Below are 57671 nucleotides of genomic sequence, written 5' to 3'. Positions count from 1 at the left end.
GCTATTTTAATGCTAACCAAAGAGTTTGACGATCGCGCTGATATTATGACGGCAGCGGCAATACTTTCTAGCGAGAAGATGGTCGAACGCTTGATGGCAGCCGAACTAAACCCCTGGATTAGGATAGCTTTTGGTCAATTATTTAGCTCGGCTGGCTCAGAGAAAACTGTAGCGGGTATCGCTGGTAGTGCTTCATTGATGTTCACCCGGTTCATGGCAAGGGGTACATTGGGATGCTTTGTCGGTAAAACAACCTTGCCCTTGGAGGTAAAACGCAAACAGATGATTATCTTCGGGTTAGACCGCGAACGCCGCGATGCTGTCAGCCCTCTGATGACCAGTATTCTTCACATGGTAGTTTCCCGTAGTATTGCCAAAAAACGTAAGGAAGACGGCCCATTAGTGGTGTGTCTTGACGAGTTGCCAAGTATCTTCCTTCCAGATTTATTTAGATGGCTTAATGAATCTCGTTCCGAAGGATTCTGCGGTATCCTGGGTTGGCAAAATATGGGTCAGCTTGAAAAGATTTATGGTAAAGAAATCTCTAAAGCTATCCTTGGTGCGTGCGGTACAAAATTTGTTTTTAATCCTGGTGAAGAAGAATCAGCACGATTATTTTCTGCATATTTAGGTGAAGAGGAAATTAAATATAAACAAAAATCCCGCTCAACGGGAGGGGGTAAAGCCAGCACATCTATCAGCGAACAAGAACGGACTCGCAAGCTATTCGAGCCAGCCCAATTCCTTAAATTACCACCTGGTAAATGTCTATTTATCAACCCAGCTTATAGCAATAAAAATGAGGGTTCAGTACCACTATTAAAAAATATCAGAATCCCCAAATATATCATTGGATTAGAACAAGAAAATGACGCTAACTGGGATAAACTCATCAAAGAGCTTGCTAGGAAAAGTACCCAGAAAAAACCCACACAGGAAGATTTAGATTTACGAGTCAAGGAAGTAGATCGGAAGTTCCCTATCCCACAAGCACCCGTACAAGCGGGCAATGCACCTTTACCTGTTGATGCGTACAAGAGCTTTTTCTAAAAACTTTAAATTTAATGACCAACTGGTTTTTATAAAGTACAGTCAGACTGTTTGAATTTATAGATTATTGTTACCACATTTAATATATGTTTGACTCCAGACACACTCAAATTAATGAATCATATTTAGGTACAGCCGATACTGCAATTCAAACAAGTCGAGAATTAAGTAAAAGCCTAATCAATGCACTTACTAAGATAACTAAAGTAATTCTCGAAAAACTCAAAGAAGCTCAAGAAGCAAGTAAAATTGCAGTTGAAGTTGGCAAAGATATTTACAATCTTGTACCTGATGAATCTACCCCTGGTGCATATAAATGGGAAAAGGTAGATTTAAGCAGCCAAAGTATAAAAAGCAATCAAGAAACTAATATTGTGTTAATGCCCGATTTATTAGTAGAAGGTCAATACACAATAGAAACTGAACCTTTTACTGACTATCAAGCACAAACAATTGCTGCAAGATTAGTAGAAGATGTACCTAATTTCAATAGTGATTATCAGCAAACAAGTGATAATACTCTGAAAATTACAGCTTATCTAGAGTCAGATGGTTCAGAAAAACAAATCGTTATCTACGAACAAAATAGCGAAGGTAAATGTACAACTAATCTGGTCACTGAAATACTTACTCCAGATGAAATAATAGATGTGGCCAGTGAACCACTAGTTAAGCTACTACCTCCCTCTGCTGACACTATTAACAATTATAAAGATACAAAAGAGTTATTATTTGATAATGGAAACACAGATATAACAGAAGTAACTCCATCATTAGATAATTTATCAGTAATACTGAACGAAGATAATCAACCATTAAATTCTGAAATTGTAACCACACCAATTAATTTGTCTTATGAAGAAGAGGAAGCTGCGGTAGGTTTTATAGATGATATCGATATTAGTAATCCACCCGACTTTGACTCCCCACCAGATGTTGATTATTATCAGTCTCCTGTAGTCAAAGACTATCCTGAAGCAGTAGAGCAGACACTCAGCGAACAATCTGAAACTAACATTCAAGCAGTCAAATCAAATACTTCACAGCAGTTACTACAAAATGAAACCAGCGAAAACAGTTCGTCTATAAATCAAGAAATCAACTTATCTGTTGAAATAGAGGTAGATAACAGTTTTGAAGATGATGTGGTCAATAATCTTCAAGAAAAAATCGCACAGTCCGAAGCAACTATTCAAATTCGACGGATAGTTAATAGTAACCAGCAATCTCAAAATCAAGCTGAAGAGGAGGTAAATAAAAATGTAACTTCCAATCAGTTTTTTGCACAAGAGCCAGAGGAACAAGCGGCTAATAATCGAAAAAAATATGCACCTGAATTTACCTATCAAGAAGTAGCTAATTCTCAAGATGTAGAACCAGCAGCGCAGCAGTGGGCGCGTCAGGTTGAAGTACCTATTTATCAAATTAATAATAAACAAGCGCGGGAAGAACGTTATAACGGGGAAAATAAAGACATTGCTGAAACTGCGATCGCAATGTTAAAAAAATACGGCACTCTTGAACAAGATGGTTCACGTATTTACCGTAGCGATACATTTGTGATTCGCCAACAGGGAGACACTGTTAGCATTCATCGCCGCAGTGATGAATTATTTGGGTGGGAGAACTCTTTGATGGATTTTAAACTCAACAAAAAAGAGGAACCGAAAATCACGAAAAAGCCTACAGAGATGTTACCTGTTGAACGTCAGGAGTTTCTCATGGTGGCAGAATACTTAGGCGACAATGGCAAGCTACCTGACCTCAACAATGCCGATATCCGTGATGTAGCAAACAGCTTGGGAAGTCTTGCACCTGCCGGCACAATTAAAACGCTGGAAGTATTTAAACAAAATGAGATGTTGCACACCCTGAATAATGTCCTCATCCAGGCTGATAAGGAAGAACTTACAGTAGGTGAATTTACCATCAAGCGATCGCGCAACCCCGAAAAAAATCGAGCCAGCTTGCAATTATTTAAAACTACCGAAGAAAAAGGTACTCAGGAACTTGTCCGGTTTGACCTAACTAAAACCGAAGCTGGCATTACCAAAGAAGTCAGCAAGATGAATATCTCTGAGTACGATATCAACCAAATTAAGTTTATTGCCCAAAACGCCAGCAAACTCAACCTGGAACAAATTTTTGGTAACGAACAATCTACTCCCACAGCCGCATCTGCACCCAAAAAACGAGTAATACAAGCAGTTGGCGATCTGCCTGTCACAGTTCACCCTTACATCGCCGAGGAATGGGCAAATATGGTCAAGCATGGTGGCCCTGACTGGGGAGGGGCAATGAATCAAGGCAATGAAGAAATTCTACAACGGATAAATGAGAACAACAGCAAGTTACCAATTGCCGATCAGCGAGAGATGTACTTCAAGATTATGACCTACAAGGCAACTGAGGCACAAAAGCAAGGAGAAACAGTAGTCGATTTTGTTCCGCTTAAAGATATTATGAATGACTTACAAGTATGGCGAGGAGAAGAAATTCGGCAGCAATATACCCCTACTGAACACATACCCTCTCCTCAAAAGCAAACTGTCGCTGCTGCACCTAAAACCAAGTCAAGAGAAGTTGAACTATAAATTACCCATTACCAAGTTTGCAAAGTTGCATTAACAATATAAAAACTTGGGTTTAGAAGTTACGCTTTACATCAGTTGCAAATTTCAAATTCAACAAGCTTTTCATTTATTTTAATGATTAGTTTATTGTGTTAAATAACACAATTTAACGAAAAATTACTACGTAAAGCTCACGCAGATACTCAATGTAGTATTTCAAGCGAAAAATTAAAAAGTGAGCTTAACATCTGAATTAAAAAATAGAAATTCACCTATCAGGGGATGGTTTGACTCTAGACTAAACCAAACAGTTATTAAAATGATTACTAGCCATAACCAACTATTAGAAAATCAAGAAATTATCAGTCCAGTTGATGGTGTAGATTTTCCATTGGTAGGAAATGCGATCGCCAAAGCACTTGCTAAATATTTAGGAAGCATCTATGAAGATAAAACATGGTTTACTAATTGTCTTGCTCAGGTTGGAGCCAAAGCCCTCAAAATAGAATATGCTTTTGATTACTGCGTTACCAATTCAACTTCCCTTGAAGAAGAATCTCTAAAGTGTATGCTGCTGGGCGCATTAGAAAATTATGCACGTAGCCGTAACATACATGAAATTATTCAACCTTTTCTACAAGGAGAAAAAACCCTTAAACTTGAACCAGAATATTTCAAAAAATGGCTTCCTAGTATTCAAGATACATCTCAAATTATCGGTATTTTACCCCGTACTTGGCAAACTGTAGCTAATCAAGTGAGTGGAAATATCACCTGCAATGCTTCATACCCTTTAAGTGAATATCTTGGAGGTGCTGATTGCCAAATAATCGCTGGAAATACTCTTATTGATGTACGAACAACTGCCAAGAAGCGTCCTTTCTCCCTAGAAAATTTTTACCAACAAATTAGTTATGTTCTGCTTGATAGCAATGACACCTATCGTATCAATCAACTAGTCTGGTTTTACAGCCGTCAACAGTCGGTATTCTTCTATCCCACTAACAAAATATTCCGCGACTTACAAGCAACAAGGGAAGAATTTAAGAAAATGATTCTTGATAATTATGAAAAAAATAGACTAGCAGAACAGAATAAGGGTTTATATCTTCCCCAGGAAGGATATAAATATGATTCAAGATTTTCAACTTAACCCTAGCTTCAATATTTACTTTGATGGTATGGAGTATCACGCCAAGAGCCACTTTGATGATGCTTTTGAAACTGAAGCAGAAGAAATTGCAGCAAGTGATATTAGCACTCTTGCTACTAAAGTCTCTAATCGTTGGCGGCAGTATCTTCTAAGTATTTCCAATAAATACAGAAAGTAATTGAGCAATTAGCCCTCTCCAAGCAGAGGGTTAACTTAACGAATAAAATTCAAAATTTGCTCGTTTAAATACTATGAAACTAGGTTTTTATCCAGTACTAGGTAAGAGTGATTTTCTCAAAATCAAGGGTGAAAAAATCCCGATTTGGCACTTGCTTGAATATCAGCCTGCGGGCTGGCTATACTCACTCGCTACAAAAGCAGAAATTGTTCCAGATAGTCTGATTATTCATGACTGTGGATCGTTTAACTACCGTGACCAAGATATTCCTACTCTCAACGGTAAATATGTTGATGCCCACTGGTCTATTCATAGATATCGAGAACGTTCAAAAGTCGGTGATATTATTGTTTGTCCTGACCATTTACTTGTAGGAGAAAATATTAGAGAACGGCACGAATATAACCTTCAACAAGCAAAAACATTTATCCAACTTGCTAAAAGTTATGTTCCTAATAGAATCCCCCTAGCAGTCATCCACGGGCAGTCTCTCAGTGAACGCCTTGAAGTAGCAAAATATCTTCTGGGACTAGGATACCGCCATCTTGGCATCGGTGGCCTTGTTCCTCAGGCGAGGGAGTATTCAACTAACTTGCACATTATCAAAACAATCACTGAAGTTGTGCGTTCACGAAGTGACTCGGAACGAGTATCGCCGTTCGCGAAGCGTGTCCGACAGGACAAGGCGGGCGTTTCGCCATCGCGCAGCGACTCCGCAGGAGTATCGCACGAGCCAAATGTTCATCTACACGTTTTTGGACTATGTTCGCCCCAGTATGCCAAAGCTTTTACTCAGATGGGATTATCCTTTGATGGTTCAACTTTTATCCGAGAAGGACTAGGCGGTGGGATGTTCGTCAGCAATGAGGAAAAATTAATTCGGATGCCAGCCTACTGCACGCCAAAGTGCAACTGTAATGTTTGCAGGGTTCTTAACCGACATAGGATTGACCCTCGGTTAACAAACAAAGGACGGACGCATACTATGGGAAGAATCGCCCACAACCTCAATCTGGCGATCGGCACTTACAGAAAATTCATTCCCAAGGAAAAAATCTACCTGGTTGCTGGATGTGGCAAGCAGCTTCCCTACTCTGCTGCCGCCAAAGACTTATATTGTTCGCAGCACTTTCAAGCTTGCCGTCGCTACGTAGAAGAAAAAGAATCAAGATGGTATATCCTGTCACCTTTACATCAAGTTCTTAACCCAGAAACAATCATCAAGCCCTACGATAAATCCCCCTATTCCTTATCTCATCAAGAACGTATACTATGGGCGGAACAAGTAGCAGAAAACCTTATACAAGTTGCGTCTTTGGAAATAGAGTTTGTATTCTTGACGGGCAAGCTTTACAGACAGGAGGTAACACCCATTTTACAAGCGAAGGGATACGAGACAAAAGTACCCATGCAGCACCTAGCCATTGGACAACAACTTGCTTGGATAAAGAAGGAACTGGAGCAAGAAAAACAGCTTGTTTTAAATATTTAACCCAGCAGTAATAACACCAAAATGATTTATGGAGACTACAAAGCGCGTAATTAATATAAGTGGAAAATTCGGTAGTTGGACTGTATTAGAAAAACAAGGAAAGCAAGTATTATGTAAGTGTGATTGTGGAACTCAAAAACTTGTCTACAGTCACACTCTCACCAATGGTCGCTCTACTAACTGCGGTTGTAAGAAAAGAAAAGAATCTATCCCAGTTGGTGCAAATTTTGGGAGACTAAAAGTTATATCTGATGTAGAAGTTAAGGGGAAAAGGGGTGAACTACTCCTCCTTACCTTATGCAGATGCGGAACCCAAAAATATGTTAGTAAAAATAGCTTAAAAAGAGGGCTTACACAAAGTTGCGGCTGTTTGCAACGGGACAGCCTCAAGACCGATAAAACTATCCACGGTCACTGCAAAAGCCACGAGTATAACTCCTGGTTACACATCAAGCGTATCTGCTATAACAAGAACCACCATCAGTACAAATATCATGGCGGGTGCGGAATTGAAGTTGATGCATCCTGGCGTGATAACTTTACCCAATTTCTAAAAGATATGGGATTAGCACCCGAAGGAACAGTGATATCTCGTATTGATCAAGAGAGTGACTTTGCCCCTGGTAATTGTCTGTGGATACCCAGAAAAGAACATTATCGTCAAATACATGTATTAAGAAGAAAAGAATTATTTATTTCTCAAACTTTACCCAAACCAGTCGTTACCAATAGTGAGATTAATGTTTCACCAAACATTGTTCGAGCAATCATCAAAGATCATGCAAATGGTGAAGCCAACATGAATAAACTTGCTACACAATATAAAATTAGCACTCAAGATGCGATAAATATTATCCTTCACCACGTTTAAATCATATATTGATTAGGCTGTTGTGCATTAATAATACACAACAGATTAGGAAATAAAAACGCAATACCAATTCAACGAATTCAGAAAGCTAGTTATATTTTATGTAGAGCATATCTTTAATCTTTAAATCTTAGAAAAATCCATAAGTAACTAAAAAAGAAAAATTTGTTACTCGTAATGTTTTAAAGTATAAAGATTAGCTCGTACAATGGAACCCATTTAACTAACGATAAAGAAATCTCCAGCAGCTTTATAGGTAAGACTGTTAGCATCGCTGAGGCTGATTTGAAAATCATTGGTGGCATTGAAACTGCCATTACCATCAAGATCGATTTGCAATAAGCTGTTGGCGAAACGAAGATTATTGCCTGTACCGAAAGTGATGCTGCTAGTGACAGTATTGGTAAGGGTCTTGTCAGCAGTAAGCGAGGCAAGTGTCTGTCCACCAATTTTGAGCAGGGCTTCCACGTTGCTCGTAAAATCGATCCGATCTCCTTTGGGATTAAGCAGGGTATCCAGCCCGCCAGCCATCAGATCATTGCTTTTAAGAGCAGTTGCATCCCAAGAAAAGGTGTCTGTACCGGCACCGCCATCCATAGTATCGTTGCCAGCACCGCCTATGAGATAATCATTTCCATCGTCCCCATAAAGTGCATCATTGCCAGCTTCGCCGCGCAGTATATCGTTACCAATGCCTCCCTGAATCGTATCGTTGCCATTGCCAGCGTTTATAATATCATCTCCTGCAAAGCCTCTCAACACATCATTGTTAGCACTACCTACAATGTAATCCTTGTTGTTAGTGCCGTGTGTCAACGTACTGCTGAACGCATCGAACCGCGCCATCCGACCCTCGGCAAAGCCTGTTTTAATATAATGATCCAAACCGGATTTATAAGTTCCGGCGATAATTCCGGCGTTGACATCAGCATTCGCGCTACGGTAGTAATTTTCATTGAACTGGCTGGCAAGCGTGCGGCCTTCGCTATAACCGTGGTTTATGAAATGATAGAGTGCAGAAGGCATTGTGCCTGCTTTAATCGCAGCGTCAACATCGGGGTTAAGCAAGCGATAATAGGTTTCATTGAAATCAAAATTGGTCTGGCGACCTTGGGCAAAGCCAGTTGAAATATAGTGCGCTAGGCCGGAACGCACACTACCCGCTTTGATTGCCGCATCGACATCTTTATACAGCAAGCGGTAATAAGCTTCATTGAAATCAAAGCTGATAGGGCGGCCTTCGTTTTTGCCCCAGATGACATAGTGATAGAAACCAGAGCTAAATTTGTTGGCATTGATAGCGGCAACCACATCAGGGTTACGAAGGCGGTAGAAATCTTCAAAGTCCCGCAGTTCCTGCCAAGTACGCACACCATCATCAAAGCTGAAGGCTTCTACATTGCTTACACGGTCTGTATCATTACGGTTATTTACTGTATCTTTGACGTAAGTATAACTGCCGTTGAAATTCACTACATTAGTGAAGATGCTGCCTTGATACACTGCGGTATCATACCCGTCGCCACCGTCCAGAATATCATCGCCACGGCCACCAATCAATACATCATTACCAAGACTGCTCGTGAGAGTATCAAAGCCATCACCACCTTCTAGGCGATCGTTGCCTATGCCGCTTACTAAAACATCATTACCGCCGAGTCCAGAGAAAACCACACTAGTTGCACCGTAATACGTAATCGTATTTGCACCATCGTTAGCAATAAGGAATTCAATACTATTGGCATCCCCCAAGGCGAAGCTAAAAGCTGTAGTGCCTGTGTCAAAAATAACTGTATCAAAACCAGTGCCGCCGCGCAGTGCTGCAAGGTTGTCAGTAGTATCCACGTTCAACACATCATCGCCTGCACCACCGTTTAGAACGTCATTTCCCTCGCCGCCTGTGATAATATCATCGCCATCACCACCTGTCAGAGTGTCATTTCCAGCACCGCCATTGAGGATGATATCGTTCGCATAGCCCGTGAAGACAGTGACAGTATCGTTGTTATCACCAGCAGTAAGAGAGGCAACCTCACGGGGGTCAATTGTAACTGTTGCGGCAAGGGAAGAATTATTCGGTATCCATATATCGCGATCATCCTTGTAATTAAGGCGGGCAAAGTTAGCAGACACGATTTCAAGGCGTGATTGCTGTGTGGTGGTATAGGCGAAATCAACTCCGTACAGTTCGCCGATGTGTTTATAAATGTTGCCAGTATAGCGAATAAAATACCCTGTTGAGACAAGCTCGGCTCCATTCACAAAATAATCTATAGGTGCAGTATCCAGCGCAATCATGTCGATACCAGCGACACTTAATTGCTGTAATTCCCCTAAATCGGTTTGACCGTTGTAATTGCTGTCAATCCATAGCCGCAGTTTCGAGAAAATCGCGCCGTCGGCTGTACTTAGTACGCCATCACGATTGGTATCAAACTGTCCAATATAGGCTGTGCCTGGGATGCCAGTTTGAAAAGATATTAACTCATTAAGACCATCAATTGTTCCACTGTTATCACGGTCTATAGTCAGGAAGGCATCATTGCCACCAAGCCAGCCGGTTGTTTGCAGAAAGCCATCGCCATCCATGTCATATTGTGCTGGCGATACATCATTGTTGATAATGTTGAGTCCGTCGCCATCCAAATCCAGCACGGCAAGGTGCAGACGATTAATTTGTACATTGGTGGAGAGAGTCGGCTGCACACCAAACGCTAATGCTCCTTTCCCTAAAAACGGTTGGAACTTCACTGTGCCATCACTGCCTAGCGCCAGCAACCCCTCCAGTCCATTGTCAAACCGTAGTTTTTCAATGCGGTTATTAGGATCAAGCCAGTTTTTCAGGCGAATCGGCACATAGGAAGTATTTTTGAGGCTCACCAACAAATCTTGACCATCCAGCGTTAGCACCAAATTATCTGGCAAAGCAGTTTCAACTTGCAATGTGTCTGTACCACCGGGAATCACGACACCGTTATAAAGAGGAGAATCATCAATCACATCGGCTTGTGTACCTGGTTTGAGAATGTAGACATCATCACCACCGCCCCCCTGCATTAGATCGGGACCAGGGCCACCATAGAGAATATCATCGGCATTGCTGCCAGAAATCAAGCCTCCTTTGATTTGAACGCTAGAGGAAATAGGAGGTGTAACGTTACCTGGCAATGTCCCGTTCAGAGCAATCACCAATGGAAAGGACACTTTACCATCGCTGCCTAATACCAGAGGAAATTCCAGTCTATTTTCAAAGCGTATTTTCTCAATGCGGTTATTGGGGTCAAGCCAGTTCTTAAGACGAATGGGTGCATAAGAAGTGTTCTTGAGGCTTACCAGTAAATCTTGTCCTTCCAGTGTCAACAATATATCATCTGACTTGGCAGTTTTAATTAGGAGTGTGTCTGTACCACCAGGAACGACAACACCATTATTAGCAGGAGAATCATCGATCACAACGGTTTGTGTACTTGGCTGAAGGATATACAGGTCATCACCAGTACCACCTTGTATTAAATCGGGGCCAATACCACCATAGAGAACTTCAGCAGCACTACTCCCAGTAATCCAGTTTCCCAGACTGGGAGGACCTACTTTGTTTTCCCGGCGAATGTATACATTACCGTTGGATTGCGTTTCGAGATAATACTGCGCGTTATATTCAAAATGCAATTGCTCTATGCGATTATTGATATTGGTGTACCATCCCACTATCCGCAGCACATCAGGAAAGGCGAAAGGCTGTCCCGTCGTCCAGCCAATGTTGTTAATACCCAGCATCAAGTCGTTACCATCGCGGTAGACAACTATCTGTGAAGCGGTAATACCGCCGCCGAAGCGGATCACATCATACCCGGCGGTATCGGTAATCACTTTACTCTTGTCGCCCTGGCGAAACAGGTAAATATCGTTTCCTCCCGTGTCAGTAAAACGATCCAGTCCTGGTTTGCCGATATACACATCATCGCCGCTAGTGCCAGTGTAGTTGTTCGACTGACCGCCACCTACAACGATCTGGTTTACCGCCGCTTCTGGGCGTAGTAAAACAGTGTAACTGTCAGGCGCAATCACTGGCACATAGCGGCTGCCGTCGGCGAACTGGATAATTTTTACCTTGGACTGGTTATATCGCCAGTCTGCAACCCCCACATAGGGTGCCACTAGCACGTTGCTATCGGTAACACCGAACAGTGTCGTATCAGGCTGATAATTGTAGCCCATGTAAAGAATACTGTTCTGCCAGTCCCAGCGCGGGCCTGCCTCTTTATTAGCGTAAGTACCAGCAGCAACACCAGCGCGAATCGCGTTGCCGGAAATACGCGCCGGATCAAGCACCTGAGCAGCAATCTGGTTAAGACCGATGCTGTCGCCCCAGGTTTTGGTTTGCTCCCAGTTCACCACGGCTTCCGGGCGCAGGATGACATTGTAGCCATCACTAGAAATAACTGGTACATAGCGGCTGTTATCGGCAAACTGGATAATGCGGACTTGGGAAGGGTTGGTTTTCCAGTTGGGTATCCCGACATAGTTCGCCACCAGCGTACCACTGCTGGTAACGGCAAAAGGCGTAGTGTCCGGCTGGTAGTTATAGCCCATGTAGAGAATGTTGTTCTGCCAGTCCCAACGCGCACCTGCATCCTTACCCTGATACACTCCTGCGGCTATGCCTGTCCTGATAGCATCGCTAGAAGTTTTTGCTTGTTCCTGCTCCAGCATCTGCATAGTTTTGATATACAGCACCGGATTATTAGCATAGGTAGTGTATTCCTGCGCTTTTAAGAGTTGTGCTGTGGCATCGCTTAAATGCAGTTGTACAGTCATTTTTTCATTGTGCGGATAAATCGGGAAGGTGCTTACTACCTTCTGCAAATAAGGGTTTGCGCCCAGGAATGTTGACAAGTGCAATTGTTCTAACACGCCCGCTTCGAGGGCATCCTGTCCACTCAAGAAGCCGTGGCGACCACGGAAATCATGATGAGCGACGTTTGCGCCCCAAGAGGTTTCGTCCTGATATATTTGTTGTTCAAAATAGTTGCCGTAGTAAAAATTGGGTGCTGCTTTCAATTCGCCGCCTATCATGCTGGAAAGGCCATTCAGCAGATCCCGCGCCGTATCACCTAACTGCTTGGCTGCTGTAGGATTACCGCCATCAAGCTCATAGGATTTGGTGCTGGTGAAATAACCCAGTTTTGGGTCATATATCACCCTGTAGGTCGCTCTTGGGTAATCTTTGTCTCCGAAGAGATTATTCAGCCAGCCACCAGCAATTTCGCCAATAACTGTACTAATAACAGCACTAATAGCATATCCTACTGGTCCTGCTATGGCCGTACTGCCAATGCCTAATGCTTGTCCTATATACACTGCATAACTAACAGATGCGGTTGTTGCCGTTGCGCTTGCAGCAAAGCTTCCAATTAATCCACCAATAGAACTGCCAATCGCAGCCCCTTCATTTTGTAGGTTTTCGCTGAGGATGTTCCATCTCCCCACAGAGTTTTTGAAGATTTGGCTGCCAGTATAAGCACCAAACATCGATGCACCGACGTTAGCAACGTTGAGCGTAAAATCGTCGAAGGTGTAATCTTTGATGACAAGATTGCCATTTACACGTTCTAATGTACCATCAGGTAAAACATTAGGATGCGCCCCAAACCATTTGGCAAAGACATCACCACCAATACCCGGATAGATTTTTAACGAATCGATAACCCCTGCATTCCATGCGTAATTGACAAGGCCTGTTGATAAGGCTCCGACACCAATTTGAGCAATAGGGTTATTAGTGTCGAGTAATTTGTTCAACGATTTTGCCAGTTGTGATCCACCTATGGACAGTGCTGTGGTAGTCAGCGCCCCAGGAACTCGTTTTAAAAGCGCCACATTGTCCAATACATCTTGTTTGCCGTTGGTAATGGTGGGATAAAAATAATAGCTAGCTTTGTCGCCGATAAACCCACCCAAAGTTTTGCCAAGAGCATTATAAATTAACTGTTCAGAGAGGTCTTTTCCTGCCAATAGAGAAGCAACCTGCCCACCTAAAGCATCACCTATTATCCCAGCAGCAGTGACAGGTTGATAAGTACTTAGAGATTCATTATGAACTCGATAATCTCCTGCCACATAGGTGTGTAATTCTTCAACAGTAAAGTTATAGACTGTATGCTTACCTGCTACTGGTTTAATACCAGGATGAGGAATGAGTTTACCTGTTACTCCGACTAAAAAGCCGTTAGTATCAATTTCACCTAAAGCTTTAAAACTGCCATCAGGCTGTAAGAAATGATGTCCTAAAGTGACTTTGATATTACCTAACTGGACGACTTCTCGATCTGGTGTGATAAATGTTTGTGTTACTTTGCGAGGTTGAAGTTCTCCCAACCCATCAAATGCCATTACTTCATCACCAATTTCAACTTGTTCGATGGGTTTGTATGTGCCATCTGACATTAAGATTGTTACACCCGCAGGAAAACAATGTTGTGTTACTAATGTAGGGAAAGTTGTTTGCGGTACTGTTAATTTATACAATAACTCTTCTAATACTATATTTGACTGCATCAAGCCATTTGATGCTTCTTCTCCTCTCCATTCATGTGTTTTTTTACCACCGTAGTGTCCTATTCTCCAATTTTCTTCAGAAGTATCATCCCAGTTGTTAGTACCGTAGCTCTTTACAATATTATCTAGGTAAGTATTATTATCCTCTACCTTATCAAGTAGAAATATCGTACATTGTTGATCAGCAGAAAGAGACGTGAAATCAACATCTTTCCCTTTCAATTGATTGAGCCAATTTGGTACTGATATTCCATTTTTATTGTACCAGTTGGTTGCACGATTGATAGCAGTATTAGCTCCTCCTGATCCTCCCCCCGAAGCCATCTCATATTGAAAATAACCCCTACCAGGACCTCCATTATCTTGTAATGCATTTATACCTTTTGTTTCTTGGTAAGCTACTTCGTCCATAAAGCGATTAAGTGCCGCTTTCGCAATAGTCTGATTATCATTCCATCTTTTTGAGACTACTAATTCAAGAGCTTCATTGTAATAAGACTTGTAGTAGTATTGTGGCAAAGAAAAGTCATAATTTCCAAAAATATATTCCATTATTCTCTCCTGAATATTTTAACAGTGTCACAAAAAATGTACATATTTAAAATTACATATCTAATGTAAATTCACCGAGATATCAATAAATAAGCAAAAGTTTATAGAGGTGAATATTGGAGTTTGTATGACATTAGTAGTTCGCATTTTCCTGCCAAATTATTAAAATAGCGATCGCACTAGGCTTAATTTATATACGCCGCAGAGTTACCTTGTGCTGCAAACGGTGAAAAAATTTTTCTTGGGGCTTGCAGCACAACCAATAGGATAGCGATTGCACTACTGTTAATTCATATACGCCGCAAAGTTACCCAGTGCTGCAAATACTGAAGATTGGAGTTGGGAAATCGTCTGGACAATATTAGAAACTTGTCTGGATATCCAGACGACTTTTCTTTATGAATTAAAGCCCTTAGCTAGATTAAAATCAGTAATGCAATCGGGCGCAGCTAAGAGCGAATCTTTAAAATCAGAAGAGAGGTTCAATTTTGAGCAACAATCAGTATGTCTAGAGTGGTTGTATCACAATTTTCGTTTCCATCGCTATCAATAATAAAATACAACGAAGAGCCGACTGAAACTTGGATATCTGACTTGATAAAGGATGATGCCTGCCCAGCGATACTGTTTGTTGAACCTGAGAGTAAAGTTTGAGGTTGATTTTCTTGATCTAAAAACCATTTAATGCCATTACCACAGGCTCCAACAGGAGCAATTCTTCCTAATACGCTTACTTGCCCTTGAATAGGGCTAGTCCAACGTAAAACAACCGCATTATTAACAGTAGGGTGTGCAACAGCTAGACCTGCCAGACCTATTGAGGAATCTGGAACTGGAATTGGAGTTGAGGGATTTAAATGATAGACTCCAAAATAGGGTATAAAAGCAGAAGGGGTTTCTACTCTTTGCCAACATCGAATGTTTGTAAGAAGCACACCGACATAATTTCTACAAGGAGAAGCCAACTTCTCAAGTGATTGATAACTTCCCGGATTATGTATGGTTTGCGCCTTCATGAATGTCCAAGTCCGGGTGGGATTTCCATTAAATCCTATCATTAGATCCCGTGACAAATTCCATGATAATGGCTGATTATTTGCTTCAGCTGCTAAAATAGGTAAGGAAAGTGACACAATAGATGCGCTAAGACTCAGCATTTGAGCTAGTCTTTGTAATCCCTTTGTTGAGTACATTATGATTACCTTTAATTAAGAATGAAAATCAATGAAGCCTACACCAGCCCGATTGGGATGGCGATCGCACTTCAATAAGGCCTCTCTACAAAGAATGAAGTGATACTATTCAATTTCTCAAAGAACTTGCAGATCGCGCCTACCTTCAACCTTTGCGAGATAGTCTTAATCTATATACGCCGCAGAGTTACCCCGTGCTGCAAACACGCAGAAAATTTCTCTTGAAGCTTATACCAGACCAACCAGGATAGCGATCGCACCAAGTAGCGAGTGACTAAGGATGACAGTATATAAATTCCGAAACTTGGCATAGTGCCAGCCCCACAGCAAACCCACAATAAATGTGAGAACCAGCGTCGGTACATCTCGATAAATTAGATGAACGCAACTGTATAGCAAAGTCGAGAGGAAAATCTGTAAAGAGATCGGGAATTTTGCTCTAGAGAAAATACCAAAGAGAAAGCCGCGATACAAAAACTCCTGTACAGGAGAAGACACGCCCACAAACAAAAGGTAGAAAGTCCAGTTATATGCCGAGTTGTCGAGGCGCGTTCCTTGAGTAATATAGTGAACAAGTATCAGCAGAGCAATAGCCAAGGTGGGTAGAGCGATCGCTTTGAGAGAAGCTCTCAAGTGTTTTTGAGTAAATCCCAGTTCTACAGGAGAGAATCGGTACAGTCTAGCGATCACTAAAATCACCATCGCAGATAGAATCAGCACAGCAAACCGCCATGAAAAAGGAACCAACCCCACAAATATCAATACAACAGGCAAAATATAGGTAAAACCTACAATCAGAATTACTTTCTGTCGTTCTTGGCGGACTGACTGAGTTTTCATATTTACTCATCTCCCACATTCAAGTCAATCCAGCGAACGAGCAAGAAAAATAAAGGTGCGAAAAAAATGATACCTGCACACCAAATAGTCAGGGGATCGCTACTGTCCATCCCAAACAGGCTATCGATCAGGAAAACACCGAATAGACTACTGAAAATTCCAAAACCTAAACAGAACCATAGGAATAACACCAAAACAGGCTGATATTTTTTGGTTGCGCTTCTGTATATGCTAGACAGAGTTGTGATAAAGAGTATAAAAATAATTGCGTAGACAATGACATTTATCCCAGCTAGAGTACCTCGAAACTCAGGAGAAAATAACAGGCTCTTGGTGTGGTCTATGCTGTAGCTCTGAAAAGGAACCCACAACAAAATGCCCAATTCGCACAGAATGAGATAGGTCAAGTATCTATTTTTATTAAATACGGAGTCCGGTAGAAACAGAATCTTAGAAACAAGGGCTAAAATCTGAAGACCACAGCCGAGAATGGCAACAAAGTTGAGGGTATAAAACCAGCGACTGATAGAAAAAGCTTCTGGATGTTGCCGCCAAACATCATAAGATGTAGCAATCCGTAACAGTCCTTGAAATCCCGTAATCTTTTGGCGATCGCTGTTATTGGCTATCAATCGAGTTATAGCTGACTCCATCTCAGACTTTTTAAGCGTTAGATTCCCTCGATCGTCGAAAGCCTGATGAGCATCGAAAAGTTCCAGTGGAATGCTGTTGATATGTGCCTGTGAAGTTTTCTTGTCTTGGTAGAGTTTTTGGAGTTGCGCCTGATGAACTATCGTTGTCGCATCAGATTTTAACTCCATCAACATCATACGATCGCCAGTCAGCTCAAGGAACAATGCCCCCGATGTGATAAAAATAGTTACGAGTGTCAAAATTACAAACAGATGTGTCTTGACACGAATCATGCAATGCGCTCTGTAAGCAGAAAACAGAGAGATCCACAGGAAAAGAGAAGGATACACTGTGATGTGTGGGTAGAGTTGTGCGTAAAGCCTCAAAGTCTCCCAACCCTGAAACTCGCTAAATATCGCTACTGGTAAGCTAACAAGCATGACGATCGCCAATATGCCCAGTACCATCTCCCACTGCCAAGATAACCTCCGCTCCGAAAACAAACGATTCCAAGTCAGTTCTTTGGCAAGGGGATTTGCAACAATTACAGGAAGCCAACTTTTACCAGGTGCAAATTTCTGTTGTAATTGCTGTCTAGCTACATTCATCGATGCAAACAGAGAACGGTCTTTAACAAAAGCTGCAAGAAAATGCCGCAATAATTCTCTGGCAACAGAAGACTCAACCATCTCACGCATGACAATACAGTAGGGCAGGGATAGCTCTGTTAGCTGATTTGCCAGCCCTAAACCATCGCAAGAATTGAAGATTGCTAGTTGCAACTTGTTCTGGATGGCACTTTCGAGCAAGTCTGTGAGTTCGGCGATTTCGATAACTCCTTGTTCGCGATCGGCTGGGTTAATTTGAATGCGACCGATTCGCCCGTTGCGATCGCTTTCGCTATGTCCAGCAAAAAAGAAAATATGCCAGCCTTGGCGGTCTTGCAACTTTTCTTCCAACTGTTTGCGTGAAGGTTGCTTAAGAATATCGGGTTCTCCACCATGTTGCCTGAGACTTGCGATCAACTCTTCTTCTTCGGCAAAATTGAGTTCTTGGTCGCCAAAAACTACCAGGATGCGTGCGGTTGCTCTGATTTGTGGTGCTTGCTGCTGGTGAAGTCGTTTAAAATTCGTCGCAGCGATCGCAACTTCCACACCGTTACTAGTGTAAGCTGCTAAAGCATCCCACTCCTGCCAAGGAAGCCCTCGTAGTTGTCGGTCTTCTGTCTGCACGATAATCTGGACTTCTTTTGTAATTCTCTTCCTGTAGCTTAAAAGAACCATACTGACGCGCGGATCGGGTTTTCCATTCTCATCGATCCAGCCATCGCTACCAAGCCATCTGTTTAATTCGGCTTTCAAAGAATTTGTCAGTTCTGTGAGATTGACTACCCCTGGCATCAGATTGTTGCGATTTTTGACAACCTTACGATTACCTTGGAGACCAATATAATACTGCCATTCTCTGAATTTATCTTCAAGAGATTTTGGTAGAGGAGAGAGAAACGAAACGAGTTCTTCTATTTGTCCTTGGTGATCATAGACAGCAAGGGTGACAGGCAGAACTTCAGAATTTTTCAGTTGCACCCGTCCACCAATTTTGAAGGAGATTTTAAATACCATGACAACTCCATTTTTAAGCAATGAAGTATTCTCTAGTAAAAGTTTCTCCCCACCGCAATTCTACCCAGAATTCTTCACCAGGAGAGAATTCAAGGGGGATACGGATGAGGTCGGCTGGAGTACTGACTGTTTCGGTATAAATCTCAGATTCGTCGGGTACACTAACCTGTATACCTATAGGTAGAAAACCACTTTCAAGTCGAACGATCACTGTAACAGTGATCGCTCCATTGCTTTGCGAAACAGAAAGTTGCATTTCAAATACCTGCCCTACCAGTTGGATCTTCTTCTTGCAGGTAGCAGCACTCAACTCGCGCATTGCTGGTTCCCAGTCGGAATCGTAAACATTATTCAGCCAGTTTCTCAAATAAGTAATTTTTTTGGCAGCGAAGTCCCGCGTCAGGTTATCTATTTCACCTGTTTTACTTCGTGCAGATGCTTCCTGTTGTGTCAAGTAGTCCATCGCCTCGTCCATTGACTTGAGATCGGCGTAGGCGTAGCCCGTCGTAGATATCGCCACTTCTTCGCCAGAAGTTTCAGCATCAAAAGCGGGCAGAAAACCAATCAGTGTGGCTACTTTTTCAGAACTAGTGATTTCTACAAATAAATAGCCGATGCGATCAGCCCAAGTTTCCGGTGGTAGAATAATAGTCTGCTGCCCTGCTGTAATTACGCGGCATTCTAAATTGCCCAATCCGACCAATTCTATCTCGTTTGCTTCGCTCCACACACGGCAAGCTGCATTCCATCGTTCTGCTTTGGTAAGATTTGTTTGAAAATTCAGCAGACGGAAGTACGCATTGGCAACGAGTACAGCTAAGGTGTTGAGATAAACTCTTTCATGGGTATCTTGCGTGAAATACTGTGACGCATAGGCTCTAGCTTGTTGACGAAATGAAGCAGTGATTGGGAATGGAATTGCCAGATCCCTTAAGGCATTCAGCTGATCATCCATAGTTATCTTCTCCAAAAAAACTATGATTTGTATCCAACCACTCTCGCAACAATGGTTCACATTTTCTGCACCAGTGGGATGTAACTGCACCGCGTGTTGAGCCAACTGACGCAGCGATTTCCTCCCATTCTTTGCCTAAGACAATTCTTAAGTAAGCGAGTGACTGACAGTTAGCTCTGGGGTTATTTCTGATATGGCAATCACTAAGAATGTTATCAGGATTGTCTTCGATCCACTGAACAAATGATTCCCAAGTATCGAGAAGCAAGGTGGCATCTACACCAGAAATGACTTGATCTAAAAGATTTAGTTCACCTGTATACTTGTGAGAGTAATCACGTTGCACAGCACGAATTTTATCCTTGTATTTGTTGCGAAGGCAGGCGTTAAACCAGTGCCAGAATAAACCTCGTTTTGGATCGTATTTCTCACAGAGTTTTTCACTTACAAACATCATTGTTTCAACTAAAGCCTCCTCATAAAGATCGCCTACTCCTTTCCAAGTACACGGCGATTTCAAGACTCCTCGAAGTATGCTATTGAGGGCTTTACGACGCTGTGGACTGTTTGGTAGGTGGCTGCAAGCTTCTTGGATGAACGCTTGCAGGTAGAGGTTTTGCTCGTCCATAAACTGATGACATTGTTGTGGCAATGTCATTAAGCATACAACACCCTCTACTATCCTCTATACGAAAAATCATGGCTTAGTGCTGCAAAAAGTTATTACTTAATGCCTTACCTTTAAGACAACAAGAGGGTTAACATAACAGGGTGGTTGTCTTCCAAAACAACAAATTTATTTTTTAGTAATTAATTATACTTATAACTCAGGATTACAATCCCGATTGATCAAAAACTGATATTGCTTTTGCTGTGCAGCAGCTATTTCTGACGGAGCATTAAATATAGTAGCCCTTGTACCAAGTTGGAGTTCTTGGTATAAAGGCACACCATCACCATCATTATCGCTGAGAAGAATCTTGGTCATGATATGAGCAGGGGCAACTTGCGCGAGGCGATTTACTACATTAGCAACAAATTCGTTAGATGCTTCGCAGCCATTAAGGTATCTAATCAAAGCATCAGCAGTAGCCTCAGTCATCTTAGCTGGGTTTTTTACCCCCGCTTCCAGAATAAAGTCATCGTAAATAGCTTTCTCGCTATCAGTAAAATTTTCCTTGCAAGCTTGTTGAATAATTAATTCAGCCTGCTGTTGTTGATTTAAAATTGTCATAGTGGTTTTTAGATATTGTTAAAAGAGTAACAGATATGACACATTATGTTTGCGATTTATATGGCAATACAAATTGGGATCTTCCAATAGAAGAAGTCACTGCTAGAACATTCAATACAGAACAAGAAGCAGAACAATGGTTCAAAGATAAGTGTTCTGGTAACAGTATTGAATTTAGTGGCTTCCATGACACTGAACGCTACGTCACCAACTGGGTTTCCTGCGACGGGAAAGAAGTTGGTGAAATCACTAAACGCCCTAGTTCCAATGAATTCTAATTAGAAATTCAGAAAATTGTTTGTACCAGACAATTTTCTCGATCAATTTTAACTCCATATTAAATGACACTGATAGATGGACAATTAATACGAGAACACGTAAAGCAAGAATGTCAAAAATACAAATCCATTTTTCAAGCATCTCAAAAAGAAGTAGCAATCATCAGATTTGAGGCTTCAGAAAATGCCAGCAACGGACTAAGAGCTAGATATGAAGCAGCCAGAATCTCAGCAGAACAAAAAGTAGCAACGTTCAACGCTATTGGCATTACTCCCAATTATATTGTGCTGTCACCCAATATTGCAGTAGAGCAATTTGACAACATTATCCAATCCATTAATGAAAACAGCAAGGTGACTGCTGCTATTGTTCAATACCCAATTCCAGCTAAGTTTACAACTTCAATTGGGCTATTAGAACCACAAAAAGATATAGATATCGTCCGCAGACAAAGTAACAATTTTTTTGAAAGTTGTGCTACTGCTGAAGGAATCGCCAGAATTGTTGAATCCTATGCACAAAGCGATTCCAATGTTGCAGTTGTCGGTGGAGGTGGCTTTGTGGGCAATGGTGTCATCAAATATTTAGAAGCAAGTAGAATCAGCTGTTTCTGTTTGGAAGACGGCGATGACTTGAGTAGAACTCAAGCAGCTGACATTGTGGTATCTGTCACCGGAAGACAAGGAATTTTCACTCCTTATGTACTCCCGTCTCATCGCTTGGTTGTCGATGGTGGCTTTACACCTACTGCTTCTGGTGCTGCTGGCGATGTAGATCGCAGTGCTTACAGAATCCCCCAGAACATTACGCCCGTCCCTGGAGGTGTTGGCCCGATAGAAATGGCAATTTTAGCAGAACGTTTGGTAAAAATAGATTTGGGCGTAGAACTTGGGAAATGGAACTACCAGCAATTACAGCAAGAACAAATGCAACGTGCTACTATAATAGCCCCCATAGCTAGAGTGTTCTTCGCACAACAAGCAACTGCTTACCCTCAATCCATTCGCACAGAGAGAGAAAACCTATTTGTCTTGGAAGGCAGTAACTACCAGATCCGCTTCAATAGCACCACGCAAAGTTTGATTGTTGCCAGAACCAATGAAAAGCTAACGTTAATTCGGCTATCTCTTGCAAGTAATCAAATTGAAACCGCTAGAGGTATAACAAACGAGGACGTAACAAGATGGCAACAAATTCAAGCTGCGATCAATTCAACAACAACGCAATCAAATGATAGAGGTATGGAGCTTTGAAATTATCAATCATCACTGCAACATACAATAGACCTATGCAGCTTGCATCTACTGCACTGCCAAGCATTCAAAGTCAAACTGACCGCAATTTTGAGTGGATTGTCATCAATGATGGCACTAATCCTGACACCAGAGATATTATCACCAGCATTATGGCAAAAGCTGATTTCCCCATCAATTACATTGAAATGGCACACCCTGACCCTTGCAGTGGCTTTGGCTTGTGCTACGCCCGTAACCTGGGACTAGATGCAGCTGGTGGTGACATTGTTTCATACCTGGACGATGACAACAGCATAGCTCCTGAATTTGCTGCCTCAATGCGGCAGTACTTTAAACAACATTCCAATATTCGATATAGCATAGCAAGACAGCAGCGCCGCCGCGATGTCATCCGCAATGGTAATGTTGTTCGTCAAGGAAAGCCGTTTGTTTCGCCTAGCAATTGCTGCTCCTTACAGCAGCTTTTATGGCAACAAGAGATATTCGACAGCAATGGTTTCGTCCACTACCGAAGCAATGCTCCTAGATGGAACCCCTTGTTTCAAGTATTTGCAGATTACGAGTATTTGCTGCAATCTGCTTGCATCTGGGGTGAAAGTGGCTTTGGTTTCAATGACAGCATTCTTGTTAACTATATCCAGTCTTCTATTGGTATTATTGGTAGTTCTAATTATGAGCAGTGGGCAACTGAGCTATCGCTAATTGTCACTAATCAAGCTAACTATTCCATTTTTAAAGGCAGTATTGTTGAACGCTTAGAAGAGCTTGTAGATAGTTATAGTACCAAAGCACAAATTTCATTAACGCCAAAAGCATTTGCGTTCTGACAATATAAAGCAGAGCATCAATAGTATAGCAACAACCAAAACCACTACTTTGGACTAACGCCTACCTGCTAAAACAGCAAGTAGGTAACTTTTTATGACCCAACCTGAATGGTTAGAAGCAAACAAGCAGGTTTATTCCAAAGAACATGGTGTTATCCATATCGCCGCCATCATTGAGAAAAACCTTTACTTTAAAAAGGGTAGTTTAAACCAAATTATTTTTGACTGGGAGCATGAGGTAAATAGCGGTAATTTATTACCTCTAAACCAAGCACCAACAGGTAAAAGCATTCTCTACCAAGAGATAGCTGCTATTCTTGATGGATCTGGAAAACTACAAAGCTGCGAAGTAATTCCTGCTCAAGAAGCTAAACTTTATCCCATCCCAGATGATATTCACCCTCTAGTTAAACTGGCCCTAAGTAAGTCAGGAATCACCCAACTATACTCTCATCAAGTCGAGGCATGGCAAGCTTACAAAAAAGGAGAAGATATAATTCTTCAAACTCCTACCAGCAGTGGTAAAAGTATTTCTTTTCTCATTCCAGTCATTCATGAGTGTCTAAAGGGTAAATCAGCTTTAGTATTCTTTAACTTGAAAGCACTTGCATTTGACCAGGTAGAGAAAATACGTTCCTTTGTTAGCCACTTAGATGAAAATATTCGCCCCCAAATTCTCAATATTAATGGAGATATTCCTCCCCAAGAGCGCAAACAACTTTACAGCAATCAACCCTCAATTTTATGCGTGACTCCTGATGTATGGAACCACGAACTTAACAACTATCAATTCGATTCAAATTGGGGATTTAGAGAAACAATCAGAAAACTTTCAATCATTGTCTGTGACGAAATGCATTTTTACCAAGGCATATTTGGTTCGCATTTTGCACTACTTAATCGGCGAACTCAACTTATGATAGAATCTGTCGGCAATGATATTTCAAAATTACAGTACATCTTCGCTTCTGCAACAATTAGTAACAGCAGCGAAATTGCCCAGAAGATATCTAATCGAGAAGAACAAAGTAACCTTGCTATTATTGACCAAAGTGGGGCAAAACGCTCGGAGATTACTTTTATTAGCCTCAAACCACGGAACAATACATTTTACCAAACTGCCCAAGTCGCAGCTATGCTCGTAAGTAAAGGCATCGTCGGGATTTGTTTCTGCGATAGTAGGGAACTAGTTAAGGTTTTAACTAATGCCATCCGTAAAGCTTTAATCGAGATGCAACTGCCCCACCTGGGAGAAACCATCTCAGCATTTTATGGGAGCATGAAGGCAAATCAGCGTAACAAAATTATTGCAGATATACAAAGCGGGAAGGTCAAGTTCATTATATCTACAAGTGCTTTGGAAGCGGGTTTAGATATTGGGTCTATTGATGCAACTATCGTACATAGTTACCCCGGCTCAATTCTTGCCTTTCGCCAGAGGGCAGGACGTGCGGGGAGGCAGGAAGCAGGACTATTGGTGTTTATTCCGTCGAAAAGGTCGATTATGGATTCTTACTACGCCAATTACCCAGAACGCCTTTTATCTGATCCTCCAGAAATTATCAACTTTAACCACAATTATGAAACAACTTTGGAGCAGCATATTCTCGCTTGTTGCAAAGAAAGTAAACCGACACAAGCTCAAATTGCCCGGCATTTTGGTAATTCTGGTAATGCGATCGCCCGACAGTTAATCGGTGATAATCAACTAATCTTCAGCTACAATCAAAGACTGACAACTAATCGAAATCTCGGTTATGTCCACTCAAAAATTAAAGTTAGAGGCAACACTGACCAAAACATCAGTTATATCAATCAAGATAGCGCAGAAGAGTTTGAGGAAAGTTCGGCATCTTCTGCACTAAGAGAAGTTTACCCTGGTGCTATATATCTTGCTCAAGACTTTGATGGCAACCCCGTACAGTATAAATCACAAGAACTAAATTTAACCGAAGGGAAAGCAATTCTCAAGCCAATAGAGGCAACCAACCTATTTAGTCGTCCTGAAGGAAGTCTGAATTTCGAGGAAATTAAAATTGTCGGGGAAGCCAAAATTATCAATCTTCCCCAAGGGGCTGCTAGATTTACACCTGTTTCAGCCAAAATCAAAGAAGAAATTTATGGCTACAACTTGTACAGGCTGCAACAAAAATGGACTTGCACTAATAACAGATGTCGCAACTTCAATTTAAATTTACCTGGACACTTACAAACTTGCCCTGCTTGTAAAACCCAACTGATTGAACGAGAATTTGTCGAACTATTGGAGGAAAATAAATACGAAGAATCACTTGCTCTTAACTACAATACATTCTGCGTCAGGGTTGAAATTAACGCTGATGCACGAAAATATTTTTCAGTTGTGGTCAAAAATCACAGAAAAGAGATACTTAATAAACAGAAATATATTACCAATGAGGAGAAACAACTATTTGAAAGCAATGAAACCCAAATTTGCGTTCATACTCTCGCTCATCACCTTATACTCAGTTTACCACTTGTCGAACATGGAGCAAACAGCCGAGATATAGATTTCATGTTAGTAGAAGTGCCGTCTAATACTAAGATAGTTGGCTATTTCTTTGATACTTGTGAACATGGTACAGGTATGTGCGATACCCTCATCAAATATTTAGAGACTGCCTTGATTAAAGCAAAGTTTCTAGTCAATAATTGTCCTTGTAAATACGGCTGTTCTTCTTGTACAACAATTCAACGCTGTCCTGATGATAACGAAGCACTGTTTAAATCAGTTGGACTATCTCTACTAAAGGAAATAATCAATCCCACAGAGACAAGAACTATTAATCAATAGTTAAGATAATCCTATCCAGCTTGGGTAGGATTATTTTTTTAGTAATTCAACCACATACATCGCTTACGCACAAGATTGATGATAGTTTTGAGAATAAGCGATGTACGTCGAACTATTAGCTGATTCAAATCCAAACCCTAAAAGATTTCAAATTATTCACGCACCATCATATTTACTTACAGAAACAAATTTTCAGATAGGAGATTTTGTCGAGTCGAACAATATTGATTTTATTATAAATTATGCTGTAAATCTAGGGTATCAGGTGAAAATATCTCATCCTGAAACCCAACAATATAATAAATATCCTCTTCCCAAAATCAGTGATGAACTAGCCGATTTGATAATTAATTATCCATCAGACTTAACACTGCGAACTAATGGGATGGTTTTTGAACAAAGGGCATATTTAATGTCTAAAGTTTACGATGAAGTGTGCCAAAATCTTGAATCAAAAGCTCTTTTAAGAGAAGCAGAGTATTGGCTGATAAATTACGCACGAGAAGTAATTGCCAAACAATGTCATTACTTACCAGATATCCTAATGAAATTAGATAACCCAACTGTGAGAGCAATGGCAATAGATACACTCATGCTTTGGCAACCAGATTGGAACAAGGCTATCTCCCAATATAGAGGAAGTAGATTTGAGGCTGGCAATAATGAATTTGAGGTTATCAGCTACTATCACAATCAAAAAAAGAAGGGGAGGGAGGGAATAATGGTACTGTGCAAGGTAACAAAAACCATGAATAATCATCTTGAGTTTCCTACCTTTCCTTGCAATGCAAACTGTACTCTTGGGACTTATCAAGTCGAAAATGCACTTAACAAAAGGTTAGCTTAAAACATAATCACCATCTGAAATATTAATCATGGACGAGCAACAAATCAACTATTTCATAACAGGTATTTGTACGTTTCACTGGAATGCTGATTTTCATAAATTCTGTCAAGTTTGCAACTTTGACCCTAACCACACCTATTCAAAAGAGAAATGGCAGCAGTGGCAACAATTTGTATCCGGTATTAAAGCGTTTGACAAAAATACACTTGTTAAGCTAGTTGAAGCTGGCCATCAATTAGCACGACAGTCATAATCTCAAACCACTACGGTCACTAACGCACCAGTGCATGAATTATCGAAATAATTAGCCACATGAATTCATGCACGCCCAAATCCGTCATTTGGTATCTTCGCTTGACAACCTACCCGAAGAATGGCGAATCGTTCCTACCTTTGGTAAACGTCCTTTAGGGAAAGAATGGGAAAAAAATACTTACTCTCCCAAAGAACTACAAACTGAACTCATCCGCCGCCGATTAAAAGTTTGGACAAATAACAGATTTATCACCCCCACTGGTATAGCCTTGGTTTGCGGTTTCAATCATCCCCAAGGGTACTTAGTGGCTATTGACTGCGACGGGGAAACATCCTGGCGACAAATTATTCAGATTAACGAACATTCTGAACCAGAAGAACTCAACCACCTAACACCCACCGAAACACGCGATACTCCTATGGAGTCGTTATGCGATCGCGCTCAACAATATCTCCCTCCCACAATTGCATTTACCTCTGGGAGGAAATATCGCAGCCAACGCTTATACCTCATCCCAAATTCAAAAGCTTGCGATGTCAAATCTCGCAAAATCAAAACTGGGAAGGACGAACACCTGGAGTTTCGAGGCAAAAACCTAGCTTCAATTCTTCCCCCATCCTTTCACCCAGAAGGTAGAAATTACAGATGGCTTCCCGGCTGTAGTCCATCTGAACGCCAAATAGAAATAGCTCCCGATTGGGTAATTGCCCAAATGCTTGTCAAACAGGAGAAAACAAGAAAGTTTAACCTACCCAAAGAAAAATATAACCGCAGATATGGGGTAGACAGGTACGCTCATTTAATTCCCTCAATAGAAACCAATATTCAAACCGCACTTGTGCTACTCGAAGTCATCCACCCTCGGTTTGCAGATGATTACCATTCGTGGATTCAAGTCGGGATGGCACTCAAGAGTGTTAGTCCCATTTTATTTAAAGCATGGGACACCTGGAGCCAACTTTCTCCTAAGTACAAACCAGGCGAATGCGCCTACAAATGGCAGTCTTTTAACAAGACAGGTATTACTATCCGCACCTTATTTAGATTAGCTAATCTCTCTTAATCATGAGTAATCAAACATCATCTGACGAGAATGCAACTGGCTTTGAAAATAGCTATAGCAGTAAAGATTTTAATCCTGATATTCAGGACAGTCTAAATTTAGAAAAAACATTAGATGAATCAGTAAACACTGAAGTTACAAGTCAAGATTCATCTAGCGGGATAACTTTAAGCAAAACCGCCATAATAACAATTCAGTTAACACCAAATTCTGAAAAAGCAATTGTCACAATTGGAATCCAAGATGCACCTCCGATTATTAAGATAATTAACTTAACTGAGATAACATCTCAGCCTTTCATAAATAACTGGCTAAATGATTTAGAAAAATCTCTCCCAGGAATGTTAAATATCTGCAAACAAAGGATGGAAAAGCAGACTAAAGAGCAGAATCAACAGGAACAATCCAGACAAGTACAAAAGCGTAACCTACCTGAAGATAAAGATAAGAAACCTGCACCTAATAACCAACTGTCACTATTTTAATTACCATGAAGTACATTGCTATTATCGAAGGGCAAGAAATTCCTCTTGATGAGGCGATCGCCCAGGATGACAATACCCTCAAAACAGCCATTAGCGTCTACTTTCCAGAGTATGCTAATGCCGAAATTGAACGGCAAACAACTGATGATACAGTTTCAATTCGTTTAGTAAAAAAAGCAGGTACTAAAGGAAGCCAATGTAGAGAATTGAAAAATAGTTATGAAGAAATAAATCCTGCACTAAAGTTAGGATGGCAGATAAAGCTTCTAGAGATAAACAGTCAAATTAATCTCGAAAATTTAATTACCTTACAACCTGAGATAGATAAAGCTATCAAGCTCGGTCAATCTTGGGAAACCTATAGCGAAAAAGTTGCTCAAAGCCTTAAACAGCAACCTGCTATTACGAGTAAATATCCTGTACTGTAATCACAAATCTATAGCCGCTATAACTCGTAGCGGCTGATTCATTATGCTAGGCAACATACACTCATTCAAAATACCTATTACTTGTCTAACAGCAGTTAGTTACCTAGGAAATCTTTCCGAACGAGTAAATATCTTAAGTCTGTATCAAAGATTATTTCCAGAAAAATGGTTAGAATCAACCATACCTATTAATAAACAATCACATCCAACTAGTGCTTATCTAGATAGAGAAATTGAATTTATTAACCTAGTGAATGAAAATCTATTCCCAGTAGAATATATCGATGAAATCGAGTTTAATCCAGAACGTGATAGTATTCTAGTTTCACCACAAAGACTTGAGTGGTGGAATGAAGATTTCGAGGAATTGGTATACTCGGAGAAATTCCTACTGTCATTAATGGGGCAAGGGTACAATATCAGCCAATGGAAACTAAATTTTGGTTTTACTCCTGACTACATTGCTCCAGCAGAAGAAATTTATTTCGAGAAATTCATAAAGCTGTGTCGTCGTTACAAAAGTCCCCTGCAATATTTAGATATAGCCATACGAATTATAGATTACTCAACTCAAAATATTTGGCTAGATATTACGTGTGAAACAAGCGATTGGCTGGAATGGACTTATGATAATATCGTATTTCTCGCTCAAAAATGGCAAGAAGCTGTCTCGATGATGGAGAAATCAAATGAGGTTAGCCATTTGTTAGAAACATCTATTTCTGCTCGAAAAGCAGCAGTGAAAATTTGGAACCAAGCATCAAAAGCATGAATGTAGATACAAATATATTACCAATAATTAACTTAGAAAATGTCTCCCAAATCCTACTTGCCAATATTCCTCAAGATGATTTACTAGGGCAGTTAATTATCCTCAAAGGACAGTTTATTTTAGTCGAACGCGAAGGCAAAGAGTCTAAATACAAATTCTTGTCTCCTGAAGCAGTAGAGAAAGCCTTCACAAGTAAAACTGCCGCGTCTGGATGGCTTTCTAGCAACACAATTTGGTGGGGTAAAAATCCAGAGGGAGAGGCCATTATTCAGTTTTACTCTCCCCAAAAATATCAAATTCAAATTATGGGACAGGAACCTGAAGTAATTACTGTACCAATGCCTGCATTCTTATTTGCTGGATGCAGTAGTAGATATTACCTGTGGGCAATTAAAGGGAGGGTATTTAAACCAGACACACAACTGTACAAGCCCCCTCTACCTAACGTTTGGGAAGATTCTAGTATTTGCTTTGGGGGAAATTCTCTCAGTATGTGCAGTGCTGCAACCATAAGCCAAGTTTGGGATCTGTTCTGGAAATCACCTTTTAACAAGGATTTGTCTCAAGGCAAGTCAAAAACTCATCCCGATAATATCTGCAATCAGCTAATCAAATTACACGAATCTAAAGCTAAATCCTACCCTTCAAGTGACCTTGTTCCGGTTCATAGCTGGAAAGTCACAACCCCAGAAGACATTATCAATCATTTGTTCAGTTAAGCATGAATCCTTTTATCGGTTATCACCTCGCTACAAGTAATAACTTTCCTCCCTACAGTCAAAAACTCCAGGAATACTGGCTGGCAGCAAATGGGCTTTTCTTGCGATCGCACCGTCGCGAGTTAGAGGTTTGCTTGCAACTAACTCAAACTCAAGTTGCTGGACTCCAACCCCTTGAACCCTACTTTCGTCTGAAAGTCCCAAAAGTTCCTTGCCAAGCGATCGCCGAGATTATCAATGCTGCTAGTATCAACCCCCAACAGGAAATCCTATTCTACTTGGGAGTGACAAATAACCAATGGTGGTGTCACACACCACTGCAAACTGCGTCCTCTACCCACGTCTTATCTTTAGAAAGCGCACTCAATAAAAACTATACAGATGGCTTTGTGGAAATGCACAGTCATGGAACTCTAGCTGCTTATCCTTCAAGTGCAGACAATCGGGAAGAAAAAGGCAAATTTCGAGTGTTCGCAATCGTTGGCACGCTGAATACCATTCCCACAATTTATACCCGCATCGGGATATACAATCACTTTTTCGACATCAACCCCAATCAAATATTTGAACTGCCGCCACAGGTAAAATGCTCGAATTAACTACTTACCAACAAGCTTTACCCGTCTTACCTCGCAATCATACTCGTATTAACTTCGTCTTAGTAGGAGTAGGAGGAACAGGCGGGTTTCTTGCAGAAGATTTATGTCGAATTATTCTGCAACTCCAGCACACTAGAAAAGAAATTAACTTTGCGATCGTCGATGGCGATACTGTCGAACTCAAGAATATCAGCCGCCAAAATTATCAACAAGCTGAAATTGGGCTACCAAAGGCAGAAACACTGGCTGCAAGATGCAGTGCCAAGTATGGGATAGAGATTACAGCCGTTTGCGACTGGTTTGAAGAAGACATGATTCGCACGGCCAGTTGGTGGAATACCCTAACGGTAATTATTGGCTGTGTAGATAACAGCGCCGCCAGGAGCAAAATTCACTCTGTTCTCAAAATAAACAGTGCAAATGAGCCAGCATCTCTATTTTGGCTGGATTGTGGAAACAGCAACTACTCTGGACAAGTAGTAATTGGAACGCACTCTAATTTTGATATAGTCCAAGCTTCCAATAACCCAGACAAACCTCAATTCTGGTTGCATCTTCCCTCCCCGGTGCTGGTTCACCCAGAACTGCTAGTTCCTCAGCCAGAAGAACTTAGCGACAACAACCTTTCATGTGCAGAAATTCAAGCACGGAATTATCAATCACTATTCGTCAATAAAATGACGAGTGCGATCGCAGCCCAGTATTTACTAGAATTAACCCTCACTGGGGGGTTGAAAAAGTTTGCCAGTTATTTTGACCTCAAAGCAATGTCAACTAGAAGTTTATATACAAGCATTGACCAACTCAAAAAATACTATATTCTGCAAACAAATTACCACAAATAGCTTACGCAAATATATCCCAAAAACTAAATTTGGGATATATTTTTATGAATCGTTTTAATCACAAAACACTTGAACTAGTTGAACAGAATCCAGAATGTTTATCAACGATAAATTATCGTAATTTAACTGTCAAAAGTGAATCTGAAGTTGCTGGCGGTCAGTTTCACCTCATTATGCAACAAATTGGGTTAGGGCTACCAGTCGAAGTTTTGTTAAAAGCATACCCCCAAATTAATAACTGGGTCGATAAGGTAAAACCTTTTCTAAATATTCCTGGCAACAAACAATGGAACGCCCAACTTCAATATTTATATCACGATATTCTTCTCTACAGCGAGTGCGACCTCATTATCTACGGCGAAAATCAAGTAGTTGGGTTTGACTGGACAATTCAAAAACCTCCTAAATTTGAAATTCTTGAGAGCAAATGGCAAACTCAACTGAGGTTATTTCTCCTATACGAACAAACTGGAATACCATTGGAGCAATTTAGCCTGGTTTACTTGTTCGTTAACACTGATAGTATTTATCAGTTTACTTATTCTGAAGATAAACATTTGAATTTCAAAGCCCGGCTAGAAAAAACACTCGCTCCTTTTGTAGAAGACGATAAGGAGAAAAAACTTTTAACCCACAAAATGACTCCTCAAGAAGCACATGATAAATGGCTAGCAAAAGAAATATCAACTATGGAATATTTAGCAGCAATTCCTGAAGTTGAAATTTGACATCCTCTCCCGCTACATCCGCAAGAATTAGCAGGAGATTCCTAAACCTCACGATTTAGGTTTCTGTTTCCTTCCATTGCTGGATTTTTGCAACTGCCCTTTAGACATATGCCTATCAGGTCTTACGTTCGCTCCACAGACTGTAACGGTGTGTCCCACCGCCAAAATATTACGACTAGCGTTGATATCCCGGTCGTGGTGTGTTCCGCAGTTGGGACAATCCCACTCTCTGACACTCAACGGCAGCTTTTCAACAACGTGACCGCAATGTCCACAGCGTTTAGAGCTAGGAAACCATCGGTCAATTTTTACCAAGGCTCGACCATACCACTTGGCTTTATATTCCAGTTGTCTCACTAACTCACCCCATGCAGCATCATTGATGGCACGGGCAAGTTTGGGATTTTTGACCATGTTCTTAACTGCCAAATCCTCAACTACTATCGTTTGGTTTTCACGAATCAGTCGAGTTGTCAGTTTGTGCAGATGGTCTTTTCTAGAATCAGAAATCTTAGCTTGAATCCGAGCAACTTTGAGTCTAGCTTTATCTCTGTTGCGAGAGGCTTTCTGTTTGCGACTCAAAGCTTTCTGCGCTCTCCTCAGCTTTTGGTAGTGCTTGTCAAACGCCTTGGGGTTAGCAATCTTTTCACCCGTACTCAAAGTAACAAGAGAACTAACCCCAACATCCAAGCCTACGGCACTATCAACTGGCTGCATGGTTTCATCAGTTGAATCGTCAATCTGCAAGCTAACAAACCAGCGTCCAGAGGGGTCAAGTTTAACCGTGATGGTTGTGGGTTTACAATCCTTTGGCAGTTGCCTAGACCATTTAATTGGCAAAGGTTGAGAACACTTTGCCAAGTAGACTTGCCCATCCTTCCACTTGAAGGCAGACTTGGTAAACTCTGCGCTACCTCCACTACGCTTCTTTTTGAAGTTAGGGTATCTTGCTCTACCCGCAAAGAAGTTACTAAAAGCCGTTTGCAGATGCCTCAATCCTTGTTGCAGTGGTACACAGCTAACCTCATTTAAAAATTGGAGATCATCAAGTTTTTTCCACTGCGTCAGCATTGCAGAGGTTTGAACGTAATCAACTCGTTCTTGCCTTTCATACCAAGCCTCGGTTCTCGCAGCCAAGGCTCGATTAAACACCAACCGCACACAACCAATTGTCCGACGCAAGAGGGATTCTTGCTCGATAGTTGGGTAAAAACGGTAGCGGTAGGCTTTTTCCATGCCTCACATTTTACCAGAAAATCTGTGAAAGAAGTATATCTCGCTAAGTGTCTAAGACTAATTACTTACTCGTCGCCCACGCCTGAACCTGTTGCCACTGTGGGACAAAACGATTCAGGGGCGGGACTCCTTGCTCGCCCCCATTTCTCTCACCACCAAGCTTACGCTGTGGCGAGAGTCTTCTGGGGGTGCTAGATGAATCCAACAGAATTAAATATCACGAAAATCGAACTCACTCCTAACAGTGGTTGGACGCTAAATATTCTCTCACGTCGGGTAGCAACCATTACCGACCCCTTGGGAAGCAGAAAAACCAGCTACTTCGGGTTCGATACCAAAGAACAAGCTGAAAAGTTTAGAGATTGGCTTGTCAGAAAAAACAAATGTAGTAGTGCAGTTATCCGTCACTCAGAACGATTAGCTACTGAATGGGAGGTAAAAGCTTGGAATTTACCAACCTCCCTAATTCTTGAATGCGCCGTCAAAGATTTAAAGGAATCAAGCAATGCAACTATCTCTACTGAATCTACCCTACAACGATGATAATTCACCCATAGCAGATATTTTCAATATTCCTAACTTAGAAAAAGCAGAATTCCTTCGTAATTTAGCTGCTTCCATGCAGCCAACAATCGACCAAAAGAAAAATCCTGCTATTGGAAATCAAAGGGTAACAAAGCGTCGTAAAACTATAGCCCAAGGGCTCATCCAAGAAGGAATTGAACTTGAGATTATCCAGTCTTGGTTATTTGCGATCGCACAAATGTGGGAAGTAGGACATATCCCACCAATACTACGCGGCATATCTCACAAATCGCAAGTAGAAGCCCTATTCAGAATTTCCCAAATTGGAGAAACAATTCAGAAAGTCCACGAAAAATTGGCAGGCGAATATTACCAAGACTGGGTAAAGTCTTTAAATCGCGCCGGATTACATACACCAAGCGAAATCATATCCGCAATAACAGAAATTCAACAGGTAGTAAAGCCTGAAGCAATTGATACTACCAAGCAACTACTCAATAAGCTTGAGTTAGAAATCATTGGCATGAAAGATGGAGATTTCTTCCCTACTCCTAAACCACTCTGTCAACGGCTTGTTCAACTGGCAGATATTAAACCAAATTGGCAAATTTTAGAGCCTAGTGCAGGTAGTGGAAATATTGCTGAGTATATCACTAATACCTATCCTAATGTTCAACTAGAGGTGGTTGAGATTAATTACGATTTACGACAAATTCTAGAACTCAAAGGATTTAATCTCGTAGGGAAAAACTTTCTGGAGTTTAACCCCAGTCATTTATACAATGCTTGTATCATGAATCCTCCATTTTGTGAACTTGTCCAACATATCTACCAGGCTTGGAAGTTACTCATAACGGGTGGTGTATTAGTTTCAGTTATACCTGAATCAGTTTTCTTCAATCGTAAGTACAAAACCTTCAAAAACTGGCTACTAGCCAATAATAGCTATGTAGAAATGGTAGATAAAGATGCCTTTTTGAGTTCAAATAACCCTACAAACGTAGCCACCAGAATCATTAAACTCATTAAACCATAGTGTACTACAAGCGTATGGCATACTAGCAAATTGATAAAACTAAATATGTCACGTATGTTTTCCCTATATGGGGACAATATATGAGATACAAAATCCTTACACAGCAAGAGTTAGAAGTAGCACTTAATAAGTGCAAGCTTGCTGGTTGAAAGGTCAGTAATATCACCAAACTTAGTAATAAAATGCTTGAAATCAAACCCCAACGAACAAGGAGATAAATATGGCAATTGAAACTATTGCTTCTTATAGATTTATTCCTGGTAAAGACAGTCAAATAACCAGTTATGGAGGGATCTCCTGAAGAACAAACAGTCGCAATTCATAATTCAAGCATGGCATCTGTGTCACTGACTTTCACAACTGAAAACACATCTGTTCTTAGACAAATTATCATCAGTCTTCAGCAAATATACCAGACACTTCTAAACACCAAAACTGAAATTATTCAGGAAGATACTTGCATTGACAGCTTTACAGGCTTAAAGGGAGAGTATGATGAAAAGTCTATCTAAATAACTAAGTATCAATCAATCTTTTAAGTCGTCTTAATAACAGACGACTTTGATTTTTTACAACGACTTTTTGCTTTACGCATTAAATATTGATTTCCATTAATTAAAATTATGGCAAGAAATCAAACAAAGTCTACTAATTCTGCTACTGAAGAAAGCACAGTATCCCAGTCTGAATCCCCTGAACAAACAGTTCAGAATAATACAAACATACAAAAGCGTAAATTAGCTATTTCTAAATTTGCAAATCCTGAGTACAATGCGCCGATTAGTAATATCTGCATCTGCCAAGTCATTAACCACATGGAAGCAGAAAAAGTCGGGTTGTTTATCAAAGATAAATACTTAGCAGCAATTAACTGGCAAGGACAAGAACCTACACACAAGCACACCTTCTCTAGTGGCACGCCAGAAATGGGAGTGTTGTTGCAATCGCCCAGGATGCACATTCTTGATGTTTCTCCCAGATACATTGAACAGCGCGATGATGGCAAAATTGTAGGAGTGTACGAATCACCTGATGGGTACGAAATGTACCAAGCACTTGGCAAAGATGCCGCAGTATTGAGAAGGTTCTATTTGTTGCAGCTTGTTGATGAAAATAATCATAACCTGCACTCAGTACCAATTGTCTTATCAATCAAAGGCGTTGCATCGTCAAAATTTGGCGAGGCTTATAAACAGTTCCAACGCGAACTAGAGGTTGCATTCGCCCGATTTACTAATGCAACTGTTGCTGAAAAACGTGCAGAGTTTCATCGCCTCGGTGTATTTCAACCCACCTTTACGCCATCTCTTGAACCTAAAGAAGCAGTCAACCAAAGAGATAAATCTTGGGTAGCAGTTGTCACTTCCTATAAATCACCAAATCCTGATGGAAGCGATTTTCTCGAATTCTTCTCAGAAGGCAAAGAAATTGATATCCAAACAACGATGCAGGCAAATCCCGAATTCTCTCACCGTATTGGTAAAACATCAACCGTTGTAGCAGAACATAATCGCCTGGTAGGTGCAGCTGATATGCCAGTAGCAGCACTTCCTCCTAGTACAGCAGGTCAAGCTTATACAGCATACAGTACTGAGATGGAAGAACTGCCCTACTAAAAAAAACTATCTCATGTAACCGAAAAGGGTGCTAGAAATAGCACCTGTTAAAACATCATTTACTAAAAGCAAAGTAACAAATGAAACTAAACATTGAACAATCTAAACTCGCAGAAATTCTAGAAACTGCTTATCTTGCAATTAGTCCTAAGCCTACTGACCCAATTTTAGGAAATATCTTACTGATAGCAAATGAAGATGGGATAGTATCAGCAACAGGAACAAACCTTAACCTCACAATTCATACTACAACGACCGCTAATGTAGAAACGTCAGGTCAGGTAGCACTACCAGCCAAACTATTAACTGACACTATTAACAATGTCAGAGGAGAAATTTCCTTAGAGGTAGAAAACCAAGCCTGCATAATTACTCACAATAGCGGTAAATGCCGTCTGATTGGCGGAAAACCTGACGAATTTCCAACTCTTCCCAAGGGAGAAAATCCAATAGAAGTAAATTTAAGTGCCAAGAAACTCCAAACTGCACTTGAAGGGACACTGTATTGCACCAATGGTGACGAAACAAAGTTAGTTTTAACTGGTGTCAACTTCAAAATTGATACCAATAAGTGGCAAGCTGCTAGTACAAATGGTCACAAATTAGCACTAGTCACAGGAACACTTGATAGCGAATATTCTGATCCAATTGACTTTACTGTTCCAGGTAAGTCACTTGGCGAGTTAAACAAAATTCTCTCTCAAAGTGCCGATACAAGCGTGTGCAATATTCTTCTATCAAATAAAACTATTGAGTTTAGTCTTCCTAATACAAAGGTCATTTCCCGACTTTTAGAGGGAGAATATCCCAAAATCAATAGCTTGATTCCCAGAACATTTGAGTATGAATTTACATTAGAACGCAAGGGATTTGAGAGCGCACTGAAGCGAGTAAGTTATCTAGCTGAACGCAAGCAAAAGGTTGTCAAAATTCTCTGGGAATTGGAAGCTACACAGGCAACACTATACACCGAAGCTACTGATATCGGGGATGCAGTTGACTCGGTACTGATGAAACCAACAACTAGTCATTCAGAAAACATCAGTATTGGATTAAATATCGACTACCTTCTCGAAGGATTAAAGCACATCAGTACTGACGAAATCGTGGTGCGGTGTAACAAACCCACGCAACCAGTCATTATCTGCCCAATGGGAGGACTGCTCAATCAGTTGTATCTGGTCATGCCTGTAGAAATTAAGCAGGGGTTTGAAAAGGTAAATAACCAAAGTACAAAGACAGAAGCCAGCACTCAACCTGAGCCTAGCACTGAAGAAGTAACAGATATAGCACAGGCAACAGATGATAGTGAAAATTCTGAAACAGAAATACCATCTTTAGTAGCAAAAGATACTACTAAAGGCAAGTCAACCTCACGCTCGTCACGAACGAAAAAAGAAGCCGCGACTGCTTAAAAATTAAACTCCTTATCAGTGCAGTTGGTAAGGAGTAAATAAAACACTTTTAATCATCAAAACTATGTACCAACCACTACATCTCAAATACCGTCCCCAGACTCTTAGTGAAGTTATTGGGCAAGAACATATCGTTCGCACTCTCATAAATGCGATCGCTCTCCAAAAGATTGCACCTGCTTACCTATTTAGCGGCCCCAAAGGTACAGGTAAAACCAGTACCGCCCGCATCATCGCTAAATCCCTCAACTGTCAATCAAGCAATGAGCCGACAACCAAGCCTTGTGGAGAATGCAATTCATGCAAGGGAATTACAGCATCTTCTTCTGTTGATGTAACCGAACTGGATGCAGCAAGCAATAGTGGGGTAGAACTGATCCGAGAGCTTATATCCACTATCCAGTTTGCACCAGTGGAAGGTAGATTCAAAATATTCATTATTGATGAATGTCATGCTCTAAGCAGCCAATCGTGGCAAGCACTCCTCAAAACCATTGAAAGCCCTCCCCGTCATGTAGTATTTATCTTCTGCACAACCGAGTTACACAAAGTTCCAGAAACCATTGTCTCCCGTTGCCAAAAGTTTGACTTTAAGAGAGTTCCTGTCTCGCTAGTTGCAAGCTACCTAGAACAAATATCTCACCAAGAAAGTATCAACATTGCGCCATCAGCAGTTACCGCCGTAGCTAAAGCAAACAAGGGACATCTGCGCGACTCACTCAAACTACTAGATCAGCTAACCCTACTAGGTGAAGAGGAAATTACCTCTAACTGGGTTTGGGAACTATCAGGTACTATTTCCGAATACGATCTACTCACTGCCTGTGAAAATATCATCAAAGGAGAAATTACGGGCAATTTAGGCATCCTTCAAGATTGGATTGAATCTGGTAAACAGCCAACTGCCATTCATACAAGTCTTGTCAGTTTCCTCAAAGACTTACTTGTGTGCAAAACTAATCCCAATGGCAGACATCTTACACAGCTAGAAGAGGACACCTGGGAGAAATTAGTAAGTATCTCGCAGTTGTGGAATATCGACCAGATCCGAAATGCGATCGCCATCTTAATGGCACGCCAAAATCTCATGCGGGATGAAGACGCGCACCTTTGGTTAGAAGCTACACTTATCGAGATAGTTCCAACCAACAAGGGTAGTCACCAATCACAACCCTGGAAAGATTGGAAAACTGCTCAAGATGCGATTAACTGGGGCAAGGAACAGTTACCCCACTTAACACAAGCGCAGTTACAAGAACACTGGCAAAAGCTGACACCTATTAATGGTAAAAAGGCACCTGCTTGGGTAGAAGCTGTCCAAAAGCTGCAACAAAAACAATTACAGCAAGCTTAACTTTAAGGAGGGTTATAACTATAGTTATAGCCCTATATTTCTTTATTTAATTAAATAATCAAATCAATAAACATTTACTACCACAGCAGCATACGCAGTTAAGTTGATAGTTAAAAATTAATATCAACATGAATAAGCATAATTTTAAAGATATAACCACTCTCGAAGAGTTTATTAACTTAATTTATTTGTCTCACATAAAAATACAAATCAATGGAATTGATTATGATATTGAAGCTATTCCTGAAGTGAAATCTATTAAGGGAGATTGTCACCTGGAGTATCCGATTATTCACTATTACGAGGAAAACAAGGAACTTACAATTACCAATCTTCAAGATTTGGAATACTTTCTCAGGCAATATCCCCAAGCATCGCAATACATCCTTGACGCAAAAAATACCTCATTCACCATTAGAAAAATCTCTAATTCATGAGTTATAACCACAGAGATTTTGTGAAGAAATCTAAAGGGATAATCTTTGTCGATGAAGATAAACTAAACATTTATTGGAAAGACCCCTCTCCAATAAAACCTTGGCAGCCCAAAATACAACTCAAGCCGTATCAGGAACTTTCACAAATATTTGTTGATATCGAAACAGCAGGAATAAACCCATTTGAAAGCCGTATTTATGCTATTGGTTGTATGGATTCAAGGGGATATTCTACTATTTTCATGGATATCTCAGAAGCTAAAATACTGACCAAATTTATCAACCATCTCAGTAAAAGAAATCCAGATGTCATTTTCACCTATAACGGGATGGCATTTGATATTCCATTTATTATTACGCGATGCAACTTGCACGGTATAAAACACCCATTTCAAGTTGCATCCAAATCTCGGACTATTCGTACCGCCCAAGTACGGGGTGAGCCACTAAAAATTCAGGAGGTATTCATCCGAAATAGCCAACACGTAGACATTTATATCTGCGTTCTGAGGTGGGATTTCATAGCCAAAAAGCTAACTAACGGCAGATCGCTCAAAAAGGCTGTATTGGACATGGGACTGCGCCAGAACACCAGGCTAGTTCTTCCCTATGAGGAAATCCTCGCTTGTTGGAAAGATGGCCCCAACAGTAAGGGATGGAAACGCCTAAAAGAGTATCTTATTTACGACCTCGAAGACACCCGGCTAATTGCGAATAGACTTGTACCCTCATACTATTATGAAGCACTAATTGTACCGGAAATGAATCTCCAGCAGCTAAGAGATTATTTATAAAGTAAATCTTTAGGATACAAGACGACGTAGCATAATCCTAGTCATTACAGCATATATAGCTGCTTCGCTCATCTCTGGAAGATGCTCATAATCCTTACTGAGACGATGATATTGGTTCAACCAGCCAAATGTTCTTTCGACTACCCAACGTTTGGGCAAAATCCGGAATTCTTGCTCAGTACGCCGTATGACTTCAACATGTGCTTGGATCATCAACCAAACTGAAAGAGCAAATTTATCGCCGTCGTAACCGGAATCAACCCACATGACTTGAACTTTTTCCAGTAATTCCGGACGCTCCTCTAAAAGTTCCATTAATGCGTAGGCAGCAAGTACCCGTTCCGGCGCATTGGCTTCACTGACAACAACTTTCAACAACAGTCCCAGGCTATCAACTAGAGTCTGCCGCTTTCTTCCTTTTACCTTTTTACACCCGTCAAAACCGTACACTTCCCCTTTTTTTGGTCAGTTTTGACCGACTGACTGTCTGCGGCGATCGCTGTGGGTTGCGTTGATTTGCCTAGTTTTGTGCGAACTTGTCCGCGCAGTGTATGGTTTAATTTTTCCCAGACTCCTTTGCGCTGCCATTTGCGGTAGTAACTGTAAACAGTTGAACTGGGTGGAAAGTCCCCCGGAAGCATATTCCATTGGCATCCCGTTTTCAAGTGATAGTAGATAGCATTGCATATCTCACGCATATCCGTTGTGCGTGGATGCCCTCCTTCTTTGGCTGGTGGAATCAATGGAGCCAGAATTTCCCACTCCATATCAGTTAAGTCTGTGGGGTAAGACTTTCGTCCCATGAGTAGCTATGTAAATACACTATATTTCATGTATCCTATACCTCCAAGCTTACTTTTATACTCACTTTTAGATTTACTTTATAAATAGCCTCTAACACTTGCTGGTAATGGTACTAAATGGGAGCGAATATTTGAGCATCATTATCCAGGTTATAAACCAAAACCCGATCGCAAGTACAAATTCCAAGGAGGGATGGCTTACTCTATTCCTGGACTGTATAGAAGGGTTGGATATGCAGATATTAGCTCAATGCACCCTTGGGCAATGCTAGACAAGGGTATTTGCTCAATTAAAGATACAGAACGTATTGGGCTAAGTATTCTGCAATATTTGGTGAATGAAAAATTTAGGTTGGAACAACTTGCATCTGCTGGAGATATTGCTGCTAAGGAAAAAAGAGAATCAGTCAAGGTTTTAGCTAACTCCGAGTTTGGATTCTTCGGCACCTCTGAACTCGCCTTCAATGATATGGAGGCTGCTGCATTAGTTACAGCCTACAGTCGAAAAGTACTCAAGCTAATGATTGAAATTATCACTCGGCACGGTGGTACTCCTGTGGAAGTTGACACCGATGGAGTGTTTTTCACACATTCCAACCCAGAAGAGGTACGTAGTTTACTTCAATCTCAATTGCCTAAAGGGATAACTGTCAAGCTAGAGTTTATCGCTGACGCTATGTTTATCCCCGAACGGGGAACCAAAAATTACCTTTTATGGCTTCCAGACGGGAAAATTATCACTAAAGGCAACTGGCGCAACCGCGATCGCTCTCAACTAGAGAAAGAGTTTTCTATTGAGTATTTAACCCTGCTAATTCAAAATGTATCAGCAGCAGAAGATTATTATGCACACATCAAATCCCAGATTTTATCAAGGGAATATCCAAAAGAAAAACTTGCAATTACACGCAAGATTAAAGAGGGCGAAAAAGAAATACTCAAACTAGGGAAACCTGGAGATGTAGTCACTTACTATTACGGAATTAGCGGCATAACCAATATCAGCAGTAATGAGAATTACTCACGTCAATACTATCTTCATCTTATTGAAAAAAGGCGAGAAGAAATTCTCAAAATAGCTGCTCCTACAACACTAGAAAGTAACAAACGTCAATTATCTCTTTTCTAAATGAACAAAGTTGAGATTTTAGGTAAATTTTGAAGCCACTAAATATGAAGGTTTTTCAAATTCATACATTCTGATTTGTCTGTAAGTAATGAAAAATAAATCCTCTTCTCGCAAGCCCAGGCTTAATAAAAAGCAAAGGGCTTGGGTAAACTCATTCCTTTCGTCTCATCCTAATGCCAGAGTTAGAACTATCTACGAATTGGATGGCGATCGCGTAGTTCAAATTGAGTGGTGGGAAAACACAAACCCAATAATATTAGACCCAAAAACTTACATCCAAGGAATTATCAGCTACAATATGTGGGTTAAACTAAGAAAGTCTGGCGACCCCAGGAAAACAGCTGAGTTTTCTTATCGCATTACTCCACCAGAAAAACGAAGCGCATCATGGCATTTAACAGGTCAACTCTCTCTAGAACTCCCCCAATGTTACGAAGTTCCAGAACCAAATAACCCAGTTATCATTAACCCAAAAAGGAGAAATACTAAAACCAAAAAAGTTAAAAAATTTCTTCAATATACTCTTCCTTTATCAGAGATTAATGTTCAAATTCATACTACAAATATAGAAGATGATGGTGTTACTCTATGTGGACAAGAAATATTACTAGAAAACACATCACACCTAAATTTAGGGAGTGATAAAGACACTAAACTTCCCGAAGCTATAGTCAAAATTCTCTCAGAGAAACAAGCCAGCTTAAAGGAATGGGAAACAGCTATTACACTATACGAGGTAGCTGGTTCTAGTGGAGTAATAGAGTATCTTCAACAGTTAGATTCTTGGCGCAAATAATTGGGTAATAAACCAGTAGAGAACCATATTGAGAAAGACTCAATTCAAAATTTCGTACAACCAGCACAAAGTTAAGTAAGGTATTTACTGGTCACACATAATAAATACCAAGCAAGCAGAAAGAGTTAATACTAACTCTTCTTTTTTTAACCACCGCTTATGACTAACGCATGATGATTAGATGTTTATCTAATCTGTGATGCCAGTATACCTATACTACGGCGAAGATACCTATTCGCTCAACCAAAAAATAGACCATTTGGTGAATCAAAATGTTCATGCTGAATGGAAAGATTTCAACTACATCAAGCTATCTGGAAATGAGAAAAATATTGCTGCCAAGGTTTTTACTGAGGTTATGACTTTACCCTTTGGAGAGGGTAACAAAATTGTTCATACAGACAGCGATCATTTAATTGGAAGTTTATCAAATGAGGATAATAACCAAGAACTTGAAAATCAACTTTCTCGAATACCTGCAAGTAACATTCTTTTAATTACTAGTAACAAAAAGCCAGATTCCCGTAGAACAGTAGTAAAAACTATCCTAAAATATGCTCAACAAGAAGAGTTTCCTCTCGTTCCTTGTTGGGATAAAAAGGGGATAGTTAATTTGATAGGGAAGTATGCAGCTATCCACCAAGTTAAATTTACACCAGATGTGACTGATTATCTAGTCGAAGCAATTGGTAATAACACTGCACGAGTCGATAGCGAATTTGCTAAACTTGCTGTCTATGCAAGTGAAAAAATTATTTCTCTTGAGGAGATAAAACAATTAGTTAGTAATCACAATACTGACTACCAAAAGCTTACTATTGCTATGTTAAGGAATCATTCAAACTTGGCAATAGCGCAGGTGGATAAACTACTAGATAGTAATGAACATCCACTCAAAATAGTAGCAACGCTTACGTCATTTTTTCGTACTTGGCTAATAACTAAAGCTGGTGTAGAAGCTAGATTATCTGACATAAAGATTGCAGAAATAGCCGAAGTGAAAAACCCTAAAAGATTGTATTACCTCAAAGATGAAATCAAGTTTGTAGGCGTTCAAAAACTGAAAAACAGCCTTACCTTACTTTTACAACTCGAAACGGAACTCAAAAGCGGCACTAACAATTTAATTAGTCGAATTATCGAAATTTGCATGATATGAAAAACGATTTATTTACAGAAATCATCGGACAGCATACCGCCAAACTTTTACTAACTGAAGCAATCGAACGTAATCAAATTGCTCCCGCATACCTATTTAGCAGCGAAGTTGAGGGAGTGGGCAAAGGAAAAATTGCCTTGGCATTCGCAAATGCAATACTCTCAAGAGGAAGTCGCTCCGCGATGGCGAAACACCTGCCTCCTCCTAAAGGAGACGCGCAAGGGACGGCGAGCGCAGGAGAATCTAAACATCTAGACATCTTACAAATCAAACCAACTTATACCGAAAACACCTCCCAGCAGAAAAGTGTCCCTGCTATCCGAGTAGAACAAATGCGCGAGGTAATTGAATTTCTCTCAACTAGTGCAGTCGAGGGCAAGCAAAAGGTAGTGATTATCTATGAAGCAGATATGCTCAACCCTACTGCCGCTAACAAACTTCTCAAGACGCTGGAAGAACCTAAAACTGGAACGTTTATTCTGATCTCATCCTATCCTCAAAAACTATTACCCACTATCAAGAGTAGGTGTCAAATCATACCTTTCCAAAGGTTAACTGATGAGGAGGTTATTTCTGTTCTTAAAGACCAACAGATTGAGGCAACAGAAAAAATACTAGCTATCAGTTCGGGCAGTCCTGGTCAAGCGATCGCCAATATTAAAATGTTAGCTTCCATCTCACAAGAAATCACAAAGGAACTGGAAGTACCTCCTGACGATATCCTCAAGGCACTCAGTTTGAGTAACTCCATCTCAAGCTGGAATCACCAGACGCAGTTATGGTTGCTTACCTACCTGCAATACAACTGGTGGCAGAAATTAAAAAGCACTAAGCTACTAGCTAAATTCACTCAGGCAAGAAAGCAATTGCTGCATCATGTTACGCCCAGAAGCGTTTGGGATAGCCTACTTCTGCCATAACAAAACCCACTCATTATCAAAAAGCACTGCCAGTTAGAAGTATTTCTAGCTGGCAGTATTTGTTTACACATAAAAGATTACACATAAAAGATATGAACCAGCAGCACAGTTTATTCGATGTCGAAGAAACCATCCGCAACAGTAAAAACCAAAAAGCTAGCGAAATATTAAACCCTAGCACTAGAAAGATACTTCAGTTACTAACCAGCCAAGGGATTAACAAAACTGTAACAGCCAGCCTACTCGATCTAGCAGGAGCAAGCCGTGAAATTGTTCAATACATCGCCGGGCCAATTGTCACTCAGCAGAACGGCTGGCAACAGACAATTCCCACTTGGGTTTGGCGCGCGATCGCAGTTGATAGATTAGATGCAGCTTTACAAGAGATAGACAAGGGAGAAGTAGGTAAACTCGCCTCTAGTAGCGAAGTTGTTGCACTGATGATGCCAATTGCTTTTGAAGCGCCACTATCATCCCAATGGACAGATGTTTACCTCTGGGCAAGTTATGATGCCCTTGTCAGACACAGACCTTTCAAGAATTTCAACTACGAAAACCTGTGGGAGAAGATTGGTACAACTCCGGTTTCGTATGACAAAATCCGATCTGATTATGAACCCCTGGCTGCTGATATTCGTTCTCGTGTAGTCAAACACGCGGCGAAAGAGGGATGGGGTAAGAAGTCTTCAAATAACAACAAACACCCTGTTACAGCAAATTCAACTGAAAGTAATACTAAGATGGAGCAATTGTCACTGTTTTAATAACTAATAAAGAGCGATATGAGCCATCGGCAGGGTGACTTCGCGGGCAGCAATACCCTGTTTGTGAGCCTGCTGTAAGGTCATACCGCGAATTTCTCACAAACAATAAAAAATCAATTCATCTCACTTGATTTCAGGCATTTCTTTATACATTATCAATTGAAATTTATGAGGTTAAATAAAGTAAGTACAAATTAGCCATTATCAGGCTAAAACAATTACTCTATTTTTTCTTGCTACTGAAAAAACACTCTGTTCATAAAATTAAGCATCCAAAAGAAGCCTTGAATCAAACCAAGTCCAAAGTATTATTAATTAGAGAGGAATGAAATGCTGCTTGACTTGAGATTAAGCGGTATTCAGGAGAATTTTTAAGCATCTGTAAGCAGCAGCAAAGATATGTTTGGAAGGACTTGAGCTAGTAATCGCAATTAAAATTCGCCGTGAGCTTATAGTAATTAAGGCTCCTAACTTCAATATTTTTGTCCGAATAGTTCCAATTTGAGAATTTTGTAATTCTGTTTTGGCTAAACATTGTGACCGCAATGCATTCATCAAAACGTAAGCAAGAGAAGAAAACCATAGACGTAGCTGATTTCCGGCAAATGTATGAGTACTGGTTCTATCACTAAAAAGCTCAAGTTGTTGTTCCTTAAAGCGATTTTCCATCTCCCCTCTGGAGCAATATTTTTGTCTGTATAGTTGACCAGGAGGTACTTTATTGGTAGACAGAGAAGTAACAACAAAACGAATATTATTTCCCTTGATTCCATATTCAACCTTACAAACAACACGACGACTACGACTCCAAGATTCACGAGTCTGATATTCTAACGACTTATACCAATTCACGAAAAGCCTGATACAAATAAAGCATCCAGAATAAAACCCCAACCTGTAATAGAAGCAACAATTGAGTTGTTTAATTGCTCAAGGCGTTGCCATATAGCTGTTCTTAACTCGTCTAAATTGGCAAAGCATTCCCAACTTAAATTTCTTTTAACTTCTTCCCATAACCTTTCAATGGGATTAACTTGAGGAGTATGTGGAGGTTGAAATAAGAAAATAATATTTTCGGGAATTTTAAGTGTCTGGCTTAAATGAAAAGCACCATTATCTAATTGAAGAATATGTATATCGTCTGGATATGTAGCTGCAAATTGTTCTAAAAAGATATTGAAACAAGCTGTGTTGAGATGAGAAAATTCCCAAATATAATACTCACCAGTTAATGGTTCTACTAAACCGTATAAATAGAAGTTTTCTCTTTTCCATTGCATGATACCGATAGGTTTAATGCCACAAAGCGTAATCAGTCTTCCTAATTCTGTTTTTAATCCTACACGGCTTTCATCACCACACCAGTATCTAATTCTCTTGTGTTTATCCTTTGGCTCTATAACGTGTTTTTTAATGACTTCTAGGTATTGTGGCAGTTTTTTTTAAATTCTGATTCTGCTTCGGAGTTATGTTTTATCCCTACTGCTCTCGGTACTTTTAACTTCGCTTTCATCCGATAACGAACTGTATCATGTACTACTTTATATGATGCTTCTATTCCCTCCACTGCTTTTAGCCATGTTCGGATTTCTTCATAACTTTTAAATCCCTCTGGTTGTTCCAGTTCTTTTAAAAGTTGCTCTTTAGCTTCTGACTTTATAATTGGCGGTCGTCCTGTACTCTTTTTTGTTACTAACAGGCCTGTTATTCCTGATTGTGTATAAGCCTTTAACCATCTCTGTACTGTTACTCTTCCTCTGCCCAGAACAACACCTACATCCTGTATTGTTTTTACTTGTCCCATTTTCAGCAAATACAAAGCTTGTATTCTTTCACGGCTTGATGTTGTTTTTTGTTTTAACAGCAGTTCATGTAACTCTTCGACTGACTCTTTTATTTCGACTTTAGTCACTCCAGCCATTTTTTCTTGTTCCTATTTATTCCTTAATTATCTGTATCATATTTTTAGTGAATTGGTATTATGCCAAATTGAGTTATCAATCAGGTCACAAGCAAGTTCGGAAAGTTGTTCATTTGGTTTAAATACAGTTTCTAAGAATGAAACTACTGTTGATAATTTCTGCTCAAACTCAATCTTTGCTCTATTTTGAGTCGTCGTGGTCATTTGAATTAAACGACTATTTCGCGCCAATCCAAAAACGTAGTCAACTCCAGGGAGCGACTCACACCATGTCATGATATCGTCTCTGGAATAGGCACTATCTCCACGTACTAAAATCTCAACATTCTTCCATTGTGTACGTATTTGTTTAATTACTCTCTGTAGTTCTGATAATGCCCCGGCTGCTGGGTCTACATTTGAAGGTCTATGTTTGGCTGCTAACAAATGTTTTCCAAGGTATGGAGTGTAGAAAATGAAGAAGAAAAACTTTAGTTTTGAATTGCAGCAATAGGTAAAGGTTTACTATGAAACAGCCCATTCATAGTAATCGCCACAGCGGGAACAGTGATTGGATTGCTGGTAACAAAGCAATTCATCTATGGTGCTACTTTCTCCCGAAACTGCTTGCCAGCAGAAAATGCAGGTATTTTGGTAGCAGGAATGGTGATTTTCTCGTTGGTTTGGGGATTACGCCCTTCACGCTCTGAGCGATACCTTCGGCACACTTCGTGATCGCGTCGCTCGAATGAGCCAAAACCAACAAGTGTTACCTTATCTCCATTCGCTACAGCTTCAGTAACAGTAGTTGTGATTTTGATTGAAAGAATCTTTCGGTTCATTAGAAATCTCCTGTGGCTTATGGTTGTGTAATGTTCTGTTGTTTCCAGGGAAGCGGCGATCGATAGGGGTTTTCGTGCATATCCAGGACTTCCCAGGTGGTTGGATTGACTCGCCCTGTAACTGGGATTCTGTATCGTCGCTGGAGATCGCGTACCGCAGACACTGTGACCGCACCAAAGATGCCATCGATGATCGCCCCTCTTGGATTGCCTAACCTCACACCTGCGGCTCCTAAAAAGCCATTGTCTTGAAGGATGCGCTGTAACAATTGCACGTTTCTGCCGCGATCGCCTTGGCGCAAGGTAGGTAAGGTTAAATCAGTGTAGGCAGTGGCGATCAGAATGGGGGAGGTTTGTTGTGGAGGAATGCGGTGTGCGATCTGCGCTTCTCCCCTTGGGAGATGCCAAGGGCGAACGCAGCAGCGCTGAGTGCAAAGCACACGCTCCGCGAACGCTATCGCGGGATGAGTGAATGAACCTCCGAGCAATCCTATTGCAATCGTTAGTACTCCGAAAATGAGTTGAGGTTTCATGATTGTCCTCCTGATGGAGATTGGTTTTATTTCGCATCAATTTGCGTCGGAGTGATTATTGCGTCGGAGTGATTACTCCACTCGCTTTGAGACCTGCAACGAGGTCGGTCACTTGACGTTGAGCCTCTGCACTCAGGGAGTCAAAGTCGTCTAAGAAGAATTGACGTTCTAGCGTTAACTTCCGGGTATTTAGCAACCCTTCGATCCGCCAACCTTCGTCGCATTTCGTTACGACGTATAGCGGCAGCGAATCTCGTGACGGTGAAGTTTCAGTTTGTCCGGGCAGTATTACCCTGATAACTACGTGCATGAGCGCGAGTTGCGAGTTCACGAAGCGGACAAAATTCACCTCACCCTCCAGGCATGTTCCTTTGATAACCGTGTCGAACGCTTGCTGATGAAATGCAGCGATTTCTTTTCGACCCTTGAGATGTGTACCCTCGAACGTGAGGAAATCGGCAGTTTTGCTGCCCCGTTCAGCAAAGCCTTCCCCGCTACCTCGATTCCAAGCATCAATCATCTGGTGAAGGAAAGCACGGATTGCCGACTCGTCAGCATTAGTGGTGGTTTGAGCTGTTTGTGAATTCACACTCTTGAGTTCTCCTTTTAAGTGATAGACCAGTTTTCGAGCAGCATAAATTGTGTTATTAACGCTTGCAAAACTCACGGAACAATTGCAGTCACGCGAATTTCAATCCGCATCGTGGGTAGTCCAAGCGCCGCGACTCCTACCTGTGTCCAGATTGGAGCGTGATTCGGCATATAATGACGAAATAGCTTGGACATCACTTCGTTAACCTCCGGGGGGAACCCGCCAACATGGTAAGAATTAACGTGAACCACATGCTCCCAACCCGCACCAGCCGTCGCCAAGGTTCGCTCGACGTTCCTGAACGCCTGAGCAATCTCGTCTGCAAGCGATTCGGTAATTTGCAGATTGTCATCCCAGCCACCTTGCCCTGATATCTCCACTCGATTGTCAATTTTTACCGCTTGCGAGTAATGCAATTGATTCAACAGATATTCCCCATAACCAGGGGTAACAAAAAACTTGGGCTTATTCATGGTGTTCCTCATGTAGTACGTTTGACTCCTCGCGTTCCTGAAACGAGTTTGTTTCGGCATCATCCGATTTAGACCCGAATGGCACTAAGAAAAGCCCAAACGCTTGTTTAGTCTCGTTCCCAGTCTTAAGACTGGAAACCAGTCAGGGCAGGGGCTGTGTCTTAACGAGCGTGCCATTCGATTTAGACACTAATGTTCAGAATTCACTCGCCATGTAATCACAATGATTTCTGCAAACCCTAAGACAAATATTAGCCGCGAAAACGCTCCTAAAATGGCTTCCATCGTCCAGTTCTGACTCTGAACCTCCCAGATCATCCAAACAATATAGAATCCCATCACCAACCAGGGTAGAATTACCGCTGAATTCCGTCTGCGATAGAAGCGGATCGTCCTCTCGCGCCAAAATGGGAAGGTGCTGAGGAGACAAAAAATGTAGGAGGTTCCTGCACTAATGAACAAGCTTCTTTGAAGACCCGAAGGCAGGTTTGGGTATCCAAGCGCGATCGCTGTCAGACAAACTCCCAGCGCAAGATACAGGAAAGTAAACAAAGTAAATCGTTTCATTTTTTCTCTTTCCAATAAAGCTTATTCTCTGTACCACACACGCACACATTGAAAGCAATTGATTGCAAGACCCTGACTGATCATCACTGGGTGGAAAGCATTACTGGTCGTCACTCCGTAGACATCATCACCTGTGCCTTCAATCCGATCGGGTAAAACAACAGTTTCAACATTGATTACCTGTATCGTTGTATTTTCGATCCACTGATTGACAGTACTCACAACCTCGGAGAAGGATTCGTAATCGGAAGCTCCGCCGAAGGGTCCTCGTTCAGTAATTCGAGGCGCGAAATCTTTGCACTGAATCATTTGATTTACTACCTTAAAACTGTAGAGTTGAGCATCAATTCAAGTAGTGGGCATCGCCCACCATTTTCAAAACCTTTCTCTTTAAAACCTTTCACAGCAAGACTTTGTGGGCAGTGATAGCCCTATGAGATCTATTCCAAAACCTAAGCCAAAAGAGCCAGCAAACCGCTAAGAACAAAGGTAAAAGCATGAACGCTGATATGAGCTAACATTGCAGCCTCTAGCGAATATTGCCAAAAGAGCCAGCCAAACGCGATTCCCACAATCCCATTCAGTAACAACGCCCGAATAATTACAACTGGAGTGAGGGGAACGATCGCAGCAGTCGCTGGCAGGTGTAGTAGTCCAAATACCAACGCGGCTAGAACGATCGCAGCCTGGTAAATCCCTTGACTGGGCAACGTAATGCCTTGTTTGAAGACTTTCCATGCGATCCAAACAAGCAGCGACATTAAACCCCAGCGCATCAAAATTTCCTCAGTGATGCCGCCATAAAATATTGCTGTGAGCAAATTCAACCAACTTCGCTCTGTATTATTGGCTGCCTGTAGCGCTTCAGGTAGGGCAGGTTGCATCAACCGATCGAGCAACAAGAGAACGATCGCCCCTGCTGCACCCACACCCAAGCTCCACTTCAACTCAACGGCAAAAGATGGAGACTTAGCGGTGTGCAACACCCAATGATCAATCAAATGTGAGTGTAATCCAACGCGATAGGCACAGCCAATTCCGATCAGAATGCTGATTGCCAGTAGGATTGAATACTGTAGTCCTTGCAGAAGCATTAAAATCCCCAATGGCGGCACTTTTTCCAGTGTTTCTGGAGACAGCTTCGCTAACCGTTGCTCAATTAATGGAACCGACGTAATCGTAAGCATCACAATTCCCGCAATGCCCAACACAAATAGAATCCCAAATTGTTTCAAAACTGCCATTGATTTAATCTCCAGAGACATCAGCATACTGGGTAGACACAATGTCAAGATAAAGATTGCCACCTGGTGACTAGCGCCACCTTATCCTGAAGTATCATTGTGTTTCTCCTAAAATCAAATCTGGTTGTTCTCTCTTGGTTTGAAACGCCTCTATCATAAAATTTGGGTTCGATAACCACGCCGCTCCAAGCGGTCGGCAGCACGTTCGGCATCGCGACGATTGTAGTGAGTACTCACAAAAATCCATCTCCGATTGTCACGGCTGCGGTAATAAACCACAAACACTCGATAAGGAGACCGATCGTGACGATATCGATCGTGACGATATCGATCGTCGCGATTGTACTGAGCGATTGACATATTCCGCTCTCGATCAAGGTTCTGACCAATTTTTTCTGAATCTAGTGCCTGTGCCATAAAGGGCATATTTACTATGAATCCCGTACCCACCAGTGCTAGCAAAATTATCTTTTTCATGAGATTAGTTTGGAAGTTGAACGACTGGAGGCTTTGAGAGCGCTTTAGTCGAGTGATAGTCATGTCTGTGATTCTCCTTAATTAGTTTAATCTGCTGATTCAGGCGCACATTGCTCTACATTCCGCTCACAGGTAACAAACTTGTAAGTATCGAATATGAGCTTCGGCGCAAAATCAAACTCCGATCCCTCCTATCAGCCCGTGCTGGTGAACAACACCATCAACAGGAACGAGGGCAGGTTGAAAACGAAGTGGACGACGAGGCCGGGCCAGATCGATCCGCTGCGGCGGAAGACCTCGGCGGTGGCGAGACCAGCCACCACAGCAGCGGGAAAGATGTTGTTAATCCCATGCATGAGAGCGAAGATCACAGTGCTGCCCACGACCCCAACAAACGGGCCGTAGCGCAGCAGCGCGTTGGTGACGATGCCTCGGTAGAGCAGTTCCTCACCAAGGGGTGAGAAGACGGCAATGAACACCGTGCTCAAAACCAGAGACAGTAACCCGCCGCGAGCGCCATCTCCGTAAACATCCTGGACATTGTTCGTGTCCCCAGTGATCTGAACCCAGGCTAGGATCGCCAGACTCTTGAGCACGAAGGCAACCAGTCCTACTCCGACGCCGATCAGGAGCCAGCGTCCGGAGGTTCGACGCACGCCGAAGGCACTCAGGGAACGAATCCGCAGCCGCGCAGCCACCGCGAACGCGATCAGCGTGGCGACACCAGTCCATGCAGTTAAGATCAGGCCGTAGACCACGGGGTCAAGACTGAGTTGCTTGAACAGCGAGATGCCTCCGAACCCTACAATTAAATAGACAACGAGTCCGACGATAATCTCGGGCCAGCCCGGACGGGAGGTCTTGCTAGACCGAGCCGAGGACGCGGAAGGGGGCTTTCCCGACTCCCGCAAGTGATTTGAAGAAACACGAGGCATGATAATTGACTCCTTTTATCGGGTTGCTGACTTCAGTTGCTGATGGGTTCGGGATTTGCCGGGGTCACCAACGACCACTCCGATCGCTCTGGGAAACGAGTTTGGATACCCCGTCGCGTTTGAACACCTTGTAGGCGATCGCCAGAAACACGGGTACTGCAACCAGCACCGCTAGTGCCCCGTAGGTCGCGTGATACTCGCTGATTGTGAACAGAGCGGGTGAGGGCAAGGCACTTCCAGTGATGTTGAACAGGAGTGCCCCGCCGATGTTGTTCGCGAAGTGTACGCCGATGGCGAGTTCGGTGGTGCCGTCAATCAATGAGACCACAGTCCACACCAGACCCGGAACGAAGAAGTAGTTGGAAAAGACCGTGAGCCAGCCGCCTGCGGACACCTCCGGGTTAAGGAGGTGCGGCAGGGTGAATATCACGGCTGGCACGATCGCCAGAAAGACGCGGTTGCTCCAGATGAGGCTCGCACCCTGCACAACGTATCCGCGAAAGAAAAGCTCCTCAGTGGTCGTCTGAATCGCGGTAAGAACCAGCGCCAGCGGCACGAAGAGTGCGAGGGTTAAGAGGTCGGAGTTAAAGGAGAAGGTATCCGGGTAAAACAGATACTGCCCCAGCCCACCGATCAGGCAGTACGGCACGAACCACGCCACGAATCCATGACCGACCCGATGCCAGTTTATCCGCTCCTGCACCGTGACGAGTGTTCGGGGGTGGCGGCGGTGGACGAGGGAGACAGCGATAAGGACTCCCACGAAGAAGAACAAGAAACTCGTCATGACAAACAGGTAGTATTCCACGGGACTGAGCACTGAGGGGTCTGCCTGTCCGCCGAGCGCGAACGCGACGAGTACGCTGGCACTACTACCGACGACCATCCATGCAAAGAGGATGATCATCAACCCCAGAACATACCGCCACCACCGATACTTCCCCCACCCGGCAGCCTCCACGTAAGTTGAATCTTTCGCTTCCGTTCCGATTTTCTGATGTCCTGTGATTGCTTTGATCCTCATCTTCGTCTCCTTTGCTCGTGCGTGTATGTATTGCTCGAATTGGGCTGTAGTTGCCGTTGCGATTGTTTTTAGGGATCAACGGGATCACCGACGGCTCCGCCAGTGGCTACGCGCACAGCTTGGGCTATATGCCTGATGGGGTTGCCGATGGAGGCAGGATCGGCTCCCGACATGAGGGCGGTGCTGACATCTTCGCTAATGACGCGCAAAACTGCGGTGGTGACAGCCGCGTGCAACCGCACCTCAATATCATCAGATGGGCGGCGCAGGCGATCCGCGATGATCTCGACCAGTTCTCGCTCAATTCGATCGTGGGTCATTAGCCAGGCGGCGCGAAGATCCGGCTCTTTTTCAGCCAGCACGGTCATCTTGATGACAGCCTCGTCGTAGGCTTGCTGCTCGACATCTTTGGTTCGGTTCGTTGCCCATTCAAGGAGGTGATCTTCAAGAGAGACTTCCCGAGGCCAGCGGCGCAGCACCGCCACACACTCCTCGACATCCTGCGCCAAGACCGGCTCAGCACAGCTTTCCTTGTTGCGGAAGTACCGCCAGAGGGTTCGCACCGAGATTCCAACCGCGCTTGCGATTTGTTCGCCGCTCGTGGCAGCAACACCGTGTTCCCAGAACAAACGCGCTGCCTCCCGCGAAATCTCCAGACGTACCCGCTGTTGCCGTTGTGCATTCATCCCCCCTGATTTGCGATCGCCTGATTTGTGATTGCTCATCGCGTTGCTGTCACCATCACTCGCCATAGCCGTCTTTCGTGCCATATTTGTCATTAAATGACATTTTGTCACTAAGTGACATACCTCGCAAGAGATAGCTTTTGCAAATGATTTACACCGCGCTGCTGATTTCGGACTTGACCCCAGTTTTGATTACGAAAGCTCCTTGGGGACTTCCAGAAATTAAATTATCCAATCCACATGACATGAAAAGTCAGATTCTTTCTCCCTCTGCTTCCCCTGCTCCCCCTGCTTCAAAAGCGATTGGACATTTATTTATTTGGAAGTTCCTTGTTTGCTTACCGCGTTGTATAACTGCTGTTTGCAAATCGGTTGTCCGGTTATCCACTATCCATTCAGTATCTCTAAGTGGCAGCAGATCGCCTCAAACTTTGTATCAAGGTCGCTAGTCCATCCGCTTCAGCAATTTGCAATTTGTTAGCCTTACACGGTTGGGGAACGCTCCAGGACTACTCGATCCCAATGTCCTAAGTTGGCTGCTGCTTCATAGGTGCTTTGGAAAAAGGCAAGGAGCATTGCATCTGGATCGTCAGCTTGTCTCACGGCTTCATAGGGTAGGATAAACTCTTGCATTTGTGAGCTGTAAAAAGCTTCTCTGGGTTGGATTGGGTAATCTCGAAACCCTTCCGGCGCAGGATAAGCGTAAGCGTAAAAAACAGGCTCTACCACTGACCCACCCCCTGGCCAAAAACCACAGCTACTGACTTCGTGTGAATAGGCTTCGCGCGTAACCCAATCTGCCATATTCGGAACTCCTCCTGGGTGTTCTGGCGCACGACGACCAGAGAAACGAGTCACAGCAAGATCAAAGCTGCCCCAAAAAAAATGTACAGGGCTGGATTTACCAATAAACTGTGAACGGAATAAGGTCATGATGCGATCGACTTGCACAAGAATTCGCCAAAACCGTTGTGCATACTCCGGATCGTAAGCTGCGTGTTGATAGTCTTGATCGAACGGGATGGGTTCTGACACTTCTTGCGGCATCGTCCAGATTCGGACTTCGATGCCGATGTCGCTCAATGTAGTTAGCACCATTTGGTAAAAATCTGCCACAGAGCGAGGAGCCAGTGCAATTCTTTTAGTAATGCCGTCGCTAGTGTCGATTTGTAGTTGATGGTCGAGAAAATCAAAGCTAATTTGAAAGTTACGAGTTCCGCAAGGGATTGAAGCGGTTGTTAGTCCACGCGGTGTGACATAAAGAGTAGATTGCCACCAGTGATTAAGTTTAGGTGCCAGTGCCAACCGGATTTTACCGATGACTTGCGTCCATAAATGGAGAGTTGCATAGGTATCCTGCCAAGCTGCTAAGGGCAAACTGGGCCAAACGCTGTCAATGGAAGTACTTTGATTAGAAACAGCCATGAAAATCACCCACATGAGGAGAACATAATGATTGATACGCTTGGGGCGATAATTGTGCGTAACTGGATTGAGCCAGTTCGAGGTCAGCATCGTTGAGAAATGCTTCTCGCCAAATCTCAAAAGGCATCGTTATCGTATTATCGTCCGATTCTCTCGCTAGCTTGTC

55 protein-coding genes and 2 pseudogenes (2 of these 57 running past the window's edge) are annotated in these 57671 nt (G+C 41.9%); 32 read left to right on the top strand and 25 right to left on the bottom strand.

All coding sequences use genetic code 11. The annotated features are described in order from the left end of the window. The 6 genes from GSQ19_RS28945 to GSQ19_RS28920 form a co-directional block, all read left to right on the top strand. On the top strand, positions 1 to 1050 hold the 3' portion of the coding sequence (locus GSQ19_RS28945) for a type IV secretory system conjugative DNA transfer family protein (RefSeq protein ID WP_041457403.1). The gene continues 717 nt to the left of window position 1, outside the view; only the last 1050 of its 1767 coding nucleotides appear in the window; its start codon lies off the left edge, out of view; its stop codon occupies positions 1048 to 1050. An 86-nt stretch (positions 1051 to 1136) separates the two neighbouring features. After that, the gene (locus tag GSQ19_RS28940) at positions 1137 to 3644 is read left to right on the top strand and encodes a type 2 periplasmic-binding domain-containing protein (RefSeq protein ID WP_011316856.1); all 2508 of its coding nucleotides are present in this window, start codon (positions 1137 to 1139) and stop codon (positions 3642 to 3644) included. A 298-nt stretch (positions 3645 to 3942) separates the two neighbouring features. After that, the gene (locus GSQ19_RS28935) at positions 3943 to 4776 is read left to right on the top strand and encodes a hypothetical protein (RefSeq protein ID WP_011316855.1); all 834 of its coding nucleotides are present in this window, start codon (positions 3943 to 3945) and stop codon (positions 4774 to 4776) included. Then, the gene (locus GSQ19_RS28930; RefSeq protein WP_041457387.1) at positions 4754 to 4954 is read left to right on the top strand and encodes a hypothetical protein; all 201 of its coding nucleotides are present in this window, start codon (positions 4754 to 4756) and stop codon (positions 4952 to 4954) included. The genes GSQ19_RS28935 and GSQ19_RS28930 overlap by 23 nt, the downstream gene beginning before the upstream one ends. Before the next feature lie 73 nt (positions 4955 to 5027). Further along, the gene (locus tag GSQ19_RS28925) at positions 5028 to 6446 is read left to right on the top strand and encodes a DUF6884 domain-containing protein (protein ID WP_011316853.1); all 1419 of its coding nucleotides are present in this window, start codon (positions 5028 to 5030) and stop codon (positions 6444 to 6446) included. Between the two features lie 28 nt (positions 6447 to 6474). Continuing rightward, positions 6475 to 7317 (top strand): hypothetical protein, encoded by an 843-nt coding sequence (locus GSQ19_RS28920; RefSeq protein ID WP_011316852.1) that lies wholly within the window; start codon positions 6475 to 6477, stop codon positions 7315 to 7317. A 219-nt stretch (positions 7318 to 7536) separates the two neighbouring features. On the opposite strand, the gene GSQ19_RS30385 is transcribed toward GSQ19_RS28920, so the two are convergent. The 7 genes from GSQ19_RS30385 to GSQ19_RS28885 all read right to left on the bottom strand — a co-directional run bounded on the left by GSQ19_RS30385 (position 7537) and on the right by GSQ19_RS28885 (position 20904). Continuing rightward, entirely contained in the window at positions 7537 to 14427 is a 6891-nt protein-coding gene (locus tag GSQ19_RS30385; RefSeq protein ID WP_011316851.1) for a hemolysin-type calcium-binding region, read from the bottom strand. A gap of 482 nt (positions 14428 to 14909) precedes the next feature. Further along, positions 14910 to 15620, bottom strand: a complete 711-nt coding sequence (locus tag GSQ19_RS28910; protein WP_011316850.1) for a RasGEF domain-containing protein — start codon at positions 15618 to 15620, stop codon at positions 14910 to 14912. Positions 15621 to 15848: 228 nt separating this feature from the next. After that, positions 15849 to 16460 (bottom strand): CPBP family intramembrane glutamic endopeptidase, encoded by a 612-nt coding sequence (locus tag GSQ19_RS28905; RefSeq protein ID WP_011316849.1) that lies wholly within the window; start codon positions 16458 to 16460, stop codon positions 15849 to 15851. A gap of 2 nt (positions 16461 to 16462) precedes the next feature. Then, positions 16463 to 18715, bottom strand: a complete 2253-nt coding sequence (locus GSQ19_RS28900) for a CHAT domain-containing protein (RefSeq protein WP_011316848.1) — start codon at positions 18713 to 18715, stop codon at positions 16463 to 16465. A 13-nt stretch (positions 18716 to 18728) separates the two neighbouring features. After that, positions 18729 to 19670, bottom strand: a complete 942-nt coding sequence (locus GSQ19_RS28895) for a DUF1822 family protein (protein WP_011316847.1) — start codon at positions 19668 to 19670, stop codon at positions 18729 to 18731. Next, the gene (locus GSQ19_RS28890; protein WP_011316846.1) at positions 19663 to 20328 is read right to left on the bottom strand and encodes an RNA polymerase sigma factor; all 666 of its coding nucleotides are present in this window, start codon (positions 20326 to 20328) and stop codon (positions 19663 to 19665) included. Before GSQ19_RS28890 ends, GSQ19_RS28895 begins: the two co-directional genes overlap by 8 nt. Positions 20329 to 20490: 162 nt before the next feature. Next, positions 20491 to 20904, bottom strand: a complete 414-nt coding sequence (locus GSQ19_RS28885; protein WP_011316845.1) for a hypothetical protein — start codon at positions 20902 to 20904, stop codon at positions 20491 to 20493. A 35-nt stretch (positions 20905 to 20939) separates the two neighbouring features. Here GSQ19_RS28885 and GSQ19_RS28880 point away from each other — a divergent pair, with 35 nt between their 5' ends. The 14 genes from GSQ19_RS28880 (at position 20940) to GSQ19_RS28815 (ending at position 32823) form a co-directional block, all read left to right on the top strand. Further along, on the top strand, positions 20940 to 21182 hold the full coding sequence (locus GSQ19_RS28880; RefSeq protein WP_011316844.1) for a hypothetical protein: 243 nt from the start codon (positions 20940 to 20942) through the stop codon (positions 21180 to 21182). A 63-nt stretch (positions 21183 to 21245) separates the two neighbouring features. After that, on the top strand, positions 21246 to 22436 hold the full coding sequence (locus GSQ19_RS28875) for a bifunctional 5,10-methylenetetrahydrofolate dehydrogenase/5,10-methenyltetrahydrofolate cyclohydrolase (RefSeq protein WP_011316843.1): 1191 nt from the start codon (positions 21246 to 21248) through the stop codon (positions 22434 to 22436). A gap of 35 nt (positions 22437 to 22471) precedes the next feature. Beyond that, entirely contained in the window at positions 22472 to 23266 is a 795-nt protein-coding gene (locus tag GSQ19_RS28870) for a glycosyltransferase family 2 protein (protein ID WP_011316842.1), read from the top strand. A gap of 94 nt (positions 23267 to 23360) precedes the next feature. Beyond that, positions 23361 to 26081: a DEAD/DEAH box helicase gene (locus GSQ19_RS28865; RefSeq protein ID WP_011316841.1), complete on the top strand. Its 2721-nt coding sequence runs from the start codon at positions 23361 to 23363 to the stop codon at positions 26079 to 26081. Between the two features lie 100 nt (positions 26082 to 26181). Next, complete coding sequence (locus GSQ19_RS28860; RefSeq protein ID WP_011316840.1) at positions 26182 to 26928, top strand: hypothetical protein; 747 nt, start codon at positions 26182 to 26184, stop codon at positions 26926 to 26928. Positions 26929 to 26956: 28 nt separating this feature from the next. Continuing rightward, positions 26957 to 27181 carry a hypothetical protein gene (locus GSQ19_RS28855; protein ID WP_011316839.1) on the top strand — a complete coding sequence of 75 codons (225 nt, stop codon included), beginning with the start codon at positions 26957 to 26959 and terminating at the stop codon, positions 27179 to 27181. Positions 27182 to 27248: 67 nt separating this feature from the next. After that, the gene (locus GSQ19_RS28850; RefSeq protein ID WP_011316838.1) at positions 27249 to 28247 is read left to right on the top strand and encodes a bifunctional DNA primase/polymerase; all 999 of its coding nucleotides are present in this window, start codon (positions 27249 to 27251) and stop codon (positions 28245 to 28247) included. A 2-nt stretch (positions 28248 to 28249) separates the two neighbouring features. Further along, positions 28250 to 28732 (top strand): hypothetical protein, encoded by a 483-nt coding sequence (locus tag GSQ19_RS28845; protein WP_011316837.1) that lies wholly within the window; start codon positions 28250 to 28252, stop codon positions 28730 to 28732. A gap of 5 nt (positions 28733 to 28737) precedes the next feature. Further along, the gene (locus GSQ19_RS28840; RefSeq protein WP_011316836.1) at positions 28738 to 29160 is read left to right on the top strand and encodes a hypothetical protein; all 423 of its coding nucleotides are present in this window, start codon (positions 28738 to 28740) and stop codon (positions 29158 to 29160) included. A 43-nt stretch (positions 29161 to 29203) separates the two neighbouring features. Beyond that, complete coding sequence (locus tag GSQ19_RS28835; RefSeq protein WP_011316835.1) at positions 29204 to 29932, top strand: hypothetical protein; 729 nt, start codon at positions 29204 to 29206, stop codon at positions 29930 to 29932. After that, positions 29929 to 30651: a prokaryotic E2 ligase family D protein gene (locus GSQ19_RS28830; RefSeq protein ID WP_011316834.1), complete on the top strand. Its 723-nt coding sequence runs from the start codon at positions 29929 to 29931 to the stop codon at positions 30649 to 30651. The genes GSQ19_RS28835 and GSQ19_RS28830 overlap by 4 nt, the downstream gene beginning before the upstream one ends. 2 nt (positions 30652 to 30653) lie before the next feature. After that, the gene (locus GSQ19_RS28825; protein WP_011316833.1) at positions 30654 to 31250 is read left to right on the top strand and encodes a Mov34/MPN/PAD-1 family protein; all 597 of its coding nucleotides are present in this window, start codon (positions 30654 to 30656) and stop codon (positions 31248 to 31250) included. Further along, a complete protein-coding gene (locus GSQ19_RS28820; RefSeq protein ID WP_011316832.1) occupies positions 31238 to 32095 on the top strand; it encodes a ThiF family adenylyltransferase in 858 nt (285 codons plus the stop codon). Before GSQ19_RS28825 ends, GSQ19_RS28820 begins: the two co-directional genes overlap by 13 nt. A gap of 44 nt (positions 32096 to 32139) precedes the next feature. Beyond that, positions 32140 to 32823 carry a hypothetical protein gene (locus tag GSQ19_RS28815; protein WP_011316831.1) on the top strand — a complete coding sequence of 228 codons (684 nt, stop codon included), beginning with the start codon at positions 32140 to 32142 and terminating at the stop codon, positions 32821 to 32823. Positions 32824 to 32871: 48 nt separating this feature from the next. Here GSQ19_RS28815 and GSQ19_RS28810 read toward each other — a convergent pair whose 3' ends face one another. After that, complete coding sequence (locus GSQ19_RS28810; protein ID WP_011316830.1) at positions 32872 to 34059, bottom strand: RNA-guided endonuclease InsQ/TnpB family protein; 1188 nt, start codon at positions 34057 to 34059, stop codon at positions 32872 to 32874. A 195-nt stretch (positions 34060 to 34254) separates the two neighbouring features. On the opposite strand from GSQ19_RS28810, the gene GSQ19_RS28805 reads away from it, so the two are divergent. From GSQ19_RS28805 to GSQ19_RS28775, 7 genes are all read left to right on the top strand, one after another. After that, positions 34255 to 34602: a hypothetical protein gene (locus tag GSQ19_RS28805; RefSeq protein ID WP_011316829.1), complete on the top strand. Its 348-nt coding sequence runs from the start codon at positions 34255 to 34257 to the stop codon at positions 34600 to 34602. Beyond that, entirely contained in the window at positions 34565 to 35620 is a 1056-nt protein-coding gene (locus GSQ19_RS28800; RefSeq protein WP_041457388.1) for a DNA methyltransferase family protein, read from the top strand. The genes GSQ19_RS28805 and GSQ19_RS28800 overlap by 38 nt, the downstream gene beginning before the upstream one ends. A 623-nt stretch (positions 35621 to 36243) precedes the next feature. Then, on the top strand, positions 36244 to 37236 hold the full coding sequence (locus GSQ19_RS28795; RefSeq protein WP_011316827.1) for a DUF5895 domain-containing protein: 993 nt from the start codon (positions 36244 to 36246) through the stop codon (positions 37234 to 37236). Between the two features lie 80 nt (positions 37237 to 37316). Further along, positions 37317 to 38651 (top strand): DNA polymerase III subunit beta, encoded by a 1335-nt coding sequence (gene dnaN, locus GSQ19_RS28790; RefSeq protein ID WP_011316826.1) that lies wholly within the window; start codon positions 37317 to 37319, stop codon positions 38649 to 38651. A 64-nt stretch (positions 38652 to 38715) separates the two neighbouring features. Further along, positions 38716 to 40005: a DNA polymerase III subunit gamma/tau gene (dnaX, locus tag GSQ19_RS28785; protein WP_011316825.1), complete on the top strand. Its 1290-nt coding sequence runs from the start codon at positions 38716 to 38718 to the stop codon at positions 40003 to 40005. A gap of 128 nt (positions 40006 to 40133) precedes the next feature. Continuing rightward, positions 40134 to 40442, top strand: a complete 309-nt coding sequence (locus GSQ19_RS28780; protein ID WP_011316824.1) for a hypothetical protein — start codon at positions 40134 to 40136, stop codon at positions 40440 to 40442. Then, positions 40439 to 41236, top strand: coding sequence for a 3'-5' exonuclease (locus tag GSQ19_RS28775; RefSeq protein WP_011316823.1), 798 nt, complete (start codon positions 40439 to 40441; stop codon positions 41234 to 41236). The genes GSQ19_RS28780 and GSQ19_RS28775 overlap by 4 nt, the downstream gene beginning before the upstream one ends. A 9-nt stretch (positions 41237 to 41245) precedes the next feature. On the opposite strand, the gene GSQ19_RS28770 is transcribed toward GSQ19_RS28775, so the two are convergent. Then, a protein-coding gene (locus GSQ19_RS28770) for an IS5-like element ISAva7 family transposase (RefSeq protein WP_104009889.1) occupies positions 41246 to 42039 on the bottom strand; the annotation gives its coding sequence in 2 pieces (ribosomal slippage) (positions 41246 to 41700 and positions 41700 to 42039; 795 coding nt in all). Positions 42040 to 42232: 193 nt separating this feature from the next. Here GSQ19_RS28770 and GSQ19_RS28765 point away from each other — a divergent pair. The 5 genes from GSQ19_RS28765 (at position 42233) to GSQ19_RS28745 (ending at position 46807) form a co-directional block, all read left to right on the top strand. Continuing rightward, complete coding sequence (locus GSQ19_RS28765; RefSeq protein ID WP_011316820.1) at positions 42233 to 43168, top strand: DNA polymerase I-like protein; 936 nt, start codon at positions 42233 to 42235, stop codon at positions 43166 to 43168. A gap of 88 nt (positions 43169 to 43256) precedes the next feature. Beyond that, positions 43257 to 43964 (top strand): hypothetical protein, encoded by a 708-nt coding sequence (locus tag GSQ19_RS28760; protein ID WP_011316819.1) that lies wholly within the window; start codon positions 43257 to 43259, stop codon positions 43962 to 43964. A 199-nt stretch (positions 43965 to 44163) separates the two neighbouring features. After that, positions 44164 to 45123 (top strand): DNA polymerase III subunit delta, encoded by a 960-nt coding sequence (gene holA / locus GSQ19_RS28755; protein WP_011316818.1) that lies wholly within the window; start codon positions 44164 to 44166, stop codon positions 45121 to 45123. Then, a complete protein-coding gene (locus tag GSQ19_RS28750; RefSeq protein ID WP_011316817.1) occupies positions 45120 to 46043 on the top strand; it encodes a DNA polymerase III subunit delta' in 924 nt (307 codons plus the stop codon). Before holA ends, GSQ19_RS28750 begins: the two co-directional genes overlap by 4 nt. Before the next feature lie 92 nt (positions 46044 to 46135). Continuing rightward, the gene (locus GSQ19_RS28745) at positions 46136 to 46807 is read left to right on the top strand and encodes a hypothetical protein (protein ID WP_011316816.1); all 672 of its coding nucleotides are present in this window, start codon (positions 46136 to 46138) and stop codon (positions 46805 to 46807) included. Between the two features lie 348 nt (positions 46808 to 47155). Here the strand turns inward: GSQ19_RS28745 and GSQ19_RS28740 are convergent. The 16 genes and pseudogenes from GSQ19_RS28740 to GSQ19_RS28660 form a co-directional block, all read right to left on the bottom strand. Further along, positions 47156 to 47653: pseudogene (locus GSQ19_RS28740) on the bottom strand (transposase); the annotation flags it as partial. A gap of 2 nt (positions 47654 to 47655) precedes the next feature. Continuing rightward, positions 47656 to 48180 (bottom strand): IS630 family transposase, encoded by a 525-nt coding sequence (locus tag GSQ19_RS28735; protein ID WP_041457390.1) that lies wholly within the window; start codon positions 48178 to 48180, stop codon positions 47656 to 47658. Positions 48181 to 48227: 47 nt separating this feature from the next. Continuing rightward, positions 48228 to 48728, bottom strand: coding sequence for a helix-turn-helix domain-containing protein (locus GSQ19_RS28730; RefSeq protein WP_011316813.1), 501 nt, complete (start codon positions 48726 to 48728; stop codon positions 48228 to 48230). A gap of 54 nt (positions 48729 to 48782) precedes the next feature. Beyond that, a pseudogene (locus tag GSQ19_RS28725) lies at positions 48783 to 49166 on the bottom strand (transposase); the annotation flags it as partial. A gap of 140 nt (positions 49167 to 49306) precedes the next feature. Beyond that, positions 49307 to 49549 (bottom strand): HU family DNA-binding protein, encoded by a 243-nt coding sequence (locus GSQ19_RS28720; protein WP_011316811.1) that lies wholly within the window; start codon positions 49547 to 49549, stop codon positions 49307 to 49309. A 17-nt stretch (positions 49550 to 49566) separates the two neighbouring features. Continuing rightward, positions 49567 to 50082, bottom strand: a complete 516-nt coding sequence (locus tag GSQ19_RS28715) for a peptidoglycan-binding domain-containing protein (protein ID WP_011316810.1) — start codon at positions 50080 to 50082, stop codon at positions 49567 to 49569. A gap of 55 nt (positions 50083 to 50137) precedes the next feature. Next, positions 50138 to 50749, bottom strand: a complete 612-nt coding sequence (locus tag GSQ19_RS28710) for an SgcJ/EcaC family oxidoreductase (protein WP_011316809.1) — start codon at positions 50747 to 50749, stop codon at positions 50138 to 50140. Continuing rightward, positions 50746 to 51147, bottom strand: a complete 402-nt coding sequence (locus GSQ19_RS28705; RefSeq protein ID WP_041457408.1) for a RidA family protein — start codon at positions 51145 to 51147, stop codon at positions 50746 to 50748. The genes GSQ19_RS28710 and GSQ19_RS28705 overlap by 4 nt, the downstream gene beginning before the upstream one ends. A gap of 588 nt (positions 51148 to 51735) precedes the next feature. Beyond that, positions 51736 to 52023: a hypothetical protein gene (locus tag GSQ19_RS30485; protein ID WP_011316806.1), complete on the bottom strand. Its 288-nt coding sequence runs from the start codon at positions 52021 to 52023 to the stop codon at positions 51736 to 51738. 143 nt (positions 52024 to 52166) lie between these two features. After that, complete coding sequence (locus tag GSQ19_RS28690; protein WP_011316805.1) at positions 52167 to 52958, bottom strand: CPBP family intramembrane glutamic endopeptidase; 792 nt, start codon at positions 52956 to 52958, stop codon at positions 52167 to 52169. A 153-nt stretch (positions 52959 to 53111) separates the two neighbouring features. After that, positions 53112 to 53498: a hypothetical protein gene (locus GSQ19_RS28685; RefSeq protein WP_011316804.1), complete on the bottom strand. Its 387-nt coding sequence runs from the start codon at positions 53496 to 53498 to the stop codon at positions 53112 to 53114. Between the two features lie 131 nt (positions 53499 to 53629). After that, positions 53630 to 54370 (bottom strand): CPBP family intramembrane glutamic endopeptidase, encoded by a 741-nt coding sequence (locus GSQ19_RS28680; RefSeq protein ID WP_011316803.1) that lies wholly within the window; start codon positions 54368 to 54370, stop codon positions 53630 to 53632. Positions 54371 to 54434: 64 nt separating this feature from the next. Beyond that, positions 54435 to 55394: a CPBP family intramembrane glutamic endopeptidase gene (locus GSQ19_RS28675; RefSeq protein ID WP_011316802.1), complete on the bottom strand. Its 960-nt coding sequence runs from the start codon at positions 55392 to 55394 to the stop codon at positions 54435 to 54437. A gap of 68 nt (positions 55395 to 55462) precedes the next feature. Then, positions 55463 to 56146: a TetR/AcrR family transcriptional regulator gene (locus GSQ19_RS28670; protein WP_224311642.1), complete on the bottom strand. Its 684-nt coding sequence runs from the start codon at positions 56144 to 56146 to the stop codon at positions 55463 to 55465. Between the two features lie 417 nt (positions 56147 to 56563). Then, positions 56564 to 57505: a DUF5996 family protein gene (locus GSQ19_RS28665; protein ID WP_011316800.1), complete on the bottom strand. Its 942-nt coding sequence runs from the start codon at positions 57503 to 57505 to the stop codon at positions 56564 to 56566. After that, a protein-coding gene (locus tag GSQ19_RS28660; RefSeq protein ID WP_224311643.1) for a hypothetical protein crosses the window boundary here: on the bottom strand, positions 57492 to 57671 show its 3' portion. The gene runs 72 nt beyond the window's last position; only the last 180 of its 252 coding nucleotides appear in the window; its start codon lies off the right edge, out of view; it ends in the stop codon at positions 57492 to 57494. The genes GSQ19_RS28665 and GSQ19_RS28660 overlap by 14 nt, the downstream gene beginning before the upstream one ends.

Origin of the sequence: Trichormus variabilis 0441 (genome assembly GCF_009856605.1) — a bacterium.
GTDB classification, from domain to species: Bacteria; Cyanobacteriota; Cyanobacteriia; order Cyanobacteriales; family Nostocaceae; genus Trichormus; species Trichormus variabilis.
Note: the sequence above shows the minus strand (reverse complement) of the source record. Positions and strands in the feature narration are given on the sequence as shown.

Excerpts from the sequence above, each read along its gene's own strand:
- GSQ19_RS28940 (WP_011316856.1), top strand. The coding sequence starts at position 1,137 with ATGTTTGACTCCAGACACACTCAAATTAATGAATCATATTTAGGTACA.
- GSQ19_RS28935 (WP_011316855.1), top strand. The coding sequence starts at position 3,943 with ATGATTACTAGCCATAACCAACTATTAGAAAATCAAGAAATTATCAGT.
- GSQ19_RS28930 (WP_041457387.1), top strand. The coding sequence starts at position 4,754 with ATGATTCAAGATTTTCAACTTAACCCTAGCTTCAATATTTACTTTGAT.
- GSQ19_RS28925 (WP_011316853.1), top strand. The coding sequence starts at position 5,028 with ATGAAACTAGGTTTTTATCCAGTACTAGGTAAGAGTGATTTTCTCAAA.
- GSQ19_RS28920 (WP_011316852.1), top strand. The coding sequence starts at position 6,475 with ATGGAGACTACAAAGCGCGTAATTAATATAAGTGGAAAATTCGGTAGT.
- GSQ19_RS30385 (WP_011316851.1), bottom strand. The coding sequence starts at position 14,427 with ATGGAATATATTTTTGGAAATTATGACTTTTCTTTGCCACAATACTAC.
- GSQ19_RS28910 (WP_011316850.1), bottom strand. The coding sequence starts at position 15,620 with ATGTACTCAACAAAGGGATTACAAAGACTAGCTCAAATGCTGAGTCTT.
- GSQ19_RS28905 (WP_011316849.1), bottom strand. The coding sequence starts at position 16,460 with ATGAAAACTCAGTCAGTCCGCCAAGAACGACAGAAAGTAATTCTGATT.
- GSQ19_RS28900 (WP_011316848.1), bottom strand. The coding sequence starts at position 18,715 with ATGGTATTTAAAATCTCCTTCAAAATTGGTGGACGGGTGCAACTGAAA.
- GSQ19_RS28895 (WP_011316847.1), bottom strand. The coding sequence starts at position 19,670 with ATGGATGATCAGCTGAATGCCTTAAGGGATCTGGCAATTCCATTCCCA.
- GSQ19_RS28890 (WP_011316846.1), bottom strand. The coding sequence starts at position 20,328 with ATGACATTGCCACAACAATGTCATCAGTTTATGGACGAGCAAAACCTC.
- GSQ19_RS28885 (WP_011316845.1), bottom strand. The coding sequence starts at position 20,904 with ATGACAATTTTAAATCAACAACAGCAGGCTGAATTAATTATTCAACAA.
- GSQ19_RS28880 (WP_011316844.1), top strand. The coding sequence starts at position 20,940 with ATGACACATTATGTTTGCGATTTATATGGCAATACAAATTGGGATCTT.
- GSQ19_RS28875 (WP_011316843.1), top strand. The coding sequence starts at position 21,246 with ATGACACTGATAGATGGACAATTAATACGAGAACACGTAAAGCAAGAA.
- GSQ19_RS28870 (WP_011316842.1), top strand. The coding sequence starts at position 22,472 with ATGCAGCTTGCATCTACTGCACTGCCAAGCATTCAAAGTCAAACTGAC.
- GSQ19_RS28865 (WP_011316841.1), top strand. The coding sequence starts at position 23,361 with ATGACCCAACCTGAATGGTTAGAAGCAAACAAGCAGGTTTATTCCAAA.
- GSQ19_RS28860 (WP_011316840.1), top strand. The coding sequence starts at position 26,182 with ATGTACGTCGAACTATTAGCTGATTCAAATCCAAACCCTAAAAGATTT.
- GSQ19_RS28855 (WP_011316839.1), top strand. The coding sequence starts at position 26,957 with ATGGACGAGCAACAAATCAACTATTTCATAACAGGTATTTGTACGTTT.
- GSQ19_RS28850 (WP_011316838.1), top strand. The coding sequence starts at position 27,249 with ATGCACGCCCAAATCCGTCATTTGGTATCTTCGCTTGACAACCTACCC.
- GSQ19_RS28845 (WP_011316837.1), top strand. The coding sequence starts at position 28,250 with ATGAGTAATCAAACATCATCTGACGAGAATGCAACTGGCTTTGAAAAT.
- GSQ19_RS28840 (WP_011316836.1), top strand. The coding sequence starts at position 28,738 with ATGAAGTACATTGCTATTATCGAAGGGCAAGAAATTCCTCTTGATGAG.
- GSQ19_RS28835 (WP_011316835.1), top strand. The coding sequence starts at position 29,204 with ATGCTAGGCAACATACACTCATTCAAAATACCTATTACTTGTCTAACA.
- GSQ19_RS28830 (WP_011316834.1), top strand. The coding sequence starts at position 29,929 with ATGAATGTAGATACAAATATATTACCAATAATTAACTTAGAAAATGTC.
- GSQ19_RS28825 (WP_011316833.1), top strand. The coding sequence starts at position 30,654 with ATGAATCCTTTTATCGGTTATCACCTCGCTACAAGTAATAACTTTCCT.
- GSQ19_RS28820 (WP_011316832.1), top strand. The coding sequence starts at position 31,238 with ATGCTCGAATTAACTACTTACCAACAAGCTTTACCCGTCTTACCTCGC.
- GSQ19_RS28815 (WP_011316831.1), top strand. The coding sequence starts at position 32,140 with ATGAATCGTTTTAATCACAAAACACTTGAACTAGTTGAACAGAATCCA.
- GSQ19_RS28810 (WP_011316830.1), bottom strand. The coding sequence starts at position 34,059 with ATGGAAAAAGCCTACCGCTACCGTTTTTACCCAACTATCGAGCAAGAA.
- GSQ19_RS28805 (WP_011316829.1), top strand. The coding sequence starts at position 34,255 with ATGAATCCAACAGAATTAAATATCACGAAAATCGAACTCACTCCTAAC.
- GSQ19_RS28800 (WP_041457388.1), top strand. The coding sequence starts at position 34,565 with ATGCAACTATCTCTACTGAATCTACCCTACAACGATGATAATTCACCC.
- GSQ19_RS28795 (WP_011316827.1), top strand. The coding sequence starts at position 36,244 with ATGGCAAGAAATCAAACAAAGTCTACTAATTCTGCTACTGAAGAAAGC.
- dnaN (WP_011316826.1), top strand. The coding sequence starts at position 37,317 with ATGAAACTAAACATTGAACAATCTAAACTCGCAGAAATTCTAGAAACT.
- dnaX (WP_011316825.1), top strand. The coding sequence starts at position 38,716 with ATGTACCAACCACTACATCTCAAATACCGTCCCCAGACTCTTAGTGAA.
- GSQ19_RS28780 (WP_011316824.1), top strand. The coding sequence starts at position 40,134 with ATGAATAAGCATAATTTTAAAGATATAACCACTCTCGAAGAGTTTATT.
- GSQ19_RS28775 (WP_011316823.1), top strand. The coding sequence starts at position 40,439 with ATGAGTTATAACCACAGAGATTTTGTGAAGAAATCTAAAGGGATAATC.
- GSQ19_RS28765 (WP_011316820.1), top strand. The coding sequence starts at position 42,233 with ATGGCTTACTCTATTCCTGGACTGTATAGAAGGGTTGGATATGCAGAT.
- GSQ19_RS28760 (WP_011316819.1), top strand. The coding sequence starts at position 43,257 with ATGAAAAATAAATCCTCTTCTCGCAAGCCCAGGCTTAATAAAAAGCAA.
- holA (WP_011316818.1), top strand. The coding sequence starts at position 44,164 with ATGCCAGTATACCTATACTACGGCGAAGATACCTATTCGCTCAACCAA.
- GSQ19_RS28750 (WP_011316817.1), top strand. The coding sequence starts at position 45,120 with ATGAAAAACGATTTATTTACAGAAATCATCGGACAGCATACCGCCAAA.
- GSQ19_RS28745 (WP_011316816.1), top strand. The coding sequence starts at position 46,136 with ATGAACCAGCAGCACAGTTTATTCGATGTCGAAGAAACCATCCGCAAC.
- GSQ19_RS28730 (WP_011316813.1), bottom strand. The coding sequence starts at position 48,728 with ATGGCTGGAGTGACTAAAGTCGAAATAAAAGAGTCAGTCGAAGAGTTA.
- GSQ19_RS28720 (WP_011316811.1), bottom strand. The coding sequence starts at position 49,549 with ATGAACCGAAAGATTCTTTCAATCAAAATCACAACTACTGTTACTGAA.
- GSQ19_RS28715 (WP_011316810.1), bottom strand. The coding sequence starts at position 50,082 with ATGAAACCTCAACTCATTTTCGGAGTACTAACGATTGCAATAGGATTG.
- GSQ19_RS28705 (WP_041457408.1), bottom strand. The coding sequence starts at position 51,147 with ATGAATAAGCCCAAGTTTTTTGTTACCCCTGGTTATGGGGAATATCTG.
- GSQ19_RS30485 (WP_011316806.1), bottom strand. The coding sequence starts at position 52,023 with ATGATTCAGTGCAAAGATTTCGCGCCTCGAATTACTGAACGAGGACCC.
- GSQ19_RS28690 (WP_011316805.1), bottom strand. The coding sequence starts at position 52,958 with ATGGCAGTTTTGAAACAATTTGGGATTCTATTTGTGTTGGGCATTGCG.
- GSQ19_RS28685 (WP_011316804.1), bottom strand. The coding sequence starts at position 53,498 with ATGACTATCACTCGACTAAAGCGCTCTCAAAGCCTCCAGTCGTTCAAC.
- GSQ19_RS28680 (WP_011316803.1), bottom strand. The coding sequence starts at position 54,370 with ATGCCTCGTGTTTCTTCAAATCACTTGCGGGAGTCGGGAAAGCCCCCT.
- GSQ19_RS28675 (WP_011316802.1), bottom strand. The coding sequence starts at position 55,394 with ATGAGGATCAAAGCAATCACAGGACATCAGAAAATCGGAACGGAAGCG.
- GSQ19_RS28670 (WP_224311642.1), bottom strand. The coding sequence starts at position 56,146 with ATGGCGAGTGATGGTGACAGCAACGCGATGAGCAATCACAAATCAGGC.
- GSQ19_RS28665 (WP_011316800.1), bottom strand. The coding sequence starts at position 57,505 with ATGGCTGTTTCTAATCAAAGTACTTCCATTGACAGCGTTTGGCCCAGT.